Genomic DNA, 57,671 nt, shown 5'->3' with positions numbered 1-57,671 from the left:
ATGACGGCAAAACAAAAGAGAGAGGCTTATGAGAGAATCCTAAATACACCAAATGCTATGATTATAGGTACTCATGCAGTTATTCAAGATAAAGTTGAGTTTTGTAATTTGGCTCTTGTTGTAACAGATGAACAGCATAGATTTGGAGTAGAACAAAGGAGTACTTTTTCAAAAAAAGGTGAATTACCTCACATTATTGTAATGAGTGCTACACCTATTCCTAGAACACTCGCAATTATTTTATATGGTGATTTAGATGTTTCGATTATAGATGAGGTTCCAGCTAGGCGATTACCTATTAAAAACTGTGTAGTTGATTCGAGTTATAGAAATAAAGCATATGAGTTTATAGCTTCTCAGGTAAAAATGGGACATCAGGCATATGTTATATGTCCTTTGGTAGAAGAATCTGAGAATATGGATGGTGAAAATGTAACAGATTATACAAAGACATTACAACAGATATTTAAGAATAAGATTAATGTTGCTATGCTTAATGGTAAAATGAAACCTTCAGAGAAGAATAAAATAATGGAAGCATTTTCAAAAAATGAGATACAGGTGTTGGTTTCAACTACAGTAGTAGAAGTTGGGGTTAACGTACCGAATTCAACAGTTATGTTAATTGAAAACGCAGATAGATTTGGTTTAGCTCAATTGCATCAATTAAGAGGAAGAATTGGTCGTGGCGATGCCCAGGGATATTGTATAATGATTAACACATCTAGAAGTAAAAATGCAAAAAAGAGATTAGAGATACTTAATAAATCTAATGATGGCTTTTTTATTGCAAGCGAAGATTTGAAACTGAGGGGACCAGGGGATTTCTTTGGTATTCGACAAAGTGGAGAATTTAATTTTCAGCTTGCAGATATTTATCAAGACGCTGATGTTTTGAAAAAAGCGGCAGATAGTGTAAATGAGATATTAGATCAGGACGCTTTATTACAAGATGATAGCAATAAAAATTTGAAAATATGGTTAGAAAGGCATTTAAGCGATAGCCTTCAGAAAATCAATTTATAAAAGGATGGCAATGCCATCCTTTTTATACTGTTATATATTTTAAGAATTAATCAATCTTTTTTAAATTTGATATATCAGGAATCGCAATCAAAGAGTAGTTAGTATAGTAAACTACAAAACCTGGTGCACCGGAATTTGGCTTTTTGACATTTTTCTTTTGCAAGTAGTCTATTTCAACTTTTTCATTTTCACGCCCACTAGAATAATATGCAGCTAAACTACCTGCTTCTTCAAATACTCTGTCAGGTAATTCAGTGTTATTTGATTTTACAATAACATGTGAACCAGGCATACCCTTTGCGTGAAACCACCAATCATTTCCTGTAGCAAATTTAAAAGTTAGTTGATCGTTTTGGTAATTATTTTTTCCAACATAAATATCATAACCATCACTTGAAACATAGTGAAAAGGTTTGCTCTTTATTTTATTTTTTTTGTTATTTTTATGTTTTTTAATATATCCAAAATCAATCAATTCTTCTTTGATTTGAACAAGGTCCTCAGCAGAAGTTGCAATATCAATTGAAGATAAAATAGATTGTAAATGCTTAATATTGTGATCAGTTTCATCAATTAGTTCGGTCAAAGCTTCGTATGTACGTTTGAATTTTTGATATTTATCAAAATATTTTTTTGAATTCTCTTGAGGAGTCATAGTTGGATCAAGAGGAATTTTGATAATTTTGTTATTGTCGTAGTAGTTAGGTGCTTCTAAAAATCTGGCATCCGGATCAAGATTATAACCGTATGAATTAATCAGTTCACCGTAAATTCGGAATTTATCACGTTTATTAGTGTCTTTTAATTGTTTAGTTTGCAAATCTAATTTTTTTTGATTACGTTCTAAAGCTGTTGTAACAATATGGCGTAATTCGTGCGATTTTTGACGAATTCGAGAGTGGTTGTTTCTTTCCTTGTAGAAAAGTTCTAGTACTTCCGAAATAGAATCATAAATTGTTGTGTTATAATCCTGGTATTGCAATAGATTGACGGAAGAAAACTCAATAGGAGCTTTTTTTTCTCTAACGATACATGGTTGGAATTTATCATTTTTCAAATCTTCAATAAACCAGAAAAAAGTATTCGCAACGTGTTGCATTGTATCATCTGAAAAAGCACTAACAGAACTGTCGCCATCTATTCCCGAACGATAACAAACCTCACTTGCTATAAGAGGACTGATACCATTAAAAGAAGTATAAATCGCTTTTATTACAGAAAGCGGTTTTGCATGAATAACGTCGAATATTTCGGACGAATTTTTAATTTTGAAAGGATCAATTTTGTCGCCCTGTGTATTTGGCATGAAATATTTTCTGCCAGGTAGAACTTCACGCAAAGAACTTACTAAACAAGAAACATGTTTAATACTGTTTATAATAGTGTTATCACTATCGCAAAAAATAATATTTGAGTGTTTACCCATTAATTCGATAATCAATGTTTTTTGTGATAAATCACCCATTTCATTTAAATGTTCAATTTCTAAATGTATAATTCTATCAAAACTAGGTTGATAAATCTTAGTTATACGCCCATTTGCTATGTGTTTTCTAAGAACCATACAAAAAGTTGGCGCCTGAAGAGGTGCTGGCTTATTTTCTTTGGTTAAACACATAAAAGGCAGTGATGCATTTACTGAAATAAGCAAACGATTTGAGCCTTTTGTACCTTTAAAAGTTAAAAGAATTTCATCTTTTTCAGGTTGGGAAATTTTACTAATTCTAGAATTTAAAATAGTATTATTCAGTTCATGAACTAAATTAGATATAACGATACCATCAAAGGCCATAGTCTTTACCTCCACATAAAAAATAAACAAATTAATTATACAAAAAATAAATAAAAATATCAATGATGTATTTGACGAATTGATAATTTGGCATTATAATAAAATACGATTATGCATTTTGGTGCATATGAATTTTCGTAAAAGTTTTATATGTTTTGTTTTATGCATGTTGTGATGTGTTAAAACATATAAGATTTTGGAAAGGACACTGTAATGGTAAAAAGTATGACAGGCTTTGGTCGTGCAGAATTTGTCGACGAAAATTGTAGATTTACAATCGAAATCAAATCTGTAAATCATAGATATCTTGACATTAATGCTAGAATGCCTAAAAAGCTTAATTCATTAGAAGGTAAAATTAGAAATCTTTTAAAAGAATATGTACAAAGAGGCAAAATTGATATATATATAACTTATGAAGACTTAAAAGATAATAATCAGTCACTTCATTACAATGAGGATATGGCTAAACAATATCTTGATTATTTGAACCAGATAAGTGAAAAATTTGGCCTTGAGAATGACGTTCGAGTAAGTACTTTATCTAGATATCCAGATGTTTTTGTTATGGAAGAAAAAGATGCTGATGAAGACGAGTTATGGCCTAAGCTAGAGGCAACTATTAGAAAGGCAGCTGATGCATTTAGCGAGTCTAGGTTGAAAGAAGGTGCTAATCTTCATAAAGATTTACAAGAAAAACTTATTAACATGCAGAAATATGTTGATATAATTGAAGAAAAATCACCAGAAATAGTAAATCTATATAAAGAAAAACTCGAAGAAAGAATTAAAGAGATTTTTGAAGAGGGCAAAGTTGATGAATGGAAACTAGCCACAGAGGTTACCTTGTATGCGGATAAGGTTTGTGTTGATGAAGAAATAGTCAGATTAAGAAGTCATATAAAAGCTGCAATAGATGAGATGAACGATGAAGAGATAGAAGATGTTGGTCGTAAGTTAAATTTCATTGCTCAAGAGATGAATCGAGAAGCGACTACAATTCTTTCAAAAGCAAATAATATTGATATTTCAGGTATAGGAATCGAATTGAAAACAAATATTGAAAAAGTTAGAGAGCAGATTCAAAATATAGAATAGGTGCTTATGAAAAAAATGATAAATGTTGGTTTTGGAAATTTGGTTAATGCGGACAAGGTTATAGCCATTGTTTCAGCAGAATCAGCTCCAGCTAAAAGACAAATAACTTATGCAAAAGATAATCATAAAATAATCGATGCTACACAAGGTCGAAAGACTAAAAGTATTATATATACTTCAGATGATTATATAATTACATCATCTCTTCAAACAGATACTTTGATAAATCGATTTGAGTGTTAAGCGATAATTAACTTTATGTGTATAATTGATTGAATAAAAGAAATAGAAAAAGAGGTATCACGATGAGCGAGAAGCAAAAAGGTATTTTAGTCGTTGTTTCTGGGTTTTCCGGGGTAGGAAAAGGCACAATAATGAAAAAGTTACTTGAGGAGCATAGAGATGATTATGCTTTGTCGGTTTCAGCAACTACAAGAAGTCCTAGAGCAGGTGAAATTCATGGTAAGTCATATTTCTTTGTTTCGAAAGAAAAGTTTGAGGATATGATAGAAAAAGATGAATTGATAGAGTATGCTCAATATGTAGGTAATTATTATGGAACACCTAAAGAATATGTGTTTAATCAGCTGAACGATGGAAAAAGTGTTATACTAGAAATAGAAATACAAGGAGCACTTAAGATTAAAGAACAATTTAAAGATACAAAGTTGTTGTTTATAACAGCACCAAGTGCTAAAGAGTTAAAATCACGTTTAGAGAATCGTGGAACTGAGACAGAGGACGTTATTAGTTTTAGAATGAATAGAGCGGTTGAAGAGGCAGAAGAAATAGAAAAATATGATTATCTTGTATGTAACAGAAATGTTGAAGAAGCTGTCTCAAAGGTACACACTATTATTCAAAATTGTAGGTTTAACAATCTTGATGAAATTAAGCAAGATTTAATTATAAATAATACAGAATATATTAATCAGATGAGAAGTGAATTAAAAGACTTTTCGAAAGGAGAATAAGAATGATACATCCATCATATGTAGAATTAATGAAAGTAGTAAATAGCGATGCGGCAGAAATAGGAGAAGAACCTGTAGTAAATAGTCGTTATTCAATAGTTTTAGCATCAGCTAGACGTGCAAGACAGATTATTGCTGGTGCAGAACCATTTGTTGCTAATCCAAAATGTGACAAACCTCTTTCAATAGCAGTTGAAGAGTTATATAATGGTCAAGTAAGAATCTTATCAGAAGAAGAAGCACAACAGCTTGAAGAGAGCAAAAAAGTACAAAGTGAGTCTGAGAACGTTGAACAAAATGTAGATACAATCGAAGAAAACGAAATAATTGAGAATTTATAAAAACGAAGGAATGGCTATGCCATTCCTTTTAAAAGTGAGGTTATATGAAGTTATTATTTATTTCACTGGGCTGTGATAAAAATTTAGTAGATTCAGAATTTATGATAGGTAAGTTGACTGCAAATGGAATTACACTTACAGACGATGAAACAGAAGCTGATATTATAATAGTTAATAGTTGCTGTTTTATTGGTGATGCAAAGGAAGAAAGCATTAACACTATTCTTGAGATGGCTCAACAAAAAGAAACAGGAAATTGTAAGTCATTAATTGTTACTGGATGTTTGGCTCAAAGATATCAAGATGAGATAAAGAAAGAAATTCCAGAGGTTGATGCAATTATTGGAACTAATTCGTATGACACAATCTTGGATGCCGTAAAAGAAACATTGAATAATACATATTATAAATGTATGAAAGATTTTGAAGGATTTCCAAAGATTGATTCTAAAAGAAGTGTTACGACAGGAGGACATTATGCATATCTAAAAATTGCGGAAGGTTGTAATAAAAGATGTACATATTGTATTATTCCATATATAAGAGGAAATTACAGAAGTATTCCAATTGAAGAATTAGTTAAACAAGCAACAGAGTTAGTTGAGGCTGGAGTAAAAGAATTAATTTTGGTTGCTCAGGAAACTACACTTTATGGTATAGATTTATATAAAGAAAAATCATTGCATAAATTATTAGACGCATTGAATGAAATAGAAGGTTTAAAATGGATTAGAATTTTATATTGTTATCCAGAAGAAATTTATGATGAATTGATTGAATCAATTATCAGAAATAAAAAAGTATGTCATTATTTAGATATGCCAATTCAGCATTGTAATGATGATATATTAAAAAGAATGCATCGTAAAACTAATAAAAAAGACATAGAAAGAATTATAACAAATCTTAGAAATAAGATACCAGATATAACATTAAGAACTACTTTGATTACAGGTTTTCCGGGTGAAACCAAAGAGGCTCATGAGGAAATGCTTGAGTTTGTAGACAAATTTGAATTTGATAGATTAGGTGCGTTTACATATTCACCTGAGGAAGGAACACCAGCAGCTTCTTATGATGATCAGATTTCTGAAGATGTAAAAAAAGATTATCAGCTTGATATTATGGAATTACAAGAAGAAATCAGTTTTGAAAAGAATGAGCAGATGGTAGGACGTATCCTAGAAGCATTTGTTGAAGGAAAAGTTGCTGATGAAAATGTTTATATTGGTAGAACTTATAGAGATGCTCCAGGCGTAGATGGTTATATTTTTATAGACACAGATAAAGAACTTATGACTGGTGACATGGTTAATGTAAAGGTCACTGGTGCATATGAATATGATTTGATAGGAGAATTAGTATGAATTTACCAAACAGATTAACTTTATTCAGAGTGATATTGATTCCTTTTTTCGTATTCTTTGTCCTAGCACCATGGTTTGAAGGATATGGAAAATTTATTGCAGTAGCAATTTTTATTGTAGCTAGTTTAACTGATATGGCTGATGGAAAAATCGCTAGAAAGTATAATTTGGTTACGGATTTTGGAAAATTTATGGATCCGTTAGCTGATAAATTGTTAGTGTGTTCCGCTTTGATTTGTCTTGTTGAAACAAGACAATTGTTTTCGTGGATTGTAATAATAATTATTGCACGAGAATTTGTGATTAGTGGTTTTAGATTGGTCGCAGCTGATAATGGTATTGTTATTGCAGCTAGTTATTGGGGAAAATTTAAAACTACGTTTCAGATGTTAATGATTATTTCATTAATTGTTGAAGGACAATTAAATGAATTAGGTTATAAGTTTGTAGCTTTACATTATTTAGGTATTGCATTAACTTATATTGCATTAGCATTAACTATTATTTCGTTAATTGATTATTTGGCTAAAAATATTGATGTATTGAAGGAACAGAAATAATGTTAAATAAAACTTATGAGAAGAGATTATATGAGATATTAAAAGAAAAGAATTGGAAGTTATCTACAGCTGAAAGTTGTACAGGAGGTTTGGTGGCTGCTACCGTAGTTAACATCTCAGGTATTTCGGAATTCTTTGAAGAGGGTTTTATAACATATTCATCTAGAGCTAAGGTGAATCGAATCGGGGTTAATCCTAAAGTTATAGATGAGTATGGAGTTGTAAGTAATGAGACGGCCGAGGCTATGGCTTTGGCAGTTGCAAAAACAGCAAGTAGTGATTGCTCTATTTCAACAACTGGTGTTGCAGGACCTAATGGTGGAACTAGAGAAGTTCCAGTGGGATGTATATGTATAGGATGTTCTGTTAAGGGAAAGGCATATTCAGAAAAAGTGTTTTTTAATGGGACTAGACAAGAAATCAGACAACAAGCAGCTGTTGAGGCAATCAAGTATTTAGTAGATAAAATAGAAGAGGTATCATAATGAGAGTAATAGCAGGAACAGCGAGAAGATTACCACTTAAAGCACCTTTTGGAATGAATACTCGTCCGACTTCTGATCAAATTAAAGAGACATTATTTAATATGATTCAGGGTGATGTGGCTGGAGCATATTTTCTAGATTTATTTGCAGGAAGTGGGCAAATGGGAATAGAGGCTCTTAGTAGAGGTGGTTTATATAGCGTATTTGTTGAAAACAATAGAAAAGCTCAAGAGTGCATCGAAGATAATATTAAGTTTACGAAATTTGAGAAGGATTCTTTATTAATTAAGAGTGATGTAATTTCTGCACTTAGAAAAATAGAGAATAAATATAAATTTGACATTGTTTTTATGGATCCACCATATAATAATGATTACGAAAAAGAAGTTTTGGAGTATTTGAAAAATTCATCGCTATTAAAAGAAGATACTTTGATTATCATAGAAGCATCTGTAGAGACTTCATTTGATTATTTGGATGAATTGGGCTATGAATTAATTAAATATAAAAAATACAAATCGAACGCACATATTTTTGTTAGAAAAAAATAATGTATTAGAAAAAATATGTTAAATATGGTATATAATAAAAGATAGAACTTCATTGTAAGTTTAATTGTAGGAGGCAATATGAGTAAGGCAGTATATCCAGGAAGCTTTGATCCATTGACTTTGGGACATTTGGATATAATAGGAAGAGCAGCAAAGATTTTTGATGAAGTTATTGTAGCAGTTTTGCGTAATAGTTCAAAAAATTCATTGTTTTCTTTGGATGAACGTGTTAGTATGATTATAGAAGAAACAAAAGAATTTTCAAATATAACAGTTGTGTCATTTGATGGATTACTTATTGATTATATGAAGAGGATAGATGCAAGTGTTATAATTAGAGGATTAAGAACGGTTACGGACTTTGAGTATGAATTTCAAATAGCTCAGACTAATCATGTTCAGGATACAAATATTGAAACAGTTTTTCTTACATCTGATTTGCAATATTCTTATTTGAGTTCTACCATAGTTAAGGAATTTGCATCTTATGGGGGAGATATTTCAAAATTTGTTCCAGAACGATTAATAGATAGGATTAATTTAAAATATCAAGACAGATAGGAGACTTTTGTATGAGTAGTAGCAGAATGGAACAGATTATTGAGGAAATTGAAGATTATATTGATGGTTGTAAGAAACAACCATTTTCACCTAGTAACATTATTGTTAATAGGGATGAAATGGAGGAATTGTTAGTCGAGTTAAGACGTAAAATTCCAGAGGAAGTAAAAAGATATCAGAAGATGATTAGCAATAAGGAAGCAATATTAGCGGATGCGCAGGCTAAAGCAGATCAGATTATTGCGCAAGCTCAGATTCAAACAAATGAACTTGTTAGTGAACATCAGATCATGCAACAAGCGTATGCACAAGCAAATGAAGTTGTTTCTATTGCAACACGTCAGGCACAAGAGATTCTTGATAATGCAACAAGAGATGCCAATAAGATTAGATTGAGTGCTATGAATTATACTGATGATCAATTATGTTCAATTGAGGAGGTTTTATCTAGAACTATTACAACATCACAAGAAAAATATGAATTATTTATTAATAATTTACAAGAACATTTAGATGTTGTAGTTGATAATAGAAAGCAGTTAAAGCCTGATAGAGATAACATAACAAAAGAGATTGAAGGATCTCAGGAAAATAATGTTAGCAGAGAGTCAGAATAGATTATAATAATCGGTGTCAAGTTTTTTGATGCCGATTTTTTAATATAATCACATTTTAAAGACAAATAAAAAAATATAATTACAAAAAAAGAAGTACGAAAAGAGTATATGAAAGAGAGTATATGATAGATGCGTTTAGATAAATTTTTAGCTGATTTGGGATATGGAACCAGAAGCGAGGTAAAAAGCCTAATTAAAAAAGGAAAAATTACAGTTAATGATATTAAAGTCAATAAACCAGAGACAAAAATTGATGAGTATAATGATAAAATAATGTATTTAAATCAGGTTATTGAATACAAGAAATATCAGTATTTTTTGCTTTATAAACCGAGTGGTTGTGTAACAGCGACGAACGATAATCTTCATAAAACTGTAATGGATTATTTGAAAGAAGAAACAAAAAAATATAAGAATTTATCTCCAGTTGGTCGATTAGACAAAGATACGGAGGGATTGTTATTAATAACCAATGATGGTCGATTATCTCATCATTTACTTTCACCAGCGCATCATGTTTCAAAAAAATATTATGTTGAATTAGATGGTGAGGTCAGCAAGAAATTAATTGAGGAATTCAAGGATGGAATCGATATAGGCGATGAAAAATTAACTAAGCCTGCTGTTTTAGAAATATTAGAGCCTAATAATTCTGCTTATTTAACTATAACAGAGGGACGTTTTCATCAAGTAAAAAGAATGTTTGAAGCTAAAAACTTAAAGGTGACTTATTTAAAGAGAGTAGAAATGTCAAGTTTAAACTTAGATGGACTTGAAAAAGGAAGTTATCGTGCATTGAGAGATAATGAAATAGATGAGTTGAAGATGAGTTGAATTGGATAGATTTAAATTTTATTATAATAATACTAAAAAACCAGTCCGAGAGGGCTGTTTTTTAGGTTGAAACAACTAACTATAAATAGTAATATATAATCAATACTATATGAATGGAGGAGCATATGAAAAATTATATTTTACTATTGCCTATTATATTTATATTCCATGATATGGAAGAAATTGTGGGTTTCGAACGTTTTTTTTAAAAAAATCCTGATATATTTGTGAGATTTCCGAGCATAATATGTTTGCACATAAGCATAGTAGTTTTGAATAATTGTGCAGGATATATTGAATTTAGATTTATTGATGCTGTAGGAAGTGTTGTAGCAATTATAGCAATGATGGTCAATCTTAGATTAGCTCATAAACTTATGGATTTTTATAATAAAAAGTTGAATTTATTAATCTCTAACCAGTAGCAGAACTATTTACGTAGTCTATGCTTATTATAAGGTCTAACAGGGATCATTTTATTGAGTATAAACTTTTTGGTCGTGAAATTAATATGCTAAAAATGTAAAAAGTCTTACGTTTAGACTGTTTACAGAATTTGATGAATATAAAAGGTTGAAGAACAATACATTTTTAGTACTAAGGAGAATATAATGAATAAAAATAATATTTCAGCAGTTATTGGAACAAATTCGTGGGGAGGAAAGTTATACGGAAAAATAATTCGAGGGAACTATGTGCCAGAGAATGTTATTAAAGATGCTATGAAAGAAGCTAAAGATTGTGGTTTGGTAACTTATGATTTAGCAAGAGATTATGGATTTGATAAAGCTCAAAATATGATTGGAGAGTTTGGAACTAAAGATATAATAATTTCTGCAAAATATACACCATTTAAACATTATAAAAAAAGGGTGTGTCAGGAAATCTCTTATGAAAGATCTAGATGATTTTAAAAGAGATTATGTTGATATATACTGGTTACATTTGCCTACGGATATTGAAAAGCATCTTTTGGAAATAATTGAACTTTACAAAGAAAAAAAGATAAGGTATATAGGAGTTTCAAACTTTAATTTAGAAGAATGTAAAAAAGCAAAAAACATTTTAGAAAAAAATGGAATTCCACAAAAGAAATCGCTAATGAATTTTCTTTTTAATAGAAAGGTTAAAAAGCTTACAAATTTATATAAAGTTATGATTAGTGTGGCAAGAAGGCACGACATAAAGGTTCCGCAGGTTGCTATAGCTTTTTGTGCATCTAAGGGTGTAATTCCGATGGTGGGATGCCGAAAACCAGAACAGGTTCATGATTTGTCACATGCTGCTGATATACGATTAAGTGATAATGAAATAAAAAAACTCGAAGAGGCGGCAGATATGACAAATATAAAAATCATGGGAGCAGATATTTTTAGACCATTTGTTTTAAAAGACAAATAGGAAGTCCAGAAAAATTGGATAGTTTGACAGATAGGAATAAGTAATTTAAAATATAAGTATAAGATTAGGTCAGGAAGCATATGAGGTCCTGACCATTTTTAAAATATTTAAAAATGTAAAAAGTCATTTTAGAAAGCTTAACATATACAATCAAGAAAGGAGGATACGATGACAAAAAAGTATTTGAGAATAGCATTAGCCTATGTAGGAGTAATTGTTGGAGCTGGATTATCATCAGGACAGGATTTAATGCAGTATTTTGTTAGTTTTGGTAAAAAAGGTATTGTAGGAATTTTAATTTTAGTGTCTCTTAATATCTTATTTGGAAAAATTATAGTAACTTTGGGGTGCTATTATGATTCAAACAATCATCAGGATGTTTTAGATAAGGTTGCACCTCGTATGGTTACTAGGATAATTGATTATACTTTAATAATTTCCAGTTTTATAATTTATTTTGTAATGATAGCTGGTGCTGGTGCCAATTTACATCAACAGTTTGGCTTAAGTAGTTGGATTGGTGCATTGATTTGTTCTGGAATAGTAATTATAGTTTCTTTTATGGATTTTGATAAGATTACTTCAGTTTTAGGAATCTTTACACCAATAATTATAATTATGATTGTAGTAATTACAATTTTTACATATGTAGGGCACAGTTACGATTTTATACATCTTGCTAATATAGCAAGCAAACTGGATTCACCTATGTCAAGTGTTATATTTTCTGCTATAAATTATTATTCATTATGTGCAATTACAGGCTTTTCTATGGCTCTTGTTTTGGGAGGTTCAGTTGTAAGAATTGGCATTGCAGGAAAAGGTGGCGCTATTGGTGGTGCTCTGATTGGATTGATAGTTTTATGTGCGTATGCGTCTTTATTTGCCAATGTTGATGTTGTAAAGGATGCAGAAATACCAATGTTGGCTATAGTTGCAAATATTAATCCTGTTTTTGCTCAAATATATACATTTGTAATTTTTGCATTAATATTTAATACGGCATTTAGTCTTTGTTTTGCCTTGGCAAAAAGATTTTCAGCGGATGACAATAAAAGGCTTCATAAAATTCTTATAGGTATTGTTATTGCAGGATATATATGTAGTTTTGCAGGTTTTAAACAATTAATTTCGGTAATGTATCCTATTCTTGGATATATTGGGATTTTATTGCTTTTAACATTGCTAATAGCCTGGGTTAGAGAAAAACAAAATATTTATAAAGAAAAAATGATTCGTAGAAAAATGATTTCAGTTGCTTCAAAAAAATATGACGAGAATCAGGAATATACAAAAAAAGATAAAAAATTGTTGAAAAAATTAGCTGAAGAATCCATTCTCGATACAGATAATATCAAACAAGATGTTAAAGAAGTGGCAAAAGAAGAACAGATTAATAAAGATGATTAATTTAGTTATAATTACGTCAAAACGGGTTGTTTATAAACAAAGATAGAATCATCAAAATAAATAGAGAGGAACATGCAATATAGTATTGCAAATACTGATAGAAAAATGAAAGAATTTAGAATTTCCAATAATGATCAAAATCAAAGATTAGATAAGTTTTTACATAAACTTTTGCCTAATGCACAGACGAGTTTTATTTATAAAATGCTAAGAAAGAAAAATATTACGCTAAATAATAAGAAGGCTAATGGAAAAGAAAAATTATCAGAAAATGATATTGTAAAGATTTTCTTTTCAGATGAAACATTTGATAAATTTTCAAAAGATATTGAAAAAGCAAAAAAAGAATATGAGTATTTAGCTAGTTTAAAAGATTCAAACATAAAAGTTGTTTATCAGGATAGTGACATAATTATAATTAATAAACCAGCTAATATTTTGTCGCAAAAGGCAAAAGAAAGTGATATTTCTGCCAACGAATATATAATAGGTTATTTGATTAGAAGTGGAGAACTGTCATTTGACGATTTCTTGACATTTAGACCGTCTATTTGTAATAGGATAGATAGAAATACTACAGGTTTATTGATTGCTGGCAAAACTTTAAATGGTTTACAACAGATGTCAGAAAGTTTAAAAAATAGAACAATTGATAAGTTTTATAGATGTATTGTATTGGGCAAAGTTGAGAAAAATCTTTATTTAAAGGGTTATTTAAAGAAGGATAGAGAAGACAATACAGTAGAGATTATTGCAGAAGATAAGTATGAAAAATTAAAGGAATCAAACGTTAAAGCTTCAAAAGAGTATTCTTTGATAGAAACTTCTTTTGAAGTTGTTCAAAGTAATGATAGATATACAATGCTGGAGGTACATTTGATTACAGGAAAAACACATCAAATTCGTGCACACTTATCACATATAGGTCATCCTATAATTGGTGATATGAAATATGGAAATAGTAATGCAAATGAATTTGCATATAAAAAATATAAAGTTAAACATCAGTTATTACATGCATATTGTCTTGATTTAAAGGAAAAAAATAAAGTTTATGCTCCAGTTCCTGCTGTTTTTGATAAATTGATGCAATAAAATGTAATAAAACAAACAAGTATAAGGAGAACTAATATTATGCCGACTTGGAATTCTAGAGGATTAAGAGGATCCATACTAGAAGAATTGCTTAATAAAACAAATATGAAATATTTGGAGAATAATTTGGCGTTGATACAAAAAATTCCAACGCCAATTACACCGATTAAGATTGACAAAAAAACAAGACATATCACATTAGCATACTTTGAACAAAAAAGTACGGTTGATTATATTGGAGTTGTGCAAGGTATACCTGTTTGCTTTGATGCTAAAGAATGTCATACAAGTACTTTTCCTTTAGCTAATATTCATGAGCATCAAGTAAAATTTATGGAATCTTTTGAAAAACAAGATGGGATAGCTTTTTTCTTAATATATTATACGATGAGTGATGAATTTTATTATTTATCATTAAGAGAATTGAAGAAATTTTGGGATAGAGCAGAAAATGGAGGAAGAAAAAGCTTTCGTTATGATGAATTAAATAAAAAGTTTTTCCTAAGAAAAGAATCAGGTTTGTTTGTGCCATATTTAGATGGGATACAAAAAGATTTAGAAGATAGATAAAATGTTTTATTTTGTTGACAAAATAGATACTAGAATATATAATGTAGTAATATAATAAAACTGTAATTTGCTAATGCTTTACTACGATAAAATATTTAAAGAGAATTTATTTATAAAAAGAGAGAATTATAATTGGAGGTTTAGTATGAATAATAGATTATTACATACACCTGATGGTGTTAGAGATATCTATAATAGTGAATGTAGAAAGATAATGAAGTTAAGTGAAAAAATCCATAATCAGTTGATTAAATACGGCTGTTCGGATATAAAAACTCCTACTTTAGAATTTTTCAATGTATATGATAGTCAAAACAATGCATTTGATTGTCGTAATATGTATAAGTTTTTTGATAAGGACGGGGAAATACTTGTTCTTAGACCTGACTATACACCTGCTATTGCCAGGTGTGTTGCAAAATATTACAAGGATGAAACATTACCCCTTAGATTTTGCTACGAAGGGAATACATTTATTAATCAATCGGATTATCAGGGAAGATTAAAAGAAACTACTCAATGTGGTGCAGAATATATCGGAGATAGCTCTAGCTTTGCTGATGCAGAGATGTTAGCCTTGGTTGTTGACTCTTTGAAATCAGTCGGATTAGATGAATTTCAACTATCAATTGGTCATGCACTTTATTATGAAGGTCTAGTTAAAGCCGCAAGTTTATCATTAAATCAAGAAGAAGAAATTAAGTCCTTGATTGTAAATAAAAACTTTTTGGGATTAGAAAAATTCATAAAAACCTTGGATTTAGAAAATGATTTATTAGCACTGTTTGAGGGATTTAATACGTTTAGTGTTGATATAGATAAATTGAATGAATTAGAAAAATATGCTCAAAAATATGATAGAGTATTATTTGCTATTCAAAATTTACAAGAATTATATAAATTATTAAAACTATATAAGATTGATGAATATGTATCATTTGAACTTGGAATGATAAGTATACATAATTATTATACAGGTATGATTTTTTCGGGATATACTTATGGCTCAGGAGAACCAATTGTAAAAGGTGGACGTTATGATAAGCTTATAAGTAGATTTGGAAAAGATACTCCAGCTATTGGCTTTACAATAGTTGTGGATCAGGTTATGGATGCTTTGAAAAATCAGAGTAAGCAATTAGAAGAAAGCTATAGCACAGAATTATTAGTTTTTTCAGAGGATAGAATTGAAGAAGCTATAAATATAGCCAGCAAATTAAGAAAAGATGGAAAAAATATTCAAACTCTTATGAAAAATTCAAATTTATCAAAAGAGGATTATTATGAATATGCAAAGAAAATGAATATTTCAAGAGTAGAGTTTTTATAGATTTGTTAATAAATTGGAGGAGTAAAAATGGAATTTGATAATAATCAATATCTTACTTTTGCTTTAGGAAAAGGAAGATTGGCTAGTAAGACATTAGAGTTATTTGAACAAATAGGAATAAGATGCGATGAAATGAAAGATAAGAATACTCGCAAATTAATATTTGTTAATGAAGATTTAAAATTAAAATTTTTCTTGGCAAAGGGTCCCGATGTTCCTACTTACGTAGAGTATGGTGCTGCTGATATTGGAATAGTTGGTAAAGATACAATTTTAGAAGAAAACAGAAATATATACGAAGTATTAGATTTAGGATATGGAAAATGCAAAATGTGTATTTGTGGTCCAGAAAGCTCAAGAGAATTATTACAACATCATGAACAAATAAAAGTTGCTACTAAATATCCACAGATTGCAAAAGAATATTTTAATGAGAAAAAATATCAAACCGTTGAAATTATAAAATTAAATGGTTCAATTGAATTAGCTCCTATTGTTGGTCTTGCACCTGTAATATGTGATATTGTTGAAACAGGATCAACTCTTAGAGAAAATGGTTTGGTTGTTTTAGAGGAAGTTTGTGATTTATCGGCTAGAGTAGTAGTAAATCAGGTCAGTATGAAGATGCAAAACAAAAAAATAACAAAAATTGTTAGGGCACTTCAAGAACAGATTGAAAAAAACAAAAAATAAGAGAAATAAGGTATAGTGTAAAAATATCTTATTAAAAATTTATGAAGAATAAATGAATAATGTATTATTTAAAGTGCTTGGAGGAATACTATAATGAGAATGTTGACATTAACAAAGGATGTAAAAGAAGAATTATTAGATAAACTAATTAAAAGAAGTCCAAATAACTATTCAGAATTTGAAGAAAGAGTAAATTCAATTATAAACGAAGTCAAAGAAAGAAAAGATGATGCTTTATTTGAATTTACACAGAAATTTGATAGAGCATCCATAAACAAAGATAATGTTTTAGTTACAAAAGAAGAAATTGAAGAGGCATATGAACAGGTCGATAAAAAGCTTGTAGAAGTAATAAGAAAAGCAAAAGAAAATATTTCAATATATCATGCAAAACAAAAACAGAATTCTTGGTTTACAAGTGAAAATGGCAAGCTTTTAGGTCAAAAAGTAACACCTTTAGAGAGAGTTGGTGTATATGTTCCAGGAGGAAAAGCGGTGTATCCATCTTCAGTTCTTATGAATGTTTTACCTGCTAAAGTAGCTGGAGTAGAAGAAATAATAATGTGCACTCCTCCAATGGAAAATGGAAAAGCTTACGCACAAACATTAGTTGCTGCTAATGAAGCAGGCGTAGATAAAATATACAAAGTCGGTGGAGCGCAGGCAATAGCGGCAATGGCTTTTGGAACAGAGAGTGTACCAAAAGTAGATAAAATCGTGGGACCAGGTAATATTTATGTTGCATTGGCTAAGAAAGCAGTTTTTGGCTATGTTGGTATTGACTCAATTGCAGGACCAAGCGAAATTCTTGTACTTGCTGACGAGACAGCAAATCCTAGATATGTTGCTGCTGATTTATTGTCTCAGGCAGAACATGATGAACTTGCGTCAGCTATTTTAGTTACTACTGATGCTGAACTTGCTCAAAAAGTTGATGAAGAAATAATAAACTTTACAAAAGAATTATCAAGAAAAGAAATAATTGAAAAATCTTTAGATAATTATGGATATATTTTGGTTGCAGAGAGCATGGATGAAGCAATAAGCACATGCAATGATATTGCATCAGAACATTTAGAGATTGTTACTAAAAATCCATTTGAAGTTATGACAAAAATAAAGAATGCTGGAGCAATTTTCTTGGGTGAATATTCAAGTGAGCCATTAGGCGACTATTTTGCAGGTCCAAATCACGTTTTACCTACTAATGGAACAGCAAGATTCTTTTCACCACTTGGGGTAGATGATTTTATAAAAAAATCAAGTATTATATCTTATTCAAGAGAATCATTAGAAGAAGTGTATAAGGATATAGTTTATTTTGCAGAATCTGAAAAACTTACAGCTCATGCTAATTCTATAAAAGTTAGATTTGAAAAATAAAAGGAGAAAGTGATATGTCAAGTGAAAGAATAGCTCAAGTAGAAAGAAAAACAAGAGAAACAGATATTAGAGCAATTATTGATATTGATGGTGAGGGGAAATCAAAAGTCAGTACAGGAATTGGCTTTTTTAATCACATGTTAGAAGGTTTTTCAAAGCATGGTTTTTTTGATTTAAACATTCAGTGTGATGGTGATCTAGAGGTGGATTGCCATCATACAATTGAGGATTGCGGAATCGTATTAGGAGAAGCTATTAAAGAGGCTGTAGGAGACAAAAAAGGGATAAGACGATTTGGAAGTTCTTTTGTTCCAATGGATGAAACTTTGGTTTTATGTTCATTAGATTTATCAGGAAGACCTTATTTAGTTTTTGATGCTGATTTTACAACGGATCGAGTGGGTAATTTTGATACAGAAATGGTAAAAGAATTTTTTTATGCGATTTCATATTCTGCTATGATGAACATTCATATAAAAGTGCTTAGTGGAGAAAATAATCATCATATTATTGAAGCAATGTTTAAAGCATTTGCAAGAGCTTTAGATGATGCAACAAAGTTCGACGATAGAGTTAAGGGAATTTTATCTACGAAAGGAAGCTTATAGAATGCAAAAAAAAAGTGTAGTAGCTACATTGTATTTAAAAAATGGTGTTGCTGTTAAAGGAGAAAATGATTTTACAACAGTAGGTGATGCTTTAGATTTATGTAAATATTATAATGATAATGGTTTTGATAAAATTATAATTCTTGATTTGTTTGAAAATGATATTGAACAAGAAAAAAATATAAGGGTTATTAAACAGATTAATAAACAAATTGATATAAAGGTTTGTGCAGGAAATCTTGAAACACAAGCATCAGATGTAAAAAAATATTTGTATGCAGGTTGTGTAGAGGTGATTTTTAATGGTCAAAAACCAACTTCATTAAGTGCAGCTATTGAAGTAAGTAAAAATTATAGTAAAGATATTGTTGTTGTAGGAGCTAATTCTGTTGATTTTATTTTCAAACAAAAAGATGTGATGAATAGATGTTTTCATGAAATAGTTTTGAAAAATACAGAATTAATAGAGTTGGTTGAAAATACAACCAGTATTCCGTACATTGTTTGTTTAGAAGAAATCGATATTGATAATATTATTAAAATTTTACATCATGGAAATGTTAGAGGTATATGCGTGGACAGCTTTTATAACAAAAAAATTGATATTATGGATTTAAAGAATAGATTGGCTAAAAATCATATAAAGATGGATAATTATGAGCCGGAATTACATTGGAATGATTTGAAAAAAAATTCAGACCAAATGGTACCAGTTATTGTGCAAGATTACAGAAATGATGATGTACTTATGCTTGCATATATGAATGAAGAAGCATTTAATGCTACTATATCTAGTGGAAAAATGACATATTGGAGTAGAAGTAGAAACGAACTTTGGGTAAAAGGACTTACATCAGGACATTTTCAGTACGTAAAGTCCTTGACGGCAGACTGCGATTTTGATACCATATTAGCTAAAGTGTCTCAAATCGGAGCAGCGTGTCATACAGGAAATCGTACATGCTTTTTTAATAATATAATTCAAAAAGAATATGTTGAGAAGAATCCAATAAAAGCTCTTGATAGTTTGTATGACTCTATAAAAGATTTTCGAGATAACGCATCTGATAGAGTAGAAAATGAACTCTTATTAGATGGCGGAACAGATGAGATACTCCAAAATGTAGGAGAAAAGTTCATCAATATTTTATTATCATATAAAACAATAGATCAAACTGATTTTAAAATAGAAATGTCTGACTTCCTATATAAAATAATGATACTTATGGTTGAAAAAGGAGTGACTTGGGAAGACATTATTAAAGAAATGTCTCCAAAATAAAAATATGACAAAATTAGCATTATCAGATAGTATTTTGATGAAGGTTGAGAAACCGGCAAGATATATTGGAAATGAATTAAATAGTGTAAAAAAAGATAAAAATCAAGTCGATGTAAGATTTGCTATGGCTTTTCCAGATGTGTACGAAATTGGAATGTCGCATTTAGGAATTCAAATTTTATATGATATGTTCAATAAAAGAGAAGACACGTGGTGTGAGCGTGTCTATTCGCCATGGCCAGATTTACATAAAATCATGAAAGAAAAAAACATACCTCTTTTTGCATTAGAATCTCAGGAGCCGGTTAAAAATTTTGATTTTTTAGGTATAACTTTACAATATGAAATGTGTTATACAAATATTTTGCAATTATTGGATTTGAGCCAAATTCCACTTTTGGCAGCTGAAAGAACTAATGAGGATCCAATCGTTATAGGTGGAGGTCCATGTACATATAATCCAGAGCCGATAGCAGACTTTTTTGATATGTTTTATATCGGAGAAGGAGAAATTATGTATGATGATTTGATAGAGTTATATAAATCTATGAAAAAGGCTAATAAATCTAGAGAAGAATTCTTACATGAAGTTTCAAAAATCGAAGGTATATATGTACCATCTTTATATGATGTTACATATAAAGAAAATGGTACAATTGATGAGATGATTCCAAAATTTGAAGATGTGCCTAAAAAGGTAAAAAAACAAATAGTAATGGATATGACAGAATCTGTTTATCCAGAAAAACCTATTGTACCTTTTATTAAGGTTACACAAGATAGAGTTGTTCTTGAAATTCAAAGAGGATGTATTAGAGGATGTAGATTTTGTCAAGCAGGAATGATTTATAGACCTAATAGGGAAAAGAATGTTGAAAGACTAAAAGACTTAGCTGTAAAAATGTTAAAAGCAACGGGGCATGAAGAAATATCATTGAGTTCTTTGAGTTCGTCAGATTATTCACAATTAGATGAATTGATAACATTCTTAATTGATAATTGTAATGGAAACGGAGTTAATATTTCTTTACCTTCGTTACGTATTGATGCGTTTTCTTTAGATATTATGAGTAAGGTTCAAGATATCAAAAAAAGTAGTCTTACCTTTGCGCCTGAGGCAGGTTCTCAAAGATTACGTGATGTTATTAATAAAGGCTTAACTAAAGAGGTAATACTAGATGGAGCTCATCAGGCATTTCTTGGTGGCTGGAATAAAGTAAAGCTATATTTCATGTTAGGATTGCCTACTGAGACAGAAGAGGATATGAAAGCTATTCCAGAACTAGCAAATGAGATTGCGGCATTGTATTATGACACTGTTCCAAAACAAGAACGTAATGGAAAATGTCAGATTACAATTTCAACTTCATTTTTTGTTCCAAAGCCTTTTACACCATTCCAGTGGGCGGGAATGTTTGAACCAGAGGAGTATTTAAGAAGAGCTAAGATAGTTAATGATACTGTAAAAGCACAATTAAATCATAAAAGTATAAGATACAACTGGCACCAGGCAGATGTTACATTGTTAGAGGGTGTCTTGGCTCGTGGAGATAGGAAACTTTCACAAGCAATATTATATGTATATGAGCATGGAGGTTTCTTTGATGCATGGAGCGAATTCTTTAATTATGATTTATGGTTAGAAGCATTTGAAAAATGTGGAATTAGTATAGATTTTTATGCAATTAGACAAAGAGATGAAGACGAAGTCTTCCCATGGGATTTTATTGATTGTGGAGTGACAAAAGAATTTATGCTTAGAGAGTGGCATACAGCACTTTCAGAAACAGTTACACCTAATTGCCGAATGCGTTGTTCGGGATGTGGTGCTAGAAAATATCTTGGAGGTGTATGCTATGAGAATAAGAATTAAGTTTAAAAAATATGGTGCCATGAAATTTATTGGACATTTGGACATGATGAGATATTTTCAAAAAGCCATGAGACGTGCAGAAATTGATATATGTTATTCAGAAGGATTTTCACCTCATCAAATAATGTCCTTTGCAGCACCATTAGGTGTTGGTATTACGAGTGATGGAGAGTATTTAGATATAGAGGTAAATTCAACATATAGCACTAAAGAAGCAATAGAAAGATTGAATGCTACTATGGTTGAGGGCGTCGAAGTTTTAGATTATGTTGAATTGTATGAAAACGCTAAAAAGGCAATGTCAGTTGTTGCAAGTGCAAGTTACACTTTATCGTACAAAGAAGGCTATAATAGCCCATATACTGCTAATGAGTGGAAAGAAATTATAAAAGAAAAATTCATAGATAGAAGTAGCTTTATTATTATAAAAAAGACTAAAAAAAGTGAAAAAGAAATGGATTTAAAACCATTAGTTGAACAGTTTGATGTTTCAGATAATGCTGGAACTATTGAATTTTCAATAAAAGTGACTACTGGTAGCACCAATAATGTTAAGCCTGAGCTTGTTTTACAATCAATTTATAAAGAATTAAATCTTGAATATGATACAGATGCGATTCAAATTCATCGTAAAGATGTATTTGCTTTTAATGATAAAGAAGAGTTGGTTCCATTAATTGCATTTGGAAGGGAGATTTTATAAAGATGAATCGCTTAGCGATAACAAATGTGGAGATATATAACAAAACATATTTAGCGTATAATTTATTAGATGAAAATAGAGATTTGCTTGATTTTCAACTGTTTTTGAATGATTCTATTTTGAACAATATTTATATTGGAAAAGTAGAAAATGTTATAGAAAACTTAAATGCTGCATTTGTGAGAATTTCTCCAACTCAAAGATGTTATCTTCCTTTGAATAAGGTTAATAATATTATTTATACGAAAAGAAATAGTACTAGAAAGCTTTTATCTGTTGGAGATGAGATAGTCATACAAATAGTAAAAGAAGCTATTAAAACAAAGGAACCAGTGGCAAGTTGTGATTTTACACTTGAGGGAGATTATGCTCTGGTTACAACACGAAATAAGAAGATGAGTGTCTCTAGAAAATTAGATGTAGATCAAAGAAAAAAAATGATTGATTTATCTTTAAAATATAAAAGTAAAGACTATGGAATATTAATTAGGACTAATGCAAAAGAAGTCAAAATAGACATGGTTGAGAAAGATATTATAAAACTGACGACTTTATTTAATAATATAAAAAGTTTTTCAGAACATAGGAGCATGTATGATGTTCTCTATAATGCACCTAAGGGTTATATTTCTAAGATAAAAAGTCAGAATGCCAAGAATATTGATTACATATATACAGATATAGAAGAAGTTTATCAGCAAATTAAAGAACATTTAGGTTATCTTTGTGATAGAGAGGTTATTAAGTTTTATGATGATAAAGACGTAAGTTTAAAGACGCTATATAATATAAGACGTTTTGTAGATGAACTTACTCAAAAAACAGTAAAACTAAAATCTGGTGCTAACATTATAATAGAATCATTAGAAACATTAACAATTATTGATGTTAATACTAGTAAGGGCTCAAAACAAAAAAATGTAATTGAAAAAGTAAACTGTGAAGCAGCAGTTGAAATAGCTAGACAGCTTCGACTGAGAAACATTAGTGGAATGGTAATTATAGATTTTATTAATATGGATTCGAAAAAACAAAATGAGAAGCTTATTCAGTGTTTGAAAGCTGAGATATCAAAAGATTCTGTTAAAACTGATTTTATTGATATTACAAAATTAGGTTTAATTGAGCTGACACGAAAGAAAACATCAAAATCATTGGTAGATATTTTACGATAATATTTAATATAAATTTTATTTTGTTTTATATTTTTTAATTGACTTATCAATATATGTATGTTATTATACTTGAGTATGCCGCACAGTTAGGTATAAGTGTAGTGAATTGTAATTGACTATCACCAAAACTGGCGAGTAATGATAATAGGAGGTGCCATATGTACGCAATTATAGCAACAGGTGGTAAACAGTATAAAGTAGCCGAGGGCGATATCATTACCATTGAAAAGCTTGGTGTTGAAGCTGGTGAGAAAGTTACTTTTGATCAGGTTTTAGCAGTATCAGGCGATAGCTTTAAAGCAGGTAATCCAACAGTAGAAGGAGCATCAGTAGAAGCTTCAGTTGTTGAAGAAGGTAGAGCTAAAAAGATTATTGTATACAAATACAAGAGAAAAACTGGATATCACAAGAAAAACGGACATAGACAGTCATTCACACGTGTTAAGATTGAAAAAATCAATGCTTAATTTATAGAATTATGATTACAACAAAATTCTATAAGGATAAAAAATCAAGGCTTGTCGGTTTTACATTTGATGGACACGCAGAATTCGCTGATCCAGGAGAAGATGTTGTGTGCGCAGCAGTTTCTACAGTTGTTTATGCAACTGAAAATGCAATTGATAAGCTTACTAAAGTTAGATATTCGTGTGGTTTTAAGGACGGATATGTTGACTTGAGAGTGGATACTAAGTGTCTTCGTGGTAGACATGATGTTCAGCTGTTATTGAGAATGTTAGAATTGTCAATAATAGACATTAAGAATAAATATGGTGAAGATTATATAACCATTAGTTATGAGGAGGTGTAAGACATGTTAGAATTGAACCTTCAGTTGTTCGCTCATAAAAAAGGAGTTGGTTCTACAAAGAACGGTAGAGACTCAGAGTCTAAGAGATTAGGCGCTAAAAGAGCAGATGGACAGTTCGTTAAAGCTGGTAATATTTTATATAAACAGCGTGGAACAAAAATTCATCCAGGTGTAAACGTTGGTAAAGGTGGAGATGATACACTTTTTGCTAAGGTTGATGGTATTTTAAGATTCGAAAGAGTTGGAAGAGATCGTAAACAAGCTTCTGTTTATCCAGTAGCTAACGATTAATTTTCTTATTGTAGCCCCGACTGTAAAGCCGGGGCTCTTTATATAAGTAAATACAATGTTTCTGATTAAGGATGCTGTTATTTTTTTATATAAGGAGTTCCGTTAGAACAAGGGCTATTTGTAGTTATAAACATAAACATGAGTTTTGAGGTGATAATATGTTTGCAGATCGCGCGAAAATAATTATAAAATCAGGTAAGGGTGGTAATGGACACGTGTCATTTAGACGTGAAAAATATGTACCTAACGGTGGACCTGATGGTGGAGATGGAGGTAAGGGTGGAGACGTTATCTTTGTTGTAGATAAAGGTCTTAATACACTTACTGATTATAGACATCGTAGGAAATTTGCTGCTGAACCAGGAGATGAAGGTAGCAAAAAGAAAATGCATGGAAAAAATGGTGCAGATTTAATTTTGAAGGTTCCAGAAGGAACAATAATAAAAGATGCCGAAACGGGAAGAGTTATTGCGGATATGTCTGGCGATAATCAAAAAGTAACTGTTTTACGTGGTGGTCGCGGTGGAAAAGGAAATGTTCATTATGCAACACCAACTATGCAGGCACCTAAATATGCTCAGCCAGGTGGAGAAGCAGTTGAAATAGAAGTTTTATTAGAACTAAAAGTTATTGCTGATGTTGGCTTGGTTGGATTCCCTAATGTTGGTAAGTCAACATTTTTATCAAGAGTAACTAATGCTCAACCTAAAATTGCAAATTATCATTTTACAACATTACAACCTAATTTAGGAGTTGTTGATTTAGATGAAGGCTTTGGATTTGTTATAGCTGATATTCCTGGTTTGATTGAAGGTGCATCGGAAGGTGTAGGATTAGGCCATGAGTTTTTAAGACATATTGAACGTACAAAAGTAATGGTTCATATGGTTGATGCAGCCGGAACAGAAGGAAGAGATCCAGTTGCAGATATTAAAGCTATCAATAAGGAATTAGAGGCGTACAATCCAGAATTATTAAAAAAACCACAAGTTATTGCGGCTAATAAAATTGATGCAATTTATGGTGAAGAAAATGAAATAATTGAAAAACTAAGAGATGAATTTAAAGACGATGGAATAGAGGTTTATCCAATTTCTGCTGTAAGTGGAAAAGGATTAAAAGAACTTTTATATTGTGTCAAGAATTTATTATCTACTCTTCCACAAGGAGCTACTGTTTATGAGTCAGAATTTGATCCATCAGTTAAAGTTAGTAGCGAGGAACCATGTATTGTTCGACAAGAAAGCGATGATGTTTATGTAGTTGAGGGACAAAGAGTAGAAAGAATGCTCGGATATACTAATATTGAAAGTGAGAAAGGTTTCTTGTTCTTCCAAAAATTTATGAAAGATCAAGGAATCCTTGAAGAGTTGAAAAATTTAGGAATTCAAGATGGTGATACAGTAAGAGTTTGCGATTTTGAATTTGATTATTATGAATAATATTAAACATAACATTTAAAAATTTAAATTATATAGAATAGTAAGTTATACAAATAAAGGAGATACTATGACAAGTAAACAACGTGCGTATTTAAGTAGTTTAGCAAGTACATTGACACCAATTTTTCAGGTGGGTAAATCATCACTTACTCCTGAAATCGTACAGGCAATTGATTTAGCATTAGAAAAAAGAGAACTTATAAAAATTTCAGTGTTAAAAAATTGTGCTGATGATCCAAGAGAAATAGCTGAAATAATGGCAGAAAGAACACACTCAACTGTTGTAAGAGTTATTGGAAAGAAAATAATTTTATATAGAAAAGCAAAACGTAATCCTAAAATCAATTTACCAAAGTAGTAATTGATTTTAGATGTGAGTACATGTTTTAAATATTATATGATACATTCGAAAAGTTAAAGACAGATGTAGGCGGATGATATGAGAATAGGAATTTTAGGTGGTTCGTTTGACCCTATACATAATGGACATGTGTATATGGCTAAAATGGCAAAAGAAAAATGTAAATTGGATAAAGTAATAATTGTTCCGGCTGGACATTCTCCTAATAAAGATGAAAGCAAGATGGTTACTGGAGATGATAGAAGTACTATGTGTAAGTATGCAGTTGAGAACATAAATGGAATAGAGATATCGGATATAGAAGTATTATCTGATTCAAGAAGCTATACATATATTACAATTAAGAATATGTATGATAAGTATCCACAAGATGAATTATTTTTCATTATGGGAGCTGATTCTATAGATTACTTTGAAAAATGGAAGAATCCTGAAATTATTGCAAAGTATTCAGATATAATTGTTATTAATAGAGATGAATATACGAATGAATATCTTGAAAAAAAAATCGAGTATTTAAATACTATTTTTCCAGTAAATGTTTTTGTTGTAGAATGCCCTAAAATTGACATTTCATCTACTACAATCAGATCTTTGTTTATGAATAAAGAATATGAAGAGGCAAAGAAATTTTTAAATGATAAGGTTTTTGAATATATAATTAATCAGAATCTATATTAAATTTTTGAAGGGATGGCTAAAAGGCGGTGTACGACATAAAAAGTATTAGAAAAAAATTAAAAAAAGAACTTGATAAAGATAGATATGAACATACAAAAGGTGTTATGTATACTTGTGCATGTTTAGCAATGGCAACAGGTTATTCAGATATTGATAAGGCAATGTTAGCTGGCGTATTACATGATTGTGCTAAATGTATATCAGATGATGAAAAAATAAGGATATGCAGAGATGCTGATGTTGAAATATCTGATGTTGAAATTGAAAATCCATTTTTGTTGCATTCTAAAGCAGGCGCTATTGTTGCTAAAGATAAGTATGGTGTTGATGATGAAGAAATATTAAATGCTATACGTGTTCATACGACAGGAATGCCAGGTATGAGTTTGTTGGATAAAATAGTGTATGTAGCAGATTATATTGAACCACGTCGAAACAAAATGCCAAGGCTTCAGTTTATTCGTAAAATTGCATTTGAAGATATAGATAAATGTGTTGCTTATATTTCAGGAGATACCTTAAAGTATTTACGTTCAAAAAAAGGTTCAATAGATAAGACAAGTGAATTAACTTACGAATACTATAAAGAATTTATTCGTGGAGATATGAAAACTGTCACTGAAGAAAAGTTGGAGGATTAAGAATGGAGTTATTAGAGATTGTAAAAAAAATAGCAAATGCGTTAGATGATAAAAAAGCATTTGATGTTAAAGTTTTAGATATTACTAAGATTTCTGTTTTAGCAGATTATTTTGTATTAGCGAGTGGAGATAATTCAAGTCAATTACAAGCTATGATGGATATTGTTGAAGAAGTAATGTATAAAAATGGAATCAACAGTAAGCGAGTAGAAGGTAGTGCTAATTCATCTTGGATTTTGATGGATTATAATGATGTTGTAATTCATATCTTTAACAAAGAAGAAAGAGAATTTTACAACCTTGATAAAGTTTGGTCGGATGGCGAACTTGTAGAATTTTAGTTCTGATTTTAATAAAAAATATTTAATAGTATAAATTGTCCATAGAAGAACTATTAGAGAGTTTTTATGTAACATACCTGTCTATGTAGAAATATTATTATATGTATTTTTTAGAATAACTCCTAGCCTGGAATTGATAGATGTTTTATAGATTAAATGATTCTATCATATCCTGTGAGGAGTTATTCTATTATATATAGATAAGTCTGTATTGTATATGTAAAAAATTATAAAAATCTAAAAACACCGACAACTTTACCAAGAATAGAACATTTTTTAACAATGAGAGGATCAATTGTTTTATTTTCGGCTTGTAGACGAATGTGGTCATTTTCTTTAAAAAACTTTTTAACAGTTATTTCATCATTAATTAAAGCGACTACTTTATCGCCATCAGAAACCTTGGCAGTATATTCAACTAGAATTAAATCATTATTATAGATTCCAGAGTCAATCATGCTATCATCTTGAATCCTTAGCATGAAAGAATTTGGGTTAGGCATTTTTTCTTCTGGAAGTGGAAAATAGTCTTCGATATTTTCACTTGCTGTAATTGGCAAATCGGCTGTGATTTTTCTAATTATGGGTACAGCTACTATATTTTTGCGGATTTCATTAAAACTATTATCTAGGATTTCAATGGCTCTTGGTTTGGCTGGATCTCGTCGAATATAACCATTACGTTCTAACGTTTCTAGATGAGCGTGAACTGAAGAGGTAGATCGAAGATTTACGGCTTCACAGATATTTCTAACTGTTGGGGGATAACCTTTTTGGGTGATTTCTGACTTTATATAATTCAATATTTGTTGTTGTTTAGCGGAGATTTTTCCGTACGCCATTTTGATGACCTCCATAATATTAATATTAGGTACATGATAGCATACATAATTATTTTATGCAAACATATATTCAGTATATGATATGTTGCAAAATAGGTGCCTTTACTATATAATTTTATCTTATAAGGGTAAGAAAAAAAGAAAGAGAAAAAGTATGTTTAAATTATTTTATGTTATTTTTATGAATTTATTTAGAGCTCCATATATGATTCCGAAGATGAGATTTTGGGCTGATCATCCTGAATATTATTCCGAAGAAAAAAGATATTCTTTAGTAAGACATGTAATAGAATTGATGAATAAAACGGGACGTATTCATACAATTTCGTCCGGGGAAAACAATTTGCCAGAAGATTCAGGCTATATAATGTATCCAAATCATCAGGGAAAGTATGATGTCTTGGGAATAATTAACACACATGATAAACCTTGTTCATTTGTTATGGATAAAAAGAAATCGTATACAGTTTTAGTTAGAGAATTTGTCGATTTAGTTGGTGGCAGAAGACTAGAAATTAATAATCCTAGACAAGGAATGAAAATAATTTCACAGGTTGCAGAGTCTGTAAAAGAGGGACAGGCTGTGATTATTTTTCCTGAAGGTGGCTATAAAAATAATAATAGGAATATTTTGACAGATTTTAAACCAGGTTCCTTTAAGATTGCTTTAAAATCTAAGGTACCAATTGTTCCAGTAGCATTAATTGATTCATATAAGGTTTTTAATGCAATAAGCTTTGGAAAAATAAAGACGTATGTGCACTATTTGGAACCTATTTATTATGATGAATACAAGGGAATGAAAACTAGAGAGATTGCATTAGAAGTCAAAAGAAGAATTGAACAAAAAATTGCAGAAGAGATGAAAAAAATCAATTCTGAAAAATTATAATAGTATTACAAACTTTGAAGGAAAAGCTTGAACTAATTAATCAAGTGTGATAGAATAAATAAATGTTAAAGGCTGTGAATGTGCATAGTAGGTATGAATACATGTTAAGAGAGAGGAAGTTATAAGCTGGAAGCTTCCTTACATAAGGTTCATTATTGAATTTCACACAGGAGCTGCGCAAATGAAGGCCTGTAAATTGATTATAGAGTTGGGTAGTTTGTGACGTTAATACACGTTAAGTATATGAGAGCTTATTTAATGCAATAGTAAATAGTATTGTTTTTATTGTATTTAGATGGGAATCAGGGTGGTATCGCGGATATTAGTTTCGTCCCTATTTTGTGGGATGGAGCTTTTTTTTTGCGTAATTATTTAAATTTAAAAGCTAATTTATATGCTATAAATTTAGATTGTAAAATAAATATTTGAAGAATAAGTAAAAGGAGACGAAAATGAACGAAAAATTGCTAGAGATTAAAGATAGCGCTATTCGCCAGATTAAAGAGGCATCGAACTTAAGTGCATTAAATGATGTAAGAGTTGCATTTTTAGGAAAAAAAGGTGAATTAACTGCGGTATTGAAGAGTATGAAAGATGTTAAACCAGAAGATCGCCCAAAAGTTGGTCAGATGGTTAATGAAGCTAGAAAACAAATAGAGACTATTTTAGAAGAAACTAAAGTAAAATTGGAAAAAGAAGCTTTAGACATTAAACTAAAGGAAGAAGTTATTGATGTTACATTACCAGCTAAAAAGAAGAAAGTTGGACATTCACATCCAAATACATTAGTGTTAAATGAAGTTGAACGTATTTTTACAGGTATGGGATATGAAGTAGTAGAAGGACCGGAAATTGAAGAAGATTATTACAATTTTGAAGCTTTAAATATTCCAGCTAATCATCCAGCTAAAGATGAACAGGATACTTTTTATATTAATGACAAAATCCTTCTTAGAACACAGACTTCACCAGTTCAGGTTAGGGTTATGGAAAGACAAAAACCTCCAATTAGAATGATTGCTCCAGGTAGAGTTTTCAGAGCTGATGAAGTTGATGCAACACATTCTCCATCATTCCATCAGATTGAAGGTATGGTAATTGACAAGAATGTAACATTCTCAGATTTAAAAGGAACATTAACTAAGTTTGTTAGACAGATGTTCGGTGATGATACTAAAGTAAAATTTAGACCACATCATTTTCCATTTACTGAGCCATCAGCTGAAATGGATATTAGTTGCTTTAAATGTGGTGGTAAAGGATGTAGATTCTGTAAGGGCGAAGGCTGGATTGAAATCTTAGGTTGTGGAATGGTTCATCCTAAGGTTCTTAAGATGAGCGGAATTGATCCAAATGAATATCAAGGATTCGCATTTGGTGTAGGCCTAGAACGTATTACACTTCTTAAATACGAAATTGATGATATGAGATTATTATATGAAAATGATGATAGATTTTTAGAACAATTCTAAAGGTAAATTATATTTTGTTTATTTGAATTGTGATATAGAATCAAAAAAGATGGAGAGGATAGAAGGATGAATACATCATTAAATTGGATTAAAGATTTAGTACCAGGATTAGAGTGTACTGATCAAGAATATATGGATGCAATGACATTATCTGGAACTAAAGTAGAACAGGGTGTCAGATTAGATAAAGATCTTGATAAAATTGTAATAGGTAAAGTAGAAAAAGTTGAACAGCATCCAGATGCTGATAAGTTGGTAATTTGTCAAGTTAATATTGGACAAGACGAGTTGATTCAGATTGTAACAGGTGCTCCAAATGTTTTCGAAGGTGCAAAAGTTCCAGTTGTATTAGATGGAGGAAGAGTCGCTGGAGGACATGATGGAAAACTTGTTGAAGGTGGAGTAAAAATCAAAAAAGGAAAACTCAGAGGCGTTGAATCATATGGTATGATGTGTTCAATTGATGAACTTGGTTCTACAACTGAGATGTTCCCAGATGCAGCAGAAGATGGATTATACATTTTACCAGATGATGCCGTAGTAGGTGAAAGTGCAGTATCATATTTAGGACTAGATGATTTAATAGTTGAATATGAAGTTACTTCTAACAGAGTTGATTGTTTTTCTATTTTGGGAATTGCTAGAGAAGCAGCAGCAACTTTTGATAAGAAGTTTGTACCACCAGTAGTAAAAGAAGTAGGAAACTCTGAAAATGTAAATGATTTCATTAAAGTAAGAGTTGAAAACAATGATTTATGTAAAAGATATACTGCAAGAGTTGTAAAAAACGTTAAATTTGCTCCTTCACCAAAATGGATGCAAAACAGATTACGTGCACAGGGAATCAGACCAATTAATAATTTAGTAGATATTACTAATTATGTAATGGAAGAGTTTGGTCAACCAATGCATGCATATGATTTATCAACAATTAGCGGAAATGAAATTGTTGTAAACACAGCTAAAGATGGTGACGAATTTGTAACATTAGATGGTCAAACAAGAAAACTCGATGAAAATATCTTGATGATTAATGATGGAGAAAAACCTGTAGGTATTGCTGGTATCATGGGTGGAGAAAACTCAATGATAACAGAAAATGTTAAGGATGTTCTTTTTGAAGCAGCTTGTTTTGATGGAACAAATATCAGATTATCTAGCAAAAAATTAGGCATGAGAACAGATGCATCTTCAAAATTCGAAAAGGGATTAGATCCTAATTTAGCTCTTGTTGCTATGAATAGAGCTTGTCAGTTAATTGAAGAATTAGGTGTAGGTGAAGTTGTAGGCGGAGCAATTGATATATATCCTGTTAAGAGAGAAGGAGTTAAAATTCCTTTTGAACCTGAAAAGTATAATAAACTTTTAGGAACAGATATTGATAAAGATACTATGATTTCTTATTTCAAAAAGATTGATTTAGTATATAATGCTCAAACAAATGAAATAGAAGTTCCTTCTTGGAGACAGGATTTATTGTGTGATGCTGATATTGCAGAAGAAGTTATTCGTTTTTATGGATACGATAAAGTACCAACTACACTTCCAAATGGTCAGTCAACTACAGGAAAGATTTCATTCAAACATTATATTGAAAAAATGGTAAAAAACACTGTAGAGCATTGTGGATTTTCACAGGGTATGACATACTCATTTGAAAGTCCAAAAGTATTTGATAAATTACTTCTAGATAAAGATGATGAATCAAGAAAAGCAATCAAGATTGCTAATCCTCTAGGTGAAGATTATTCTATCATGAGAACTTTATCAGTAAATGGTATGATGACATCTTTATCAACTAACTTTGGTAGAAGAAATCAGAATGTTAGATTATATGAATTAGGTAATGTATATTTACCAAAACAGCTTCCAATTACAGAACTTCCAGATGAAAAAATGAAATTAACACTTGGAATGTATGGAGAAGGTGATTTCTTCGACATGAAAGGCTTTATTGAAGAAGTATTTGAGTCTGTAGGAATGAGAGATAAGGTAGAATATTCACCAGAATCTAAATTAAATTTCTTGCACCCAGGTAGACAAGCTAATGTAATTTATAACGGAGAAGTAATTGGATACATTGGCGAGGTTCATCCAACAGTTGCATCAAATTATGCAATAAAAGGTAGAGTTTATCTTGCAGTATTAGATATGGAATCTATCACTAAGAATGCATCATTTGATTATAAATATAAACAAATTGTTAATTTCCCAGCATCTACAAGAGATTTATCTATGGTAGTGCCTAAGGATGTTTTAGTAGGAGATATAGAAAAAATATTTGATCAAAGAGGTGGCAAATATTTAGAAAGTTATAAATTGTTTGATATATATGAAGGTGAACAGATTAAAGAAGGCTTTAAGTCAGTTGCATATTCATTAGTATTTAGAGGAAAAGAAAAGAATCTTGAAGAAAACGATATTACAAAAGCAATGAAGAAGATTTTAAATGGTCTTGAAGGATTAGGAATTGAACTTAGAGCATAAAAAGTTTATAGAAAGATTTTAGAGGTTTTTAAAATGGATGTAAAAGATTTTTATTACGACCTTCCACAGGAGCTAATTGCCCAAGATCCACTAGAAGATCGTTCAAGTTCTAGATTATTATTATTAGACAAGAAGTCAGGTGATATCAAACATAAACATTTTAGAGATATTACACATTTTCTTAGACCTGGAGATTGTTTGGTAATTAACAATACAAAAGTTTTACCTGCAAGATTATATGGTGTTAAGGAAGATACTCAAGCTAAAATAGAGATTCTTCTCCTTAAAAGAAAAGAAAACGATATTTGGGAAACTTTGGTTAAACCAGGTAAGAAAGCAAAAATTGGAACAAGAATTATTTTCGGAGAGGGTATATTAGTTGGCGAGGTTGTCGATATAATAGAAGAAGGTAATAGATTGATAAAATTCTATTATGAAGGTATTTTTGAAGAAATTCTTGATCAATTAGGACAAATGCCACTTCCACCATATATAACACATCAGTTAGCTGATAAAAACAGATATCAAACTGTTTATGCAAAATATGATGGTTCAGCAGCAGCACCAACAGCGGGTCTTCATTTTACACCTGAGTTATTACAGCAAGTTAGAGACATGGGAGTTGATATTGCTGAAGTTACTTTGCATGTTGGTCTTGGAACATTTAGACCGGTTAAGGTTGAAAATGTATTAGATCATCATATGCATTCTGAGTTTTATATGGTGTCTAAAGAAGCGGCGGATAAAATCAATAAAGCAAAGGAAACTGGAAATAGAGTTATTGCAGTTGGTACTACAAGTACTAGAACTCTTGAGGCAGCGGCAGATGAAAATGGTATGCTAAAAGAGACAAGTGGATGGACGGAAATCTTTATATATCCAGGTTATAAATTCAAAGTAATTGATGCTTTGATTACAAATTTCCATTTACCAGAGTCAACTCTTGTGATGTTAGTTTCAGCGTTAGCCGGACGTGAGCATGTATTAAATGCATACGAAAAGGCCATTGAAGAAAGATATCGTTTCTTTAGTTTTGGTGATGCGATGTTTATTACAGATGATATTATAGGAGATGAAGAGTAATTTTTTGTCATATATTAAAATTGTAAAAACAATATTGCCAAAGATATATGATTGTAATATTATATATTCATAGAGGCTTTGTTTGAAATTAGATAAGATAAAATAATGCCAGCACTTATGACAACATAAAGGAGAATATGATATGGAAGAAAAGCGTAAACATAAAAGGCTTGATTTAGACGTATCTATTCAATTGGAACGTTTAGATCAAGAAGGTATAACTACATTAAAATATGTTCATGTTACAGTAACAGATATTTCAAGAAGTGGTATAGGTTTTACAGCTAATCAGAAACTCGATGTTGGTACTTATTATGATACAAAGATTCAAATATGGACTCAAGAAGTTGTGGATGCAGTTATAGAGATAGTCCGCAGAGAAGACAATGAGGATGGTTCTTACCATTATGGATGTGTTTTCATAGGAATGACAGATACAGATGCATTAAAGATAGATATTTATCAGATTTTTAATGATTTGTAATCGTTTTATACAATTTTTGAAGAAGTCAAGTTTTGTATTAATAAAGATAAACAATAAGAGTGTGGTTGTATTTATTGATCACACTCTTTTGTTGTATAATGTTGAATGATAACCAAGTTAATAAATTCAGTAACATTCAATAGACATTGAATTAATTTAGAGACAAGTAACCAAGGGTACATTGAAAAAATATTAACTAGATAAATTTATAGATATGGAGTATTAGATATGAAAGTGATAAAAGAATATAATGTAAAAAAGCTTAATAGGCAGGATCAAATTGAAGTATTAGTGCCAGGTTCAAAAAGCATAACAAATAGAGCATTGTTGTTAGCGGCATTAACGAATAGTAATTGCAAGGTTGAAGGAATACTATTCAGTGATGATTCTAGACATTTTTTGAAGGCATTACAAGATTTAGGCTTTAAGGTTGTGGTTGACGAAAAAAATGCAATTGTAAATATTGAGGGGAAAGGTGGTAAAATTCCAAATCAAAAAGCAACAATAAATGTAGGAAGTGCTGGAACGGCAGCACGTTTTTTGACAGCTTTTTGTGCTTTGAATGAAGGTGAGTATACAATAAATTCTTCTGAACAAATGAAAAAAAGGCCTATGAAAGAATTGCTAATTGGTTTAGAAGAGTTAGGTGTTAAGATTGAATATTTGGATGAAAAATATCATTTCCCATTAAAAATACACAATGAGGATACATCAATTTTAAAAAACAAAGTAACAGTCGATATAAATAAAAGTAGCCAGTTTTTAAGTGCTTTGTTGATTTCGTCAATTATATTAAAAAAAGATTTTTATATTAATATCACAGGGGTTCATGGAATGGCCTATGTTAAGATGACAATTAAAATGATGAAACAGTTTGGAATAGAAGTTGAACAATTCGAAAACAAAACTTATAAAATAGCAAAAGATTCATCATATAGTTGTAGTGAATATAAAGTTGAGCCAGATATTTCAGCAGCTTGTTATTTTTATTCAATAGGCGCTATTTGTGGAATTCCTGCAAAGGTAAAAGGTGTAAAAAAAGAATCACTTCAAGGAGATATAGCTTTTCTTGATGTTTTAAAGGATATGGGATGTGCAGTAGAAGAGGATGAAGAGCACGAAATTGTTGTCAAACCAAGAAGTGAAGTAAAATCTAATCGACTAAAAGGCGGAAGCTGGGATTTATCGATGTTTTCAGATCAGGCATTAACTTTAGCTGCAATATCAGTATATGCAGATTCTCCAGTTACTATAAAAAACATTGGACATATTAGATTTCAGGAATGTGACAGAATAAATGCAATAGTATCAAATTTGCAGGCACTAAATGTTGAGTCAGAGATTAAGAACAATTCAGATGGTAATGTAGATGTTGTGATATATCCAATTGATAATTTTGATCAAAAAGTTATACAGCAATTCGATGAGTCAAAAAAATTTATAGAAATAGAAACATATGAGGATCATAGAGTTGCGATGGCTTTTGCATTAACAGGATTAAGAAATGGTTGCATTACTATTAAGAATCCTTTATGTTGTAAAAAGACATTTGAAAATTATTTTGAAGTGTTAGAGGGATTATATTAAGGAATAAAGAAAAGGGAAAAAGAAAAAATAATAATGAAATAAAAAAAGAATCAAAACTTGCACGCTGATTTTAAAATGCAGGATTTGATTCTTTTATCTTATTAAGGATAAGATTAGTTTTTATAGAAAGTATAACGTCTATGTTTATGATTTTCTTTGGTAAATAGTATAATTCTTGGATTTAAGAATTTCCTTGGATTTAATTAATGATAATTCATCATAGAATTCTATTCTTAAAACGCCTTCTTCAAATTCTCGATTATTAATTATACCTATATTTTTAATACTGATTTGATTAGTAGCTAAAATAGTGGCAATTGTTGCAATACTTCCAGCTTCATCAACAAGATCTAAATACAGTTCGTATGTCATTTGTTGTAAATTCGAAACAGGAATTAACATTGAATCTCTGTATTCTTTACAGTTTTCAAAATAAGAAAATAAATCTGGTGAAGAGGGATCTTTTAACAGAGTTTTCTTTAGAGAATTTAATCTGTTGACAAATTTATCCATGAGATTCGTTATTTCTTTAGTGTTTGACATACAAATGCTTTGCCACATTGCTGGAGAAGATGAAGCGATTCTAGTCATATCTCTAAAACCTCCGGCAGCAATAGTTTTCATTATTTGATCATTATTATCGATTTCTTCAATCAAAGAAACAAGTGAAAATGCAATCATGTGTGGTAAATGGCTAATTGCAGCTGTTGCATGATCATGAAATTTGTAATCTAAAATTAATGGAATTGAACCAAGAGAGGATACAAATTTTGAAAATTCATTCAATTGCTCCTTTGTTGTTTTTTCAGTTGGTGTGATTATATAATATGCATTTTCTAAAAGGTAACGATTTGCATTTGCTAAGCCAGTTTTTTCAGATCCAGTCATTGGATGCCCGCCGATGAAATTATTTTCGAGACCAAGTGAAGATACATTTTCATGTATTTCTGTTTTTGTGCTCCCAACATCTGTTATTATGCAGGATGGTTTAATTATATTCTTTAAATCTTTTAAATATTCAATATTATTTTTTACTGGTGCACAAAGAAAGATACAGTCACATTCACTAAAAGCCTTCATTGGAAGTAATGTGTTATTATCTATAAGTTCAATATTAAAAGCATCAATAATAGTTTTTTCATGTTTAGCTGTTGCTATTATCTTTATTTCCGGATTATCATGTTTTATTTTTTTTGCAATTGATGCCCCAATTAATCCTAATCCGATAAACCCTATTTTTGTTATTTTCATAAAGTCCTCCTAAAATTGTCTAATCCACTTACAATTGTACTATATTTTTTGGGTTAGTCAAACACTTTATTGATTTAAATTTATAAATTGTTATAAAGTTCAGGAAAAAAACTAAAAAGTTGTTGTGAAATAATAGGAGCAATTAGTTCATTATCACTTTCAGGATGCTGAAAAAATGTGATAAATGAAAAACTAGAAAAATAACATTCTAACTTAATACTGTTTTCTTTGGTATTAGGTAAAGTACTAAACGAAAAAATCTTATCGATTAATAGTTGAATTATCATTTTAGCAAATTCATGACCGATAAATGCATCCTTTATATCAAATAAATATTTGGGTATTTTGACAGTTTTTTTCTTTTTATTTAAATTAAGAAGTTTAAGGGTAAATTGAGTTGGATCGTTAGAGAAGTCTTCCCAAAAATCTACACATTCAATAAATTGAGTTAAATATTGTTGTAATGTTTCACGATAAAGGTCATAGATATCGTTGTAATGTAAATAAAAGGTACCTTTGCTAATCATAGCATTTTGGCAAAGCTCGGTCACTTTGATATTTGAAATTGATTTATTATTAAGTAGTAAAACTAAAGAGTCTTTTAATAATTTTTTTGTTTTTAAAACACGAAGATCATTAGAATTTGCATTTTTTTTCATAGTTTCCTCCATAACGATAAATAAAATATAATAGCAAAATAAATAGACAATATCTTTATTTAGTCTATTATTTGACAAAAATAATTATTTGATTATTGTTTATAAAATAAATAAACAGTAAAATGATATCATGCGTTTTTGCAAGAGTCAATTATCAGAATAAATCTAGGAAAGGAAAGAATAATGATAAAAATTTTTAAAAAATTTACAAAAAAAGAAATTTTATTTATTATAATTTCTTTGTTTTTTATAATATTGCAAGTTGGTTTGGATTTGAAATTACCAGATTATATGGCGGATATTACAAAATTACTTGAAACAAAAAATGGTGGTCATGTTAGAGAAATAATAGAAAATGGCGTGTATATGCTTTTGTGTGCATTTGGAAGCATGTTGGCGTCATGTTTAGTTGGCTTTTTAGCAGCTAAAGTAGCAGCTGGATTAGCTAAAAGATTACGCGGTCTTGTATATGAAAAAACAATGACATTTACAATGGAAGAGATTAATACGTTTTCAACAGATTCATTGATAACACGTACAACTAATGACATTACACAGATTCAAACCTTGATTGCAATGGGATTACAGGTTGTAATTAAAGCTCCCATTTTAGCAACATGGGCTATTCTTAAAATATTAAACAAAAATTGGCAGTGGTCATTTGCTACAGGAGTGGCTGTTTGTGTTTTAATGATGTATTTGATTATAATGATTGCTTTAGTTTTACCTAAATTTAGAAAGCTCCAAACTCTTACAGATAATTTAAATAAAGTTACGAGAGAAAATTTATCAGGTATAAGAGTTGTCAGAGCCTATAATGCTGAAAAATATCAAGAAGAAAAATTTGATGTAGCAAATACAAATGTAATGAGAACAAATTTGTTTACGGGAAGAAGTATGGCATCTGTTTTTCCAATGATGTCCTTGCTTATTTCGTCTTTACCATTAGTTATATATTGGATTGGTATGTATATAATTAAAAATGCAAAAGATATAGGCGAGAAATTCCAATTATTTTCGGATATGGTTGTTTTTTCATCATATGCAATACAAGTTATTATGGCTTTTATGATGCTAATTGTAGTTTTCTTTATTTTTCCAAGGGCTAATATTTCGGCAAAACGTATAAATGAAGTTCTTGAAACTAATACGAAAATTTTTGATGGAGCAGTAACTGAAAATAATCAGAAAAGTGAAGGTGAGATTGAGTTTAGAAATGTAGGATTCAAATATCCGTATTCTAATGAATATGCAATTAAAGATATTAGCTTTACTGCAAAAAAGGGTGAGACAGTAGCATTTATTGGTGCAACAGGAAGTGGTAAGAGCACATTAATTAATTTAATTCCAAGATTTTATGATGTGACAGAAGGTCAGATTTTGATCGATGGTGTAAATGTAAAAGAGTATTCAAAAGACATTTTGAGAAAAAAACTTGGTTATGTGCCACAAAAAGCCGTACTTTTTAAAGGAAGTATTTTTTCTAATATAATGTTTGGAGATAATAGTGATAATATTTCTAATGATAAAGCAGAATCAATAGTAAAAGAAGCAATTGAAATATCACAGTCAAAAGAATTTGTTGAAAAAATGAAAAAAGGCTTTAGATCGGTTATATCACAAGGAGGAACAAATGTTTCTGGAGGACAAAAACAAAGAATTTCAATCGCTAGAGCTATTGCGCGTAAACCAGAGATTTTATTGTTTGATGATTCTTTTTCAGCACTTGATTATAAAACTGATAGAATATTAAGAGAACAATTGAAAATGCAGAAAAAAGAAACAACTTCGTTGATTGTAGCACAAAGAATTGGAACAATTAAAGATGCGGATAAGATAGTGGTTTTAGATGAAGGAAAACTGGTAGGATATGGAACGCATAAAGAACTTCTAAAAAATTGTGCTGTGTATTATGAAATTGCATCTTCTCAACTTTCTGAAGATGAAATCAAAAAGGATATGTAAGAGGTGAAATGATGGAAGAATATAAATTCAGTGAATCAATAAAAAAATTGATACATTATTGTAGAAAATATTATTTTCCGATGATTTTTGCGTTTATGTTGTCAATTTTTGGAACAGCTTTTAACATAATCGGACCAGATAAATTAAAAGAAATAACAAATAAAATCTCTGAAGGAATAATTACTAATGTAATGGATGTTGATGGAATATTAAAAATAATTACAGTGTTAGTAACGTTGTACATTTTAGGCTTTTTATTTAATACATCGCAGGGTGTTATTATGGCATCATGTACACAAAGAATTACCAATAAAATGAGAAAAGATATTTCATTTAAAATAAATAAAATTCCATTGAAGTATTTTGATCAGACTACAGTGGGAAACACGTTATCGAGAGTTACAAATGATGTTGATACAATCGGACAGTCTCTTAATCAAAGTATTGGAACGTTGATATCCGGAATTACAATGTTTTTTGGAAGTTTGATAATGATGACAAAAACTAATTGGATAATGACTGTAGCGGGTGTTTTGGCTACGATATTTGGATTCCTTATCATGATGTTAATTACTAAAAAATCTCAGAAATATTTTGCGTTGCAGCAGGAGGAATTAGGACGTTTAAATGGATTGATTGAAGAAACATATACGGGTCATAATGTTATAGCTGCATATAACGATGTACATAAAGAAATAGAAAACTTTCATGAAATTAATAATAGATTATATTCTTCTGCGTGGAAAAGTCAGTTCTTATCAGGATTAATGATGCCACTCATGACATTTATTGGTAACTTAGGATATGTAGCTGTATGTGTTACGGGTGCAATTCTAGTTGAAAAAGATATGACCGAAATTGGTACAATTGTAGCTTTTATGATGTATATTCGATTATTTACACAACCTTTAGCACAAATGGCGCAAGCAATTACATCTTTGCAGGCAACAGCGGCAGCAAGTGGTAGAGTATTTGAATTTTTGGCTGAAGAGGAATTAGAAGATGAGAGTTGTAAAAATGTTGAGATTAAAGATTTTAAAGGACATATAGAATTTGAACATGTTTCTTTTGGATATACCTCTGAAAAAACAATTATTAATGATTTTAATCTTAATGTTAAACCGGGCGAAAAGGTTGCAATTGTGGGACCAACAGGTGCAGGAAAAAGTACATTAGTTAATTTATTGATGAGATTTTATGAGATAAATCAAGGAACAATTAGAATTGATGGTGTTGATATAAAAGATTTAAGGCGAGAACAGGTTCATGAATTGTTTGGTATGGTTTTACAGGACACATGGTTATTTGAAGGAACTATTAAAGATAACATAAGATACAATATGTCTTCAGTAAGTGATGAAGATGTAATTAATGCTAGTAAAGCAGTTGGACTTGATAAATATGTAAAAGCATTGCCGGAGTTATATGATACAGTTTTAAATGATAAAACAACTTTGTCAGCCGGACAAAAACAACTTATCACAATTGCTAGAGCGTATGTTATGAATGCTCCTATGTTGATTTTAGACGAAGCAACAAGTTCAGTTGATACAAGAACAGAATTAATAATTCAAAGGGCCATGGATAAATTATCTGAAGGCAGGACGTGTTTTGTAATTGCGCATAGACTTTCGACTATAAAAAATGCTGATACAATTTTGGTATTGAATAACGGTGATATAATTGAAAGCGGTAATCATAAACAATTACTTGAAAAAGGTGGATTTTATGCCGATTTATATAATAGTCAATTTGATATTGCATAAGCAGATTGTATAAAAAATAACAAAAACTCAATAATGAGGGGGGAATATTTTTGATTAATTATATAACAATCGAACGAGAATATGGCAGTGGTGCTACGGAAATAGGTAAACGTTTGATGGAAAAAACAGGTATTAGATGCTATGGTGGGGAAATTCTTGAATTAGCCGCAAAACGCATGAGAAAAACAGTTGAGCAAGTTTTGATACTAGAAGAAAAGAATCTAGATAGTATAAATTATACATTAAGTATGATTGATAGTGCGGTAAACGGTAAAAATGAGGTGCCTGACCATATCAAGCTTCATACGATAGAAAATGATATCATACGAGAATTAGCAGATGAGGGTCCAGCAGTTTTTATAGGTCATTGTGCAGGTCATGCTTTAAAGGATCGTGATGATGTGCTCAATGTTTACATTCATGGTAGCAAAAGTTTTAACAAATTTAGAGCTATAGAAAAATATCATATTTCTCCAACGGAAGTTGATAAGATAATGAAAAAAATAGATAGACGAAGAGCTAATTTTTATAATACAACTACAGGAAAAAAGATAGATGATATTAATAATTATGGCTTAATATTAAATAGTTCTATTTTAGGAATAGAGAAATGTGTTGATATTTTGTCTGATGTAATTAAGATATAGTTGAAAAATGATAGATTTTTTTCGTAATTTTTTAATCACTGCCAATATAGTATGATATAATATAAAAAATTATATTTATCGGAGGAACATAAATGCTAAAAAAAGAAATGATTTTTTTAGACTTAGATTTAAAAAATAAAGAAGAGGTAATTCGATTTTTAGGAAATAAACTATATGAGCAGGGAAATATCACAAAGGACTATGTTGAATCAATGATAAAACGAGAGCAAGAAATGTCAACATATTTAAAAAATGGAATAGCACTTCCACATGGAATTATGAGCGAATCATTAGAAGGAATTTATGAAAATGGAGTAGCTCTTGCAGTGATAAATAATGAGATAGAATGGGATCAAGGCAATACCGTCAAAATTGTATTGGCAATAGCAGCAGATAGAATAACACATATGGATATTTTGGCAAAAATTGCAAAAATTGCTTCGGACAATGAAAAAATCAATAAGTTGCTAACTATGAGTGAGGATGAGATAGTGTTAAATTTTAATAAGTAATTATAAAATATAACAAGCATATAATCTAAATTATTATTAAACTAAAAAACAAATGTTTAAAACTTATCGAACAATGATAATTGACGATATTCGCCATTGTCAAGGTTTGAAGCAAATATTCCAACTAGTCGTATTGATTCACCATTCATGAAGATCCCATTTTCACCTAGTAATTCATTTGTAATTAATGATAGTGCGATAGATTTAATAGTATTGCAATCGTTAGTAGATGATACTAGGGAAGTTTGAGTCGTGTGTGTTTTAAAATTGTTAGTTTTAAGAGTGATTCCAATTGTGCTTGCAAAAGCATTATCTTTAATCATTCTCTTACTTATATTAGTAGATAAAATATCGATTATTGCTGTAATATCTGAATCATAGTTGTCTGCAGTTAAATTAGATGGCATAGTTCGTTCACTTGAATAGCTTTTAGCTATTCTTTTCTTAGAAGAAACAGTGGATGTATTTATGCCATTTGAACTATAATAAATATATTTACCATGTTTGTCACCTAATACAGAACATAGTATGTTTAAATCTGTTTGAGCGGCATCTCCTATTGTTTTGATACCTAAAGAAGTAAGTTTCATAGAAGTTGATTTACCACATCCATGTAGCTCGTTTATTGGAAGCGGCCACATCTTAGTAGGAATCTCGTCTTTGAATAGTGTATGAACACGATTTGGTTTTGTAAAATCTGAAGCCATCTTAGCTAAAAGCTTGTTTGTTGAAATCCCAACATTTACAGTAAATCCATATTTAGAAAAAATAGAGTCTTTTATTTCATGAGCTAAAGATAATGGAAATGTATAAGACTTGTATTTTAAATCTTTATAAGTCTCGTATAAATCACTAAAATCACAATAAGCCTCATCTATAGAAGCTTGTTGCACATTTGGAGTATATAAAAGAAGCGTGTCAATAAAAAGTTTAGAATAATGTCTATATAGTTTGAAATTAGTTGGAACAACAACAAGTGAAGGACATTTTTGCATTGCATTGACAACAGCTTCACCAGATTGAATATTATATTTTTTTGCAGGAATCGATCTCGCTGAAATAATACCATGACGACTGTTAACATCGCCGCCTATAGCGGAAGGAATTGTTCTAAGGTCGATATTATTTTTGTTTTTTTTAAGGAGATCAACCGCTGTCCATGAAAGAAAAGCAGAATTAACATCGATATGAAAAATTAATGGAGATTCTGAAAAATCAATTTTATAATTCATAATAAATCCTTTCACTTAATCAATACATTTGTTCTATTATACTGTAGAACGATAAATGGTGCAACTATAGAATAAATGTGATAAACTATATACCGTGGCTAATTTTTAGTGTTATACAACCGATTATTTAGAAGAAAAGTTAATTTATTAGAAAAAGTTACTTTAGAAGAAATCTAACTTAGAAAAAGAGTAAATTGGTAGAAAAGTAATATGAATTCGGTTTAGATTTGAAAGGAGACTAGTTTATATGGCAAATAGTTTTAGTAAAAAGAAGAAAATAGCAGTTATTACAGGTGCAAGTTCTGGAATAGGTAGAGAATTTGCATACGAATTAGCAAAAGAGGGGTACAATTTAGTACTAATTGCGAGAAGATTAGATAGATTAGAAGAAATTAAAAAAAATGTAAAAACAGAAGCAATAATAATTCAGGCTGATATTACTAAATCAAGTGATATCTTGAATGTTTTAGATATAATCAAACAAATGGACATCTCTGTTTTTATTAATAATGCTGGATTTGGATCAAGCGGAGCATTTATAAATAATAATTTACAAAAAGAAATAGAAATGATAGAAGTTAATGTAAAAGCAATGCATATTTTTACAAAAATGATTATAAGAAAAATGTTAAAGCAAAAACATGGCTATTTGTTGAATGTAGCCTCTTCAGCAGGACTTTTTCCAGCCGGACCATATATGAGTGCTTATTATGCAACTAAATCCTATGCGGCAAGTCTTACTTTAGCAATTGCCGAAGAGCTAAAGAAGGTTAATGCACCTGTATATGTTGGTTGTTTATGTCCAGGACCAGTTAATACTGAATTTAATGATGTTGCTAACGTTAGTTTTGCATTAAAAGGAATTAGTGCAAAGCATTGCGTTAAATATACACTTGCCAAAATGAAAAAGAAAAAAGTGTTAATTGTTCCAACAATTCAAATGAAACTTGCAATTTTCTTTTCAAAATTTTTGCCTATAGAAGTCTTAATTAGAATGGTTGGTAGACAACAAAGAAAGAAAATGGGCTAGAAAAATATAAATTTTTCGATAATTAAAACATGATTTTATTAATGCGAGAAAACACTAATAATTCAGCAAAAATCACTAAAAAAGTAATGCGCAAATAGGCAAAAACAGTATTGAAAAATAAAAAATAATCTTGTATAATATAGACATATTAAGGAACACCTGGGATGTACGATAATCCTGTATATTTAGAACCTACATTTACTTTAAACGGGACACCTAAATCGCTTATTAGATGTCAAGCCTCCGATTTAGACAGTGGAAGGCAGAAGATAAGTTGCGGTAACCCACCTAGCATTGGCTAGGAGTCTAAATTGCGGGAACCGGCATTTTGGGTTCCTTTTTTTTTGAAATTTGTGAGTTCGTAATGTTTAAATATAAATTATAATGAAATAAAAATGAAGTTTTTCCGATATAAAAGTTGTGAAGTATGTTTGTGAATTTTGATTTTTTTAAGAATATAAAAGGAATATGGTGAATAATATGGACATCAATTCAAACAGAAATTCCAATAATAATCCAAGAAAAAAAAGTAGTGGAAATAAAGCGCCTGGTGGCTTTTTTGTGTATAAAGCTAATGAACAAGGAGAGATAGTCTACGCAGATCAAGGTGTGATAAGCATTTTTGAATGCGATGATTATGAAGACTTTATTAAGCTAACGAATGGTACATTTGAAGGTATGGTTTATCCGGATGATTATACAGAAACAGAATATACCATTTGGAAACAATTAAATGAAAAAAAATTAGAGTATGATTATGTAAAATATAGGATAATTACTAAATCAGGGAAAGTTAAATATATTGAGGACTTTGGCCATTTGGTTACTATGGCAGATGGAGACCCTTTTTTTTATGTTTTATTAATTGAAAGAGAAGATGAATTTTCAATTAAAACGAATCAAGACGAACAAAGCGAGGACCTGTATGTAAAAGATGATTATGATTCTTTGACAGGCTTAGTTAAGATGCATAAATTTTTTGATTTAGTAGAAGATAATTCCTTGGATTTGGAAAAAGTTAGTGATGGAATGTATGTTGTTTATTTTGATGTCGAGAGTTTTAAGAATTATAATGAAAATTACGGCTATGATCGTGGAGATGAATTACTTTGTTTTGTAGCAAATATTCTTAGAAAAGAATTTCAAGATGGGATAATTTCTCGTTTTTCTGATGATCATTTTGCAGTTTGTTGCCAAAGTGATGAAATTGTATCTCAAATTGAAAGAATTCATAGAAAAGTAGATGATTTTAATGAAAGTAGACCTTTGGAGATAAAAGCTGGAGTTTATCAAATTTTTGATGTTGTAGAAAATGGCTCTATAGTTTGTGATAGGGCTAGGATTGCATGCAGTAAAATTAAAGGTAGATTTGATGAATTTTATAATTTCTATGATGAAAACTTAGAACAACATGTAAGACAACAACAGTATATTATAGATAATTTTGAAGAAGCAATACAAAATGGCTCAATAAAAGTGTATTATCAGCCTATAATTCGTGTTATGTCAGGAAAGGTTTGCGCATTTGAGGCTTTGGCACGTTGGCAAGATGAAGAGTATGGAATGATTTCGCCAGGCGTATTTATTGAAGTACTTGAAAAGTTCCATCTGATTCATAAACTTGACTTATATATTATAAAAAAAGTATGTCAAGACTATAATAGTAAGAAGAAATATAATCGAGTATGTGTTCCTGTTTCGATAAATCTTTCAAGATTAGATTTTCAACTGTGCCAGATTTTTAAACGTATAGAAGAGATTCGTAAAGAGTACAATGTTCCAACCAATATGATTGATATAGAGATTACAGAAAGTGCATTAAATGATGATTTGGAATATCTTAAATTGCAGATTTTGAAGTTTAAAAAAGCCGGTTACAACGTTTGGGTGGATGATTTTGGCAGTGGATACTCTGCACTCAATGTTCTCACAAATTTTAAATTTGATGTTGCTAAATTGGATATGTCTTTTTTGAAACAGTTTAATGATATTAAGATGAAAATAATGATACAATCATTGATTTATGTCATAAAAGATATTGGAATCCAATCCTTTGCAGAAGGCGTAGAAACAATGGAACAGTATGAGTTTTTAAAGAGTATAGGATGTGAAAAAGCACAAGGTTTCTTCTTTGGAAAGCCTCTTCCTTTAAAAGAGGTATATCATCATATTGATAGTAATGGGATGCAGTTAGAAGATAAAAATGAGTGTGTATATCAGGATACCATTGGACGTTTAAATATAAAAAATAATTTAACAACATGTGATAACTTTATAGATTTACCATCTGCAATTCTTGAAAAAAATGGAGAGGTAATTTCATTTTTATTTGCTTCAGATTCATTTAAAAAAGAAATACGTTATATTGGATTTGAAAGTGTACAAGAATTAGAAGAGTTTTGTAATGAAAATAAATTCCTTGTACAAAAAAGAATGAGTGAGTTGATTCAGAATTCAATTTTAAGTGGAAAAGCAGAGAAGACAGATTGGATTATTCGTGGAAATTATTGCAATATATGGATAGAGGTAATAGCTGTATATGGTAGATGTTGCGCTGCCAAAACAATGATTGTTAATAGACAAAAATATATAGATGATGGTACAAAAATTGGAGAAATGGATAGCTATTTACGAGAATTATATACTATATACAATAGAGTTGATATTTTAAATGTAGATGATAATATAGTTGAAACTATTTTCACAAATAGTAAAGCAATTGCTCCAATGATTACAAAAAGAGAAGCAACAGGAATAATAAAATACGTTGCGGAAAAATACATTTATCCTGATGATAGAGAAAGCTTCTGCGATTTGTATAATGTTGATACAATTGAGAAGAGGATACATGCAGAAAAGAATGATTTTCTTTGGGGAGTATATAGGGTTAAGTCAAATAATACTTATATATGGCAACTTTTTAATATAATTATTGCAAAAAGAGAGCAAAAAAGAATTATTATTTCATGTATGCGTGATATTTATGATAGAGGGGAATCTCTATTTGGAATACAAGAATTTAATATGTTGTTTGAAAACTTTACATTTCCATTTGTTGTGTTAAAAGTTGAGATATCAGAAGGTGATAAAGTTACGGATTTGATTTTTAAATATGCTAATAGCAGATATTGTAATAAAGTTGGAATAACTAGTGAAAAATTAATAGATAATTCTTTTTTAGAAATCGAAAGAGACGATAAGAAATTATGGAAAAATGTTTGTTATAGAGCAGCATTCTTAAACGAAAGTATACTAGAAGAAGTATATGACAAAACCAATGATATATGGGTTGAAATTGCAATAAACAAAATCGCAAGGGATGGATATTGCGCTGTTGCTATAAAAGAAACAACAAATGAACACAAAAAGAAGAAAGAAGTTGATAGAAAATATAGTACAGATAACTTTATTATTCATTGTGCTAAGATTTTACAAGGAACAACGAGCTTTAAATATAGAGTAAATCTAATTCTAGAAGAAATTGGAAAGGCGTTAAATCCTACTAGAGTCTATATAATAGAATTAAATGATGAAGATATAGTTCTTAATTTTTTATGGACTAAGGATGAAAAGTATAATGATATAGGAATATATAATAATTTAAATTATAATATTTTAAAACAATGGCCTGAATATTTAGTTGAAAACAATAGAATAGTAATTGACATAGACAAAAAGATAAATACAAACGCTTTTGGAGAAATGGTGCGTTTGATGCTCCTTCGTAATGGCATGCACAAGGCAATTATGATTCCGCTATATAATGATAATGGAGCAATTATAGGATATCTTGGAGTAGAGAATTATGATGATGTAGAGACATTTGATGTCAATAATTTATTAGATACGGTATCGTATTTTATATCTACCGAGATGAGAAAAAACGAATTAATTAATCACCTTGATTATCTTGGAAAGAATGACTTGATGACAGATGTTAGAAATAGATATTCTATGGATCAAGAAATTGCCAGAATCGATAATAAAAGATGTTCAGTTGGAGTGATTTTTATTGATGTTAATGGGTTAAAAAAGATTAATGATTGCTATGGACATCAAGCTGGAGATGAAATGCTGATTGAAGTTGCGAAACTATTAAGAAGTGTATTCAATAAAGACAATATTTATCGAGCAGGTGGAGATGAATTTGTAATAATTGTTGAAGATATTTCTGAAGAAGATTTTCAAAAGAAGATAAACAATTTACGCAAATTATTAAGTGAAACTAAGAAATTTACAGTTGCACTTGGCTTTACTTGGGATGATGGAACAAAAAAATTTAATAGTGTTATGAAATTAGCAGATGCTTTTATGTATAAGAATAAAACAGAGTACTATAAAAAATCTACTAATGATAGGCGAAGATAAAAAAATAATAAAAAGGGGTTAAGTTTTATTTTGTTTCATCCGATTAAATGTTTTGGGTATGAATAGGATGTGATTTGGGGAAGTCATATCCATGTTGGGAGAGCATATTATTTAATTTACGGGGTAAATACGGACAAGCTAAGAGCTGAGAAAGGATGCCACTTATGTTACAAAAGATGAAAATGGAAAAAGAAAGCATGAAATTGACAGAAAGACAGGACAAAATTCTAATCAAATTACTAAAAGAATTTGATTCTACTGTACGAGTTGTACCAATGTTGCATGAAGAATCTAATCTAAAAAAAGAGCTAGATGAGTGTTCAAAAGAAGATTTTTGCAACGGTTTGGTAGGTATTAGAAAGCGACTTGAATTTTGTTACATCAATAGTTTACTAAATGAAGAAGATGTTATTATTTTATCAATGGAGTTTACAGATAGAGTAAGCATCTTTTATCGAGAGTTTGGTTTGACATATGAAAATGAAGAATACGCAAATGTAGGAGTCTTCGCAATGGCATTATATTATGCTTTTATTAGAAGGTATAATGCTGCAATGAAGACAACAAGAATTTTGATGAGAATGTCAAATTCAGATTCTATTCAAAGAAAGGCTAATAAATTACATTTTGAACTAGAACAAATTTTACTTGATGATATTGTAAAATGTAATGTTTATTCGTCAAATGGTTTATTGCCTACAGATTTTGAAAAGGTTAGAACAGTTTTTTCTTTTGTAAAAGAGCAAGAAAACGAAGAATATGCAAGTAGATTAGAAATGTTATATTCAACAGATGTTTTTATGAATGATGCTGATATTGCAATTGAAACATTTATGCATGATATTTTAGTTTTTGATGTTGCTGTTGGAGGAGAAACAGAGATTTTTTTCACAGACAGTACAAAATATGTAGCGAAAGACATATTAAAAAACAAAGAAAACTATCTTGTGAAAGTTGTTTTAAAGGATAGAGAGTGGGAAATTATTAGAAAGTAAGAGTTTGCCACAAGGTTTATGCCTAACGTGCTATTTTTGACTTTTTGTCAAGAGTTGGGGTGAATTAAAAAATGACCAGGAATGAGAATTATATCAAAATTTCATTCCTGGTTTTTCTTTTGCTTTTAGCCATATAAGGATTAGTTTGTAGCCGTGATACCATTTGAGAATGGACAATCAAAGGCATTTAATAAGAACCGTTTTTTATAAAAAGAAATGTTCAGATATTAGCTCTGAGTATGGTGTTTAAAAAAAAAAAAAAAAAAAAATACACTTGCGTTCTGCAATATTAAATGATACTATGTTTTTGTCGGAATATTTCAAAAAGGATGTTCTTAACACGCCAAGGATGGAATTGTGTGAGTTTTCTGAAAGAATGATTGATAATTGAATAGCTAGTTAGTTTTTGTTGAGTATTCTATATAACATTTTCTTAACGGTTTGTTAGTGATGATATTATTTGCATTATGTAAATTGTACGTAATAAAGATATTGTGTGATTGTTTTCTGAAGGTTTAGGAATTAAGCAATTTAAACATAAATAATTAACTAACAAAATAAAAAAGCATAAAAGTTTATGCGAGATGAGGAGAAGAAAGTGAAGAAGAAGACGTATGCTATATACACAGTAATGCTGTTGTTTTTTGTTGTAGCAGCCGGATTCATAGGTTATGAGTTGGGAAAATCAAAAGGATCGATTTTCGCACAGAATACAAACATAAAAAGTTCAACTAAAATCACTTCTAATGGAGCGAGCAGAAAAAATGACGGAAAACGTAAGACAACAGATAATTCATCTATTGCCGTTGTGAATCTTGATGAAGGAGTAAAACTGAATGGAAAGACAGTATATTATTCACAAAAAATTTCTGAATTTCCAACATCAGATTTTTACTATACATCATTAAACGAGGCACAAAAAGGCGTTTCTAATGGCTCAGTCGGAGCCTATATCATAATACCCGCAAAGTTTTCAAGTAATGTAATAACATTAAATCAAAAACCTGTAGCGTCAGAACTAGATTATAAAATCAGCAAGAAATTAAATAGTAAAAAGCAATTAAGAGCGCTTTATAATATAGTAAATTTCGGTAATTCGGTCAATAACAACTTAAGCTATATGTATTTAGAAAGTACATTGTCAGAATTCCATGATGCACAGGATTCAGCAAAGACAGTATTAGATAATGACAGTAAAGATTTAGAAGCTATTAATAAGATTTCATCAAATGATTTGGTGACTATGGTACAGATACCTGAAATGAAACAGGTTGAGGGTACCCCTAAACAGTTAGATGTCAGTCAGTGTACAACAGAAAATAATAATACATTGAAAGATATTAACGACAATTATCAAAAAATAATATCAGATGCACAACAAAAATTAGAAAATGTTCAATTACAAAAAAATGTTTTAGAAACTACACTAAAAGAATTATCAAAAGAAGTTGAAAATATCCCAACTTCTCAAGGCGATAATCAGGATGTCCTTCCAATACCAGGAATTCCACAAAGTGGCGACAATAACGATGGTGATTTGACAGCAGAGGCAAAAAGTAATCTTAATAAAAGATTACTTGAATTACTAAAACAATCAGAAGAAGATAGAAAAGATTTGCAGACAAAAGTTGACCAGTTAAGCAGTCAGGTTGATAGTTTAGAGCAGAACATAATACGTCAATCAGAAGGTGGAAAATTAAGTGCTGCAAGCGTACCAAGTTTGGTATCAAGTCAATCTGATGTAAGCGATGCAACGACATATAAGCAGTTGGTTTCAATTACATATAATGCAAACGAGCTATCAAAACCAAATAATAACATTCCGAAATTCAATGTTGAAATCACTCAGGATGCAAAGAAAAAGCAAAATGTAGCTGTAACACAGGCATTGATGGAAAAATTAATAGGTTATTTGGGAGATGATAAATTAAAAGAATTTGCAACAGTTTGTGATGGAGATAATACTTTCAAAGAAAGTTTGTCAGGTACAGATTATAAGAATTCATATGATTTTATTTTATCATTAAGAAAACAAGGAACAGATATGCTTTGGTCAAATGCGACTATAGGATATTCTGGTTCAACGTTAAGTGATTTAAGTAATTTTGCAAGGGAACAGGCAAAAGTAGAGAGTCCTGATGATCAAACAAAGAAGGATAAGACAATAAATCCTGTTTTGAAAAACAGCTTAGATCAAGTAAAAACGATAACAAGTCAATTGAAAGAAAGCTCAAATAATTACTTCAAACTTGATATAAATACTTTGCAAAGTCAGATAGAACAAGAAGTAATTGATCCGTTAGCTAGAAAAGCTCAAAAAACAGAAAAAGATTATAAAGTAGTCAGTCAAAAACAACAAGAAGCCATAAATAAATTTAGTGAATCGCTAAAGGATAATCAGATTGTCCCACAGACAATGTTTGATAAAGTCTCAATTAGTAAATTGGAAAATACACAAAATAAACTACTAGATTTGTTAAATGAATCAAATCAGTCGTACGGAGATTATATAAGCAAGATTTATGAAACAAGCATGAATAATCAACAAACTGTTTTTGATAGTTTATCCAAAGCAGACGAAGATTCAAAACAACAGATAGAAAGCGGTTTGGCTGAGACAAAGCGAATAAAGAATCAGGATTCGCAATGTAATCAGAAGTTGATGAATGGTTTTATTGCAAAATTGCCATACACAAGATTAGGTTCGATTGAAAATGAAAACGTATATCAATATATGGCAAATCCAGTAACTTTAGAAGGAAATATCAATGAGATAGATGCTAGTAGGTTATCATCTGCAGGTGGAATAACAGAAAAAAAAGTAGGAGCAAAAGTAAATAAAACAGTTCCAACACCACCAAAAGCAGCATGGTATTTATTGATAATTCTAATAGTTTTACTAGCAATTGGAATAATGACAATGACGGTAATAAATCGATCACAACAGGAGAATGAAGATTGGGAGTAACACAAGCATTAAAAAAGATATAAGAAGTAGCAAAAGCCAAAGCTTTTATGGTTAGTTACTATTATATAAAAAAATTAATTAATAACATAAAACAGACAGAGATTTGAAAGGAGAATTACAATGGCATCATTAAAATTAGATTATGAAGCATTAGGAAGTTCAGCAAAAACATTAAGAGAGCAAGGAGATACTTTTGAAAGCTGTATTAACGTTATGTCAAAAGTAGTTGATGCATTACCAGATATTTGGGAAGCAGAAACATGTACTAGATACGTACAGGAGTTTGATGAATCTAAGAAAACATTAAACGAAGTTAGAAAATTAATCGAAGATATGTCAAGTCAGATGACTCAGATTAGTAACAACTTTGCTCAGGCCGATTCAGAAATGGCTAATCAGATGAAATAAGTTCGAATAAATATTTCAAAAACAAACCTTTGGCAAGTAAGTTTTTCTAACTTGCTAAAGGTTAAAAAAGTTAAAGGAATTAAAATGGAGACAACTATACATAATAATAATTCAATAACAACAGAAACACAAAATAATGCAAACAGTCAATTGACATTTGACCCGGATGTCATAAAAGAACGAGATGAAAAACAGGCTAGTTCTCTAGAAGATATGTATGGGTATGCAGTTTTTTCGGAGGATTTTTCAAAGCAGGTAAGTATAGAGAAAAAACGAATTCAAAAAGAAAATAATAATGCTTTTAAAAATGTTATGAAAAATAAAAGTAGTAATGAAATAGATAAAACATTTAAAAATGTTATGAATGCTAAAACAAGCCCAATCATAACAAAAGACTACAATGATTTAGCTAAATCAAAAGACAATATTTGGATTGAAATATTTTATGTAGCGCTAGGTATGATTATAACGTTACTTGTAATCTACTTGGCAATGCGAGTAAAAAAGAAAATAAAAAAATGAGGTTAACTCAATGAAAATAATAATTACGATAACAAATCCAACCAATAAAGTTGGATATGACATACAAATAGACAATAAACAAAAAATATCAACCACTTTAAAAGTGTGTAGCGAAAACCTAGCGGGACTAGAGTTTGCTGATCGATGTAAGAAGATTCGATTATGGGATGGTGGAAGATTAATTCCTGTTGAAAAGACTTACGATGAAGCACAGATATATAGTGGTTCAAAAATCATAGTGGAAGATTAGACTTAATACTATAAAAAACTCATAAAGAAAACAAGAAACGAAGGAAGAGATAATGAATACTCAAATGACGACACAAAACAGAAACGTAAAAATAAATAATGTATTAAATGTACAGACAAACCAACCATTAAGTTGTATAGTCGTAAAAAAATCAGATATAAATGCAAAGATAGAGTTTGATTATAAAAAACTAGAAAGATTACCTGAGCCATTTATAAATGCAAAGTATGAAGAAAATGGTGAAGATGTAAGAATCACATTTGATATGTCTAATTTAAAAAATGTTACTCAGTTAAAGAAAGAAAAATCTGAGAAAAAATATAGATTTCTTGTAAATTTAAAAGTCTTAGAGGAAAATTTAAAAAAATATAAGTTTTCCATGAATCCAAACAACATCTTCTATGATGAAAATTTTATTCCAAAAGTAAAAATGAGAGATTTATATACGAGCGAAGAACTCAGACATTTGCAAGAAAATAACATGAGTTTTGTGAACGTTTATAAATGCTATATTGGTGGAATATTAGGGAATAATTACACTATTGAGCAGATTTTGCAAAGTGGTGTAAATATCCTAAAAGATGAAAAATCATTTGAGAGATTTTTTAAATGTCAGTCCGTAAATGAATTAGTGAACGAGCTAAAAAACAGATATCACAGGATAGAAGAAAAGGAAAGAAAGACAAAAGTTTTAGTTTCAAAAAGATTCCATTATGTGATAACTACAGTTGCAATAACTTCGCTTGTTCTTTTTATTGTTTCAACAGGTTTATTTATATGGACCAACTTCTTTAAGTTGAGAAAGTCGCAGATAGTTGTTAGCGCAATGGAAAGCTATATTGAAGAAGATTATGTACAATGCATTGATGATTTAAAACCTTTATCAGTTAAATCAATGGATAAAAAAACTAAATATATTTTAGCAACTTCGTATGCTAAAACAGAAAACTTAAAGAAAAAAGAGATAGAAAAAATAGTATCGAGAATAGACGTAAAATCAGATAATCGTGAGCTTGAATATTGGATTTATCTTGGAAGATTAGACTGTAAGAAGTCAGAAGATTTAGCAAAATCGATGTCTGATGACAAACTCTTAATATATGCTTACATGAAAGAAAAGAATGTATTAGAGCAGGATTCTGTTAAATCTGGATCCAAAAAACAAGAAAGAATTGAAGAGCTTGATGATAACATAAAAAAGATTGGAGATAAATATCAAAAGAACAATGGAAACAAAGAAAGTTAGATACTATATAAGACCAAGAGAATTTTATATATCAGGAATTGAAGATGCACCATATGCATCAATAATTTTGCCAATAGGTGAAAAAGAATATTTTATACAAGGTAACCAAATAGAAGAAAAATCAGGTGCCAAGCGATTGATAAAACAAGGCGATGAATTTGAAATCGCTGGATATAAAATAACTTTTTTCGAGGATTATCTTGAGGTAGAAGGCAACTTCGAAGAAGGACAAACAATATCAGCAACTGCAACCGATTTAGTTGTTTCGCAACAAGCCACAGCACCAACAACAGTTGATGATAATCGAGTGCCAGAAATAAAAAAAACATATCAAGCCAAAATCCTCTTGGAACAAATCGGTCAACCAGATAAAAAATTTGAAGGATATCCAATCTATAAAAGATCACCAAGAATCATTTATAGAGTTCCAGATGAAAAAATAGAGATAAAACAACCACAATCAAAAAAGACACTAGGTCGAGATGGCCTTGCAGAGCTTATAGTACCAGTTCTTTCGACAGCTGCATTTACAGTTGCAATGGGATTTTTCCTAAAAAGAGGTCCATATGTGTATATGTCCATAGGAATGACAATCATAACACTCATCTTTTCAGTTAAACGTTTTTTCAAAGATAAGAAAAAGACCAAAGAATACAATACAAGAAGAAAAAAAGTTTACATAGATTATCTTCTAAAAATGAGAAAAAA

Annotated in this window: 55 protein-coding genes, 1 other RNA gene, 3 pseudogenes and 1 other annotated feature (1 of these 60 running past the window's edge); of the genes and pseudogenes, 54 read left to right on the top strand and 5 right to left on the bottom strand. The window is 30.2% G+C overall.

Annotation, left to right across the window (positions count from 1 at the left end):
* Positions 1-1,026, top strand: partial view of an ATP-dependent DNA helicase RecG gene (gene recG / locus BLV79_RS01485; protein WP_074715516.1) — the 3' end only. The gene continues 1,035 nt to the left of window position 1, outside the view; the window shows 1,026 of its 2,061 coding nt (coding positions 1,036-2,061); the start codon falls outside the window, past its left edge; it ends in the stop codon at positions 1,024-1,026.
* Positions 1,027-1,072: 46 nt separating this feature from the next.
* Here recG and BLV79_RS01480 read toward each other — a convergent pair whose 3' ends face one another.
* The gene (locus tag BLV79_RS01480) at positions 1,073-2,818 is read right to left on the bottom strand and encodes an Rqc2 family fibronectin-binding protein (RefSeq protein WP_074715513.1); all 1,746 of its coding nucleotides are present in this window, start codon (positions 2,816-2,818) and stop codon (positions 1,073-1,075) included.
* Positions 2,819-3,031: 213 nt separating this feature from the next.
* Here BLV79_RS01480 and BLV79_RS01475 point away from each other — a divergent pair, with 213 nt between their 5' ends.
* The 33 genes and pseudogenes from BLV79_RS01475 (at position 3,032) to rsfS (ending at position 28,297) form a co-directional block, all read left to right on the top strand.
* Positions 3,032-3,916 carry a YicC/YloC family endoribonuclease gene (locus BLV79_RS01475; protein WP_074715510.1) on the top strand — a complete coding sequence of 295 codons (885 nt, stop codon included), beginning with the start codon at positions 3,032-3,034 and terminating at the stop codon, positions 3,914-3,916.
* A 6-nt stretch (positions 3,917-3,922) separates the two neighbouring features.
* Positions 3,923-4,159: an extracellular matrix/biofilm biosynthesis regulator RemA family protein gene (locus tag BLV79_RS01470; RefSeq protein ID WP_074715507.1), complete on the top strand. Its 237-nt coding sequence runs from the start codon at positions 3,923-3,925 to the stop codon at positions 4,157-4,159.
* A 62-nt stretch (positions 4,160-4,221) separates the two neighbouring features.
* Positions 4,222-4,890, top strand: coding sequence for a guanylate kinase (gene gmk / locus BLV79_RS01465; RefSeq protein ID WP_074715504.1), 669 nt, complete (start codon positions 4,222-4,224; stop codon positions 4,888-4,890).
* 2 nt (positions 4,891-4,892) lie between these two features.
* A pseudogene (rpoZ, locus tag BLV79_RS01460) lies at positions 4,893-5,144 on the top strand (DNA-directed RNA polymerase subunit omega); the annotation flags it as partial.
* A gap of 131 nt (positions 5,145-5,275) precedes the next feature.
* Positions 5,276-6,598 (top strand): 30S ribosomal protein S12 methylthiotransferase RimO, encoded by a 1,323-nt coding sequence (gene rimO / locus BLV79_RS01455; RefSeq protein WP_074715499.1) that lies wholly within the window; start codon positions 5,276-5,278, stop codon positions 6,596-6,598.
* The gene (gene pgsA, locus BLV79_RS01450; RefSeq protein ID WP_074715496.1) at positions 6,595-7,158 is read left to right on the top strand and encodes a CDP-diacylglycerol--glycerol-3-phosphate 3-phosphatidyltransferase; all 564 of its coding nucleotides are present in this window, start codon (positions 6,595-6,597) and stop codon (positions 7,156-7,158) included. Before rimO ends, pgsA begins: the two co-directional genes overlap by 4 nt.
* A complete protein-coding gene (locus BLV79_RS01445; RefSeq protein ID WP_074715493.1) occupies positions 7,158-7,643 on the top strand; it encodes a CinA family protein in 486 nt (161 codons plus the stop codon). Before pgsA ends, BLV79_RS01445 begins: the two co-directional genes overlap by 1 nt.
* Positions 7,643-8,194 (top strand): 16S rRNA (guanine(966)-N(2))-methyltransferase RsmD, encoded by a 552-nt coding sequence (rsmD, locus tag BLV79_RS01440; RefSeq protein ID WP_074715490.1) that lies wholly within the window; start codon positions 7,643-7,645, stop codon positions 8,192-8,194. Before BLV79_RS01445 ends, rsmD begins: the two co-directional genes overlap by 1 nt.
* Positions 8,195-8,272: 78 nt before the next feature.
* Positions 8,273-8,755 (top strand): pantetheine-phosphate adenylyltransferase, encoded by a 483-nt coding sequence (coaD, locus tag BLV79_RS01435; protein ID WP_074715487.1) that lies wholly within the window; start codon positions 8,273-8,275, stop codon positions 8,753-8,755.
* An 11-nt stretch (positions 8,756-8,766) separates the two neighbouring features.
* Positions 8,767-9,372, top strand: a complete 606-nt coding sequence (locus BLV79_RS01430; protein ID WP_074715485.1) for an ATPase — start codon at positions 8,767-8,769, stop codon at positions 9,370-9,372.
* 129 nt (positions 9,373-9,501) lie between these two features.
* Positions 9,502-10,206 carry a pseudouridine synthase gene (locus BLV79_RS01425; protein ID WP_074715482.1) on the top strand — a complete coding sequence of 235 codons (705 nt, stop codon included), beginning with the start codon at positions 9,502-9,504 and terminating at the stop codon, positions 10,204-10,206.
* Positions 10,207-10,433: 227 nt separating this feature from the next.
* Positions 10,434-10,631, top strand: a complete 198-nt coding sequence (locus BLV79_RS12670) for a hypothetical protein (protein ID WP_207645666.1) — start codon at positions 10,434-10,436, stop codon at positions 10,629-10,631.
* 186 nt (positions 10,632-10,817) lie between these two features.
* A pseudogene (locus tag BLV79_RS12975) lies at positions 10,818-11,232 on the top strand (aldo/keto reductase); the annotation flags it as partial.
* Positions 11,233-11,307: 75 nt separating this feature from the next.
* Positions 11,308-11,607, top strand: coding sequence for an aldo/keto reductase (locus BLV79_RS13335; protein ID WP_408606268.1), 300 nt, complete (start codon positions 11,308-11,310; stop codon positions 11,605-11,607).
* Between the two features lie 168 nt (positions 11,608-11,775).
* The gene (locus tag BLV79_RS01410; protein ID WP_074715473.1) at positions 11,776-13,017 is read left to right on the top strand and encodes a YkvI family membrane protein; all 1,242 of its coding nucleotides are present in this window, start codon (positions 11,776-11,778) and stop codon (positions 13,015-13,017) included.
* Between the two features lie 72 nt (positions 13,018-13,089).
* Positions 13,090-14,112, top strand: coding sequence for an RluA family pseudouridine synthase (locus BLV79_RS01405; RefSeq protein WP_242871407.1), 1,023 nt, complete (start codon positions 13,090-13,092; stop codon positions 14,110-14,112).
* Between the two features lie 39 nt (positions 14,113-14,151).
* Entirely contained in the window at positions 14,152-14,682 is a 531-nt protein-coding gene (locus BLV79_RS01400) for a Holliday junction resolvase RecU (RefSeq protein ID WP_074715470.1), read from the top strand.
* 145 nt (positions 14,683-14,827) lie between these two features.
* On the top strand, positions 14,828-16,012 hold the full coding sequence (gene hisZ, locus BLV79_RS01395; protein ID WP_074715467.1) for an ATP phosphoribosyltransferase regulatory subunit: 1,185 nt from the start codon (positions 14,828-14,830) through the stop codon (positions 16,010-16,012).
* Positions 16,013-16,039: 27 nt separating this feature from the next.
* Positions 16,040-16,705 (top strand): ATP phosphoribosyltransferase, encoded by a 666-nt coding sequence (gene hisG, locus BLV79_RS01390; protein ID WP_074715464.1) that lies wholly within the window; start codon positions 16,040-16,042, stop codon positions 16,703-16,705.
* 93 nt (positions 16,706-16,798) lie between these two features.
* On the top strand, positions 16,799-18,088 hold the full coding sequence (gene hisD, locus BLV79_RS01385) for a histidinol dehydrogenase (RefSeq protein WP_074715461.1): 1,290 nt from the start codon (positions 16,799-16,801) through the stop codon (positions 18,086-18,088).
* A 14-nt stretch (positions 18,089-18,102) separates the two neighbouring features.
* A complete protein-coding gene (gene hisB / locus BLV79_RS01380; RefSeq protein WP_074715458.1) occupies positions 18,103-18,696 on the top strand; it encodes an imidazoleglycerol-phosphate dehydratase HisB in 594 nt (197 codons plus the stop codon).
* Position 18,697: 1 nt separating this feature from the next.
* Positions 18,698-19,978 (top strand): bifunctional phosphoribosyl-AMP cyclohydrolase/phosphoribosyl-ATP diphosphatase HisIE, encoded by a 1,281-nt coding sequence (hisIE, locus tag BLV79_RS01375; protein WP_074715456.1) that lies wholly within the window; start codon positions 18,698-18,700, stop codon positions 19,976-19,978.
* 4 nt (positions 19,979-19,982) lie between these two features.
* Entirely contained in the window at positions 19,983-21,851 is a 1,869-nt protein-coding gene (locus BLV79_RS01370; protein ID WP_074715452.1) for a TIGR03960 family B12-binding radical SAM protein, read from the top strand.
* The gene (locus tag BLV79_RS01365; protein ID WP_074715449.1) at positions 21,835-22,554 is read left to right on the top strand and encodes a TIGR03936 family radical SAM-associated protein; all 720 of its coding nucleotides are present in this window, start codon (positions 21,835-21,837) and stop codon (positions 22,552-22,554) included. The genes BLV79_RS01370 and BLV79_RS01365 overlap by 17 nt, the downstream gene beginning before the upstream one ends.
* Before the next feature lie 2 nt (positions 22,555-22,556).
* The gene (locus BLV79_RS01360) at positions 22,557-23,729 is read left to right on the top strand and encodes a ribonuclease E/G (RefSeq protein ID WP_074715446.1); all 1,173 of its coding nucleotides are present in this window, start codon (positions 22,557-22,559) and stop codon (positions 23,727-23,729) included.
* A gap of 158 nt (positions 23,730-23,887) precedes the next feature.
* Positions 23,888-24,196 (top strand): 50S ribosomal protein L21, encoded by a 309-nt coding sequence (gene rplU / locus BLV79_RS01355; RefSeq protein ID WP_022748121.1) that lies wholly within the window; start codon positions 23,888-23,890, stop codon positions 24,194-24,196.
* Between the two features lie 11 nt (positions 24,197-24,207).
* Complete coding sequence (locus BLV79_RS01350; RefSeq protein WP_074715443.1) at positions 24,208-24,540, top strand: ribosomal-processing cysteine protease Prp; 333 nt, start codon at positions 24,208-24,210, stop codon at positions 24,538-24,540.
* Positions 24,541-24,543: 3 nt separating this feature from the next.
* The gene (gene rpmA / locus BLV79_RS01345) at positions 24,544-24,831 is read left to right on the top strand and encodes a 50S ribosomal protein L27 (RefSeq protein ID WP_074715441.1); all 288 of its coding nucleotides are present in this window, start codon (positions 24,544-24,546) and stop codon (positions 24,829-24,831) included.
* 158 nt (positions 24,832-24,989) lie between these two features.
* Complete coding sequence (obgE, locus tag BLV79_RS01340; protein WP_074715438.1) at positions 24,990-26,273, top strand: GTPase ObgE; 1,284 nt, start codon at positions 24,990-24,992, stop codon at positions 26,271-26,273.
* A 67-nt stretch (positions 26,274-26,340) separates the two neighbouring features.
* Positions 26,341-26,631, top strand: a complete 291-nt coding sequence (gene yhbY / locus BLV79_RS01335) for a ribosome assembly RNA-binding protein YhbY (protein WP_074715436.1) — start codon at positions 26,341-26,343, stop codon at positions 26,629-26,631.
* An 81-nt stretch (positions 26,632-26,712) separates the two neighbouring features.
* Entirely contained in the window at positions 26,713-27,315 is a 603-nt protein-coding gene (gene nadD, locus BLV79_RS01330; protein ID WP_074715433.1) for a nicotinate-nucleotide adenylyltransferase, read from the top strand.
* 26 nt (positions 27,316-27,341) lie between these two features.
* Positions 27,342-27,956 carry a bis(5'-nucleosyl)-tetraphosphatase (symmetrical) YqeK gene (gene yqeK / locus BLV79_RS01325; RefSeq protein ID WP_074715430.1) on the top strand — a complete coding sequence of 205 codons (615 nt, stop codon included), beginning with the start codon at positions 27,342-27,344 and terminating at the stop codon, positions 27,954-27,956.
* Between the two features lie 2 nt (positions 27,957-27,958).
* On the top strand, positions 27,959-28,297 hold the full coding sequence (gene rsfS / locus BLV79_RS01320; protein ID WP_074715428.1) for a ribosome silencing factor: 339 nt from the start codon (positions 27,959-27,961) through the stop codon (positions 28,295-28,297).
* A 227-nt stretch (positions 28,298-28,524) separates the two neighbouring features.
* On the opposite strand, the gene lexA is transcribed toward rsfS, so the two are convergent.
* Positions 28,525-29,139: a transcriptional repressor LexA gene (gene lexA, locus BLV79_RS01315; protein ID WP_074715425.1), complete on the bottom strand. Its 615-nt coding sequence runs from the start codon at positions 29,137-29,139 to the stop codon at positions 28,525-28,527.
* Positions 29,140-29,293: 154 nt separating this feature from the next.
* On the opposite strand from lexA, the gene BLV79_RS01310 reads away from it, so the two are divergent.
* From BLV79_RS01310 to aroA, 6 genes are all read left to right on the top strand, one after another.
* On the top strand, positions 29,294-30,031 hold the full coding sequence (locus BLV79_RS01310; RefSeq protein ID WP_074715422.1) for a lysophospholipid acyltransferase family protein: 738 nt from the start codon (positions 29,294-29,296) through the stop codon (positions 30,029-30,031).
* 65 nt (positions 30,032-30,096) lie between these two features.
* Positions 30,097-30,370 (top strand) — a binding site (T-box leader).
* 113 nt (positions 30,371-30,483) lie between these two features.
* Positions 30,484-31,503 (top strand): phenylalanine--tRNA ligase subunit alpha, encoded by a 1,020-nt coding sequence (gene pheS / locus BLV79_RS01305; protein ID WP_074715420.1) that lies wholly within the window; start codon positions 30,484-30,486, stop codon positions 31,501-31,503.
* Between the two features lie 66 nt (positions 31,504-31,569).
* The gene (pheT, locus tag BLV79_RS01300; RefSeq protein ID WP_074715417.1) at positions 31,570-33,990 is read left to right on the top strand and encodes a phenylalanine--tRNA ligase subunit beta; all 2,421 of its coding nucleotides are present in this window, start codon (positions 31,570-31,572) and stop codon (positions 33,988-33,990) included.
* Positions 33,991-34,023: 33 nt separating this feature from the next.
* Positions 34,024-35,073 carry a tRNA preQ1(34) S-adenosylmethionine ribosyltransferase-isomerase QueA gene (gene queA / locus BLV79_RS01295; protein ID WP_074715416.1) on the top strand — a complete coding sequence of 350 codons (1,050 nt, stop codon included), beginning with the start codon at positions 34,024-34,026 and terminating at the stop codon, positions 35,071-35,073.
* A gap of 142 nt (positions 35,074-35,215) precedes the next feature.
* Positions 35,216-35,557 (top strand): PilZ domain-containing protein, encoded by a 342-nt coding sequence (locus tag BLV79_RS01290; protein WP_074715413.1) that lies wholly within the window; start codon positions 35,216-35,218, stop codon positions 35,555-35,557.
* A 228-nt stretch (positions 35,558-35,785) separates the two neighbouring features.
* A complete protein-coding gene (gene aroA, locus BLV79_RS01285) occupies positions 35,786-37,144 on the top strand; it encodes a 3-phosphoshikimate 1-carboxyvinyltransferase (protein ID WP_074715410.1) in 1,359 nt (452 codons plus the stop codon).
* Between the two features lie 144 nt (positions 37,145-37,288).
* Here aroA and BLV79_RS01280 read toward each other — a convergent pair whose 3' ends face one another.
* Positions 37,289-38,395, bottom strand: a complete 1,107-nt coding sequence (locus BLV79_RS01280) for a prephenate dehydrogenase (RefSeq protein ID WP_074715407.1) — start codon at positions 38,393-38,395, stop codon at positions 37,289-37,291.
* A gap of 80 nt (positions 38,396-38,475) precedes the next feature.
* Positions 38,476-39,054 carry a TetR/AcrR family transcriptional regulator gene (locus BLV79_RS01275; protein WP_074715404.1) on the bottom strand — a complete coding sequence of 193 codons (579 nt, stop codon included), beginning with the start codon at positions 39,052-39,054 and terminating at the stop codon, positions 38,476-38,478.
* Between the two features lie 183 nt (positions 39,055-39,237).
* Here BLV79_RS01275 and BLV79_RS01270 point away from each other — a divergent pair, with 183 nt between their 5' ends.
* The 4 genes from BLV79_RS01270 (at position 39,238) to BLV79_RS01255 (ending at position 43,944) form a co-directional block, all read left to right on the top strand.
* Positions 39,238-41,019 (top strand): ABC transporter ATP-binding protein, encoded by a 1,782-nt coding sequence (locus BLV79_RS01270; protein WP_074715401.1) that lies wholly within the window; start codon positions 39,238-39,240, stop codon positions 41,017-41,019.
* An 8-nt stretch (positions 41,020-41,027) separates the two neighbouring features.
* Positions 41,028-42,785 (top strand): ABC transporter ATP-binding protein, encoded by a 1,758-nt coding sequence (locus tag BLV79_RS01265; RefSeq protein ID WP_074715398.1) that lies wholly within the window; start codon positions 41,028-41,030, stop codon positions 42,783-42,785.
* A gap of 50 nt (positions 42,786-42,835) precedes the next feature.
* Positions 42,836-43,432: a cytidylate kinase-like family protein gene (locus BLV79_RS01260; RefSeq protein WP_074715395.1), complete on the top strand. Its 597-nt coding sequence runs from the start codon at positions 42,836-42,838 to the stop codon at positions 43,430-43,432.
* Between the two features lie 92 nt (positions 43,433-43,524).
* Positions 43,525-43,944: a PTS mannitol transporter subunit IIA gene (locus BLV79_RS01255; protein ID WP_074715392.1), complete on the top strand. Its 420-nt coding sequence runs from the start codon at positions 43,525-43,527 to the stop codon at positions 43,942-43,944.
* Between the two features lie 56 nt (positions 43,945-44,000).
* Here BLV79_RS01255 and BLV79_RS01250 read toward each other — a convergent pair whose 3' ends face one another.
* Positions 44,001-45,176, bottom strand: coding sequence for a Y-family DNA polymerase (locus BLV79_RS01250; RefSeq protein WP_074715389.1), 1,176 nt, complete (start codon positions 45,174-45,176; stop codon positions 44,001-44,003).
* Between the two features lie 247 nt (positions 45,177-45,423).
* Between BLV79_RS01250 and BLV79_RS01245 the strand changes: the two genes are divergently transcribed.
* From BLV79_RS01245 to BLV79_RS01200, 10 genes and pseudogenes are all read left to right on the top strand, one after another.
* On the top strand, positions 45,424-46,206 hold the full coding sequence (locus tag BLV79_RS01245; protein WP_074715387.1) for an SDR family NAD(P)-dependent oxidoreductase: 783 nt from the start codon (positions 45,424-45,426) through the stop codon (positions 46,204-46,206).
* Between the two features lie 153 nt (positions 46,207-46,359).
* A non-coding RNA gene (gene ssrS, locus BLV79_RS01240) (6S RNA) lies at positions 46,360-46,545 on the top strand.
* A 141-nt stretch (positions 46,546-46,686) separates the two neighbouring features.
* Positions 46,687-50,574: an EAL domain-containing protein gene (locus BLV79_RS01235; protein WP_074715384.1), complete on the top strand. Its 3,888-nt coding sequence runs from the start codon at positions 46,687-46,689 to the stop codon at positions 50,572-50,574.
* 164 nt (positions 50,575-50,738) lie between these two features.
* Positions 50,739-51,569: a hypothetical protein gene (locus BLV79_RS01230; protein WP_143470197.1), complete on the top strand. Its 831-nt coding sequence runs from the start codon at positions 50,739-50,741 to the stop codon at positions 51,567-51,569.
* A gap of 598 nt (positions 51,570-52,167) precedes the next feature.
* The gene (locus BLV79_RS01225) at positions 52,168-54,537 is read left to right on the top strand and encodes a YhgE/Pip domain-containing protein (RefSeq protein ID WP_074715379.1); all 2,370 of its coding nucleotides are present in this window, start codon (positions 52,168-52,170) and stop codon (positions 54,535-54,537) included.
* 120 nt (positions 54,538-54,657) lie between these two features.
* Positions 54,658-54,945: a WXG100 family type VII secretion target gene (locus tag BLV79_RS01220; protein WP_074715376.1), complete on the top strand. Its 288-nt coding sequence runs from the start codon at positions 54,658-54,660 to the stop codon at positions 54,943-54,945.
* An 84-nt stretch (positions 54,946-55,029) separates the two neighbouring features.
* Positions 55,030-55,467 carry a hypothetical protein gene (locus tag BLV79_RS01215; RefSeq protein ID WP_074715373.1) on the top strand — a complete coding sequence of 146 codons (438 nt, stop codon included), beginning with the start codon at positions 55,030-55,032 and terminating at the stop codon, positions 55,465-55,467.
* A gap of 10 nt (positions 55,468-55,477) precedes the next feature.
* Entirely contained in the window at positions 55,478-55,717 is a 240-nt protein-coding gene (locus BLV79_RS01210) for a hypothetical protein (RefSeq protein ID WP_074715370.1), read from the top strand.
* A 52-nt stretch (positions 55,718-55,769) separates the two neighbouring features.
* Positions 55,770-56,963 carry a type VII secretion protein EssB/YukC gene (locus BLV79_RS01205; protein ID WP_074715367.1) on the top strand — a complete coding sequence of 398 codons (1,194 nt, stop codon included), beginning with the start codon at positions 55,770-55,772 and terminating at the stop codon, positions 56,961-56,963.
* Positions 56,944-57,671 (top strand): annotated as a pseudogene (locus BLV79_RS01200) (hypothetical protein); the annotation flags it as partial. The gene BLV79_RS01205 and the pseudogene BLV79_RS01200, both read left to right, overlap by 20 nt.

Origin of the sequence: Lachnobacterium bovis DSM 14045 (assembly GCF_900107245.1) — a bacterium.
GTDB classification, from domain to species: Bacteria; Bacillota; Clostridia; order Lachnospirales; family Lachnospiraceae; genus Roseburia; species Roseburia bovis.
The sequence above is the reverse complement of the archived record's forward strand: the minus strand, read 5'-3'. Positions and strand labels throughout refer to the sequence as shown.

Coding starts and splice junctions, on each gene's coding strand:
- BLV79_RS01210 (WP_074715370.1), top strand. CDS start 55,478: ATGAAAATAATAATTACGATAACAAATCCAACCAATAAAGTTGGATAT.
- BLV79_RS01230 (WP_143470197.1), top strand. CDS start 50,739: ATGTTACAAAAGATGAAAATGGAAAAAGAAAGCATGAAATTGACAGAA.
- rplU (WP_022748121.1), top strand. CDS start 23,888: ATGTACGCAATTATAGCAACAGGTGGTAAACAGTATAAAGTAGCCGAG.
- hisG (WP_074715464.1), top strand. CDS start 16,040: ATGGAATTTGATAATAATCAATATCTTACTTTTGCTTTAGGAAAAGGA.
- rpmA (WP_074715441.1), top strand. CDS start 24,544: ATGTTAGAATTGAACCTTCAGTTGTTCGCTCATAAAAAAGGAGTTGGT.
- BLV79_RS01205 (WP_074715367.1), top strand. CDS start 55,770: ATGAATACTCAAATGACGACACAAAACAGAAACGTAAAAATAAATAAT.
- BLV79_RS01290 (WP_074715413.1), top strand. CDS start 35,216: ATGGAAGAAAAGCGTAAACATAAAAGGCTTGATTTAGACGTATCTATT.
- hisB (WP_074715458.1), top strand. CDS start 18,103: ATGTCAAGTGAAAGAATAGCTCAAGTAGAAAGAAAAACAAGAGAAACA.
- BLV79_RS01235 (WP_074715384.1), top strand. CDS start 46,687: ATGGACATCAATTCAAACAGAAATTCCAATAATAATCCAAGAAAAAAA.
- BLV79_RS01365 (WP_074715449.1), top strand. CDS start 21,835: ATGAGAATAAGAATTAAGTTTAAAAAATATGGTGCCATGAAATTTATT.
- queA (WP_074715416.1), top strand. CDS start 34,024: ATGGATGTAAAAGATTTTTATTACGACCTTCCACAGGAGCTAATTGCC.
- BLV79_RS01255 (WP_074715392.1), top strand. CDS start 43,525: ATGCTAAAAAAAGAAATGATTTTTTTAGACTTAGATTTAAAAAATAAA.
- rimO (WP_074715499.1), top strand. CDS start 5,276: ATGAAGTTATTATTTATTTCACTGGGCTGTGATAAAAATTTAGTAGAT.
- hisIE (WP_074715456.1), top strand. CDS start 18,698: ATGCAAAAAAAAAGTGTAGTAGCTACATTGTATTTAAAAAATGGTGTT.
- BLV79_RS01400 (WP_074715470.1), top strand. CDS start 14,152: ATGCCGACTTGGAATTCTAGAGGATTAAGAGGATCCATACTAGAAGAA.
- BLV79_RS01310 (WP_074715422.1), top strand. CDS start 29,294: ATGTTTAAATTATTTTATGTTATTTTTATGAATTTATTTAGAGCTCCA.
- BLV79_RS01270 (WP_074715401.1), top strand. CDS start 39,238: ATGATAAAAATTTTTAAAAAATTTACAAAAAAAGAAATTTTATTTATT.
- BLV79_RS01215 (WP_074715373.1), top strand. CDS start 55,030: ATGGAGACAACTATACATAATAATAATTCAATAACAACAGAAACACAA.
- nadD (WP_074715433.1), top strand. CDS start 26,713: ATGAGAATAGGAATTTTAGGTGGTTCGTTTGACCCTATACATAATGGA.
- hisD (WP_074715461.1), top strand. CDS start 16,799: ATGAGAATGTTGACATTAACAAAGGATGTAAAAGAAGAATTATTAGAT.
- rsmD (WP_074715490.1), top strand. CDS start 7,643: ATGAGAGTAATAGCAGGAACAGCGAGAAGATTACCACTTAAAGCACCT.
- BLV79_RS01370 (WP_074715452.1), top strand. CDS start 19,983: ATGACAAAATTAGCATTATCAGATAGTATTTTGATGAAGGTTGAGAAA.
- BLV79_RS01425 (WP_074715482.1), top strand. CDS start 9,502: ATGCGTTTAGATAAATTTTTAGCTGATTTGGGATATGGAACCAGAAGC.
- pgsA (WP_074715496.1), top strand. CDS start 6,595: ATGAATTTACCAAACAGATTAACTTTATTCAGAGTGATATTGATTCCT.
- BLV79_RS01405 (WP_242871407.1), top strand. CDS start 13,090: ATGCAATATAGTATTGCAAATACTGATAGAAAAATGAAAGAATTTAGA.
- BLV79_RS01410 (WP_074715473.1), top strand. CDS start 11,776: ATGACAAAAAAGTATTTGAGAATAGCATTAGCCTATGTAGGAGTAATT.
- aroA (WP_074715410.1), top strand. CDS start 35,786: ATGAAAGTGATAAAAGAATATAATGTAAAAAAGCTTAATAGGCAGGAT.
- BLV79_RS01475 (WP_074715510.1), top strand. CDS start 3,032: ATGGTAAAAAGTATGACAGGCTTTGGTCGTGCAGAATTTGTCGACGAA.
- BLV79_RS01480 (WP_074715513.1), bottom strand. CDS start 2,818: ATGGCCTTTGATGGTATCGTTATATCTAATTTAGTTCATGAACTGAAT.
- BLV79_RS01275 (WP_074715404.1), bottom strand. CDS start 39,054: ATGAAAAAAAATGCAAATTCTAATGATCTTCGTGTTTTAAAAACAAAA.
- BLV79_RS13335 (WP_408606268.1), top strand. CDS start 11,308: ATGAATTTTCTTTTTAATAGAAAGGTTAAAAAGCTTACAAATTTATAT.
- BLV79_RS01445 (WP_074715493.1), top strand. CDS start 7,158: ATGTTAAATAAAACTTATGAGAAGAGATTATATGAGATATTAAAAGAA.
- pheT (WP_074715417.1), top strand. CDS start 31,570: ATGAATACATCATTAAATTGGATTAAAGATTTAGTACCAGGATTAGAG.
- BLV79_RS01360 (WP_074715446.1), top strand. CDS start 22,557: ATGAATCGCTTAGCGATAACAAATGTGGAGATATATAACAAAACATAT.
- coaD (WP_074715487.1), top strand. CDS start 8,273: ATGAGTAAGGCAGTATATCCAGGAAGCTTTGATCCATTGACTTTGGGA.
- BLV79_RS01280 (WP_074715407.1), bottom strand. CDS start 38,395: ATGAAAATAACAAAAATAGGGTTTATCGGATTAGGATTAATTGGGGCA.
- yhbY (WP_074715436.1), top strand. CDS start 26,341: ATGACAAGTAAACAACGTGCGTATTTAAGTAGTTTAGCAAGTACATTG.
- BLV79_RS01265 (WP_074715398.1), top strand. CDS start 41,028: ATGATGGAAGAATATAAATTCAGTGAATCAATAAAAAAATTGATACAT.
- BLV79_RS01350 (WP_074715443.1), top strand. CDS start 24,208: ATGATTACAACAAAATTCTATAAGGATAAAAAATCAAGGCTTGTCGGT.
- BLV79_RS01470 (WP_074715507.1), top strand. CDS start 3,923: ATGAAAAAAATGATAAATGTTGGTTTTGGAAATTTGGTTAATGCGGAC.
- rsfS (WP_074715428.1), top strand. CDS start 27,959: ATGGAGTTATTAGAGATTGTAAAAAAAATAGCAAATGCGTTAGATGAT.
- gmk (WP_074715504.1), top strand. CDS start 4,222: ATGAGCGAGAAGCAAAAAGGTATTTTAGTCGTTGTTTCTGGGTTTTCC.
- obgE (WP_074715438.1), top strand. CDS start 24,990: ATGTTTGCAGATCGCGCGAAAATAATTATAAAATCAGGTAAGGGTGGT.
- BLV79_RS01430 (WP_074715485.1), top strand. CDS start 8,767: ATGAGTAGTAGCAGAATGGAACAGATTATTGAGGAAATTGAAGATTAT.
- BLV79_RS01245 (WP_074715387.1), top strand. CDS start 45,424: ATGGCAAATAGTTTTAGTAAAAAGAAGAAAATAGCAGTTATTACAGGT.
- BLV79_RS01220 (WP_074715376.1), top strand. CDS start 54,658: ATGGCATCATTAAAATTAGATTATGAAGCATTAGGAAGTTCAGCAAAA.
- hisZ (WP_074715467.1), top strand. CDS start 14,828: ATGAATAATAGATTATTACATACACCTGATGGTGTTAGAGATATCTAT.
- pheS (WP_074715420.1), top strand. CDS start 30,484: ATGAACGAAAAATTGCTAGAGATTAAAGATAGCGCTATTCGCCAGATT.
- lexA (WP_074715425.1), bottom strand. CDS start 29,139: ATGGCGTACGGAAAAATCTCCGCTAAACAACAACAAATATTGAATTAT.
- BLV79_RS01250 (WP_074715389.1), bottom strand. CDS start 45,176: ATGAATTATAAAATTGATTTTTCAGAATCTCCATTAATTTTTCATATC.